Here is a 55,092-nt window from a genome sequence, read left to right on the forward strand (position 1 = left end):
GCCATTCGAAGGGGCGGTGCCGGCCTACCGGGCGATCATCTTTGCGGCCGCCGCTCTGTGTCTCTCGGCCGCGCTCGATACCTTCGTCTTCCTCGACCTCACCTCGGCCCATAGTGCGCGGGCGCTGATGCTGATCAGTATCGGAAATCTCGCCGTCCTCGTCATCCTCGGCATCGCGGCGGCCGCCGCCAGCGGAAGCCGGGCGCCGGCCGAGATGGTGGAGACGGCGCCGCGGCCGGAGACGAGCGAGGACAAGGAAACGATCGCTGCGGTCGATGCGCTGATGGAGGCCCGCAAACTCTATCGCGACGCCAATCTCAATCTCGACCGGCTGGCCCGCAAGACCGGCATTCCCGCCCGCCAGATTTCGGCGGCGATCAACCGGGCGATGGACAAGAACGTCTCGCAATATGTCAATGACTACAGGATCGGCGAGGCCTGCCGGCTGCTTGCCGGCACTGCGAAATCGGTGACCGAGGTGATGTTCGAGGTGGGGTTCCAGACCAAGTCCAACTTCAACCGCGAATTCCGCCGGGTGACGGATATGACGCCGGTTGCGTGGCGGCAGAGGAAGGGGTGAGGGCGGTGTTTCCTCGGCAATGGATGGGCTGTGGTGGCCACCCGCCCTCGTGGTTCGAGACGGCCCACGGGCCTCCTCACCATGAGGGCTAATTGTTGTGCCCTGCGGCTAACTCTCGGCGGCAGGGCGCCGCGTTCTCCAGCGACACAAGCTGTGTCCTCTCTCCGCCCTCATCCTGAGGTGCCCCGCAGGGGCCTCGAAGGACGGGGGCGCTCAAACGTATCGGCATGCCACCCGCCCTCGTGGTTCGAGACGGCCCTGCGGGCCTCCTCACCATGAGGGCTAGTTGTTGCGCCCTGCGGCTAGACGATCGGCGGCAGGGCACCGCGTTTTCCAGCGATACAAGCCGTGTCCTCTCTCCGACCTCATCCTGAGGTGCCCCGCAGGGACCTCGAAGGACGGGGGCGGCCACGTACACAATCGCGATCGAGGACTGCCTGGATCGTGTTCGAGGTCGCGATTTCTGCCGGGTCGGCGATGTTTGCCGGCATGAACACGACAACAGAACATGACCGAGACCTTGCCGCCAAACTCAGATCGCTTTCGATCGAGCCCGGGGCCTTGAAGACCGAGCCGCCGAAGCCTCATGCACGGCGGCGTGTGATCCCCGGCGCTATGCTTGTCCTTGCTGCGATGGCATCGCTGACGGCGGCTCTTTTCTATAGACCTGAGACGCTGCAGCGTGTCGAGACCGCGCTTGCGGGGTATTCGGGCGGCGACCTTGCGATATCTGCTGATCGGGTGAAGGCGCAGGCCAGTGAAAGTGCCGCTGTTGAGGCGGTGCGGACGCCGACCGAGGATGGAGCGAAGAGCACGGCTGCGTCGACCCGGGAAATCACTGGCTCCGGTCATGTCGTGGCACCCGATATCGCCACCGTCTTTTCCAAATATGAGGGCCGGATCGTCGCGGTCGAGGTCGACGCGGGCGACAGCGTCGTCGCCGGGCAGGTGCTGGTGCGGCTTGACGATGCCGGCGCGCGTTTTGCGCTTCGGGGCGCCGGGATAGCAGGGCGGGCGGCGGCGCTGGCGCTCGAGGCGAGGACGATCGAGCTTGCGCAGGCGCGCTCGTCGTTTGCGCGCAGCGAGCGGCTTGCCGGGCGCGATGCCATGTCGGCACAGGCGCTGGAGGAGGCGAGGACGGCTGTCGACAAGGCCGAGAATGCCGCCCTGCAGGCACGCCAGGATGTCGCAAAGGCGGAGCTCGAGATCGACAAGGCGCGCGAGCAGGTGGAGGCGTTGACCGTGCGTGCGCCGATCTCCGGCACCGTCACGCGGCTCGACGCGCATGTCGGCGACACGGTGCTTTCGCGCGAGGACAGTGTGCGGGAGGATGAGAGCCTGCTCACTATTACCGATACGGCGAGCCTGGTCATCGATGCCGATGTGGCCGAGGCCAATATCGCGCTGATGCGGCCGGGCCTGTCGGGCGAGGCGGTGCTCGACGGCTTTCCCGGCCAGCCCTTTGCGATCGCGGTGTCGAAGATCGCGCCGGTCGTTTCGCGGGAAAAGGGGACGGTGACGCTGCGCCTGTCGCTGACGTCGCCGCCGTCCGGCATGCGGCCTGCCATGGCGGCGCGCATCCGGCTGCTGGTGGGGGAGGCGGGGGTGCTCATCACCCGCCCTCGTCCTTCGAGGCTCCGGCCTTTGGCCTGCGCACCTCAGGATGAGGGCTGATCGGTGTGCCCGTGTGGCTGGAAAGCTGATCGGGTGCCGCGCGGCGGCGGGCTGATCGAGTGCCGTGCGTTTTGGCTTCCTGTGCCGCAGAGCGCAGCTTCTCTCCGACCTCATCCTGAGGTGCCCCGCAGGGGCCTCGAAGGACGAGGGCGGCCACCGGTTCCCGGCCTCAAAACAACGAACCACCAAGGAGCAGAGAATGACGGACACTCAAGATCCCTATATCGCGCTTGCCGGCGTCAGGAAGGCGTTCCGGATCGGGGCGGAGACGATACCGATCTTCTCTGGGCTCGACCTTGCCATTCCGCGCGGCGATTTCGTCGCGGTCATGGGGCCGTCGGGTTCGGGGAAATCGACGCTGCTGAATATGCTCGGCGGCATCGACAGCGCTGACGCCGGCGAGATCCGGATTGGGCGCAGCCATCTCGAGCAGATGGGCGAAGGGGCAAGGGCCGCCTGGCGGGCGCACAGCATGGGCATCGTTTTCCAATTCTATAATCTGCTGCCGATGCTGAATGCGGCGGAGAATATCGAGCTGCCACTGCTCTTGAAGCCGCTCGGGCGCAAGGAGCGGCGGGCGCGTGTCGATACGGTGATGGATCTGGTCGGGCTTGCCGGGCGGCAGCGGCAGTTTCCGTCGAGCATGTCGGGCGGGCAGCAGCAGCGCGTCGGCATTGCCCGTGCCATCGTCGCCGATCCCGATCTCATTCTCTGCGATGAGCCGACCGGCGATCTCGACCGGAAATCGGCCAATGATATCCTGGAGATGTTGGGCTTCCTCAATCGCGAGCTTCAGAAGACCATTATCATGGTCACGCACGATCCCGAGGCCGCCGCCTTTGCCCGACGCACGCTGCATCTCAACAAGGGCGAATTCGTCGAGGGGGAAGGCCGATGACCTTTTTCCAGCTGATGCAGCGCAATGCCTGGCGCAAGCGGCTGCGGGCGATCTTGCTGATGTTTTCGGTCGGCATCGCCTTCCTGATCTACGGACTGACGGCGAGTTTCGTCAGCGGCAGCCAGGGTGCGGCCGACGCCAGCGACAATCTGCTCGGCGTGTTCAACAAATCGGGCCGGGGATTGCCGCTGCCGATTGCCTATCTCAACCGGATCGCGGCGGTGGGCGATGTCGCGGCCGTCGCCTATACCGCACGCATGCGCGGCTTCGTCGAGGTCGAGAAGAATGTCGTGGCCGTCAGCGCGGTTGATCCACAGGCGATTGCCGCGGCCAATGGCGCCGAACTCGGGCTGACGCCTGAGCTGATCGCGGCGCTGGAAGAAGGCGGCGACCGGGTGCTCGTCGGCAAGGCGCTGGCTGAGGCGCAGGGCTGGCCGGTCGGCCAGCGTATCGGCCTTACCAGCCAGCTCTTGAAGGCCGACGGCAGCCGGAACTGGAACTTCACCATCGCCGGCATCTTCGAGGGGGCCGATGCCGGCACCGACACCTATTTCATGCTCGCCCGCTACGACATGGTCAATTCAGCCCGCGCACGGGATAGGGATACGGTCGACGCCTTCATGGTGCGCCCGCGCGAGGGTATCGCTTCGGGCGTGCTCGCAGCGCGCATCGACGCGCTCTTTGCCAATTCGGCGGCGCAGACCCGGACGCAATCGGAAAAACAGTTCCTCGAAGGGTTTCTCCGGCAGTTCGCCGATGTCGGGCTGATCGTCAGCCTCGTCGTCGGCGCCGCCTTCGTGACGATCCTGATGATATCGGTCAATACCATGCTCTTTGCCATCCGCGAGCGCCGCTTCGAAATCGGCGTGATGAAGGTGCTCGGCTTTTCCCGGGGCCACATCGTCGTGCTCATTCTCGGCGAGACGCTGTTCATCTTCGCCATCGGCGGGGCGGGCGGGCTCGTTCTGGCCAAGCTCGCGACGCTCTCGATCGGGCCGGAATTCGGCCTCGTCTTCAGCGGTGAGGTGCTGCTGAAATCCGTCGCGATCATTGCCGGGCTCGGCCTTCTCACCGGGTTGCTGCCGGCCGTGAACGCCATGCGTCTGCCGATCGTCAACGCCTTCAAAACGAGATAGTCCAATGTCATCAGCGCTCAAGCAGACCTTTCTCATGATCAGAATCAATCTCGGCAGCCTCCAGCGGCGGCTCACGATTTCGCTGTCGATGGTGCTGTCGGTCGCCCTCGTGGTGGCGGTGCTGTCGGGCTTTCTGGCGATGGCGCGCGGTTTCGAGGCGGCTCTTGCCGGGGCCGGCTCGCCAGACATTGCCGTCATCCTCGGCGGCGGCACCAGCCAGGAAACCGGCTCCGACGTGCCGGCAGATGCGATCCGCAGCCTGACCGCCATCAGCGGCGACACCGGGATCGCGCGCGACGGGGCCGGCAGGCTGTCGCTGTCGCGCGAGACCATCGTGCCGATCGATGTAAAGGGCAGCGACGGTGCCGAGCAGACGCTGTCGCTGCGGGGCATGGACCGCACGGGGCTCGATCTGCGCGGCCGCGCCCGGCTTTCGCAGGGGCGGCTGTTTGCGCCGGGCGCACGCGAGATCGTCGTCGGCGCTCGCATCGCAGACGCTTTCTCCGGCTTTGCCGTTGGCCAGAGGGTGCGGTTCGGCGCGGTCGACTGGACCGTCGCCGGCCATTTCACCTCCGGCGGCAGCGCCTTCGAATCCGAGATCTGGGCGGACCTTGACGCGGTGCAATCGGCCTTCGACCGCCAGGGACAGGTGCAGAGCCTGCGCGTGCGGCTTGCCGGTGGCGACCCTGCAACAGCACTGGCGGTGCTGCTCGAGCGTCTGTCCGATATATCAGGCACGCCGCTCACATCAATCCCTGAGGCCGATCTCTATGCCGCGCAGGCCGAGCGCACCGAGAGCCTGATCCGCCTGTTCGGCTGGCCAGTCGCGCTGCTGATGGCGGTCGGCGCGACGGCGGGCGCTTTGAATACGATGATGAGCTCGGTTTCCGACCGCGCGACCGAGATCGCCACCTTGCGCCTGCTCGGCTTTTCCCGCCTGCCGGCCTTCGCCGCCACCTGGGTCGAGGCAGTGCTGCTATCGGCGCTGGGAGCGGCAGCCGGTGCAATCGCCTCCCGTCTTGCCTTTAACGGCTGGCAGGCGAGCACGATGGGCGCCAACAACACCAAGATGGCTTTCCAGTTGGTCGTGACACCAGATGTGATTTTGACCGCCGGGCTGCTGGGGCTGGCGATCGGCATCCTCGGCGGCGCCTTGCCGGCGCTGGCGGCGGCAAGGCTGCCGCTGAGGGCGGCGTTGCGGGCGAGGGGGTGAAGTCGTGCCTCGGAAGACCTTGGCGGCCGTGCCGTGTGGCCCCCTCATCTGCCTGCCGGCATCGACCGGGGTCGAGCCACGGGTCTCGACCCGTCCTTCGGACCCCCGCTGGGGAGAAGAGGAATCGAGGCGACGTCTTGCCCTTCTCGGACGCATCCGCTGTGGACGCGAAGCTCGCGTCTTGCCCGCTTCTCCCCTGGGGGAGAAGATGCCGGCAGGCAGATGAGGGGGCCACATGGCAGGCCTTTTATTGCCTGGCTCCATCCCCACACGCCGCCGATTCATGCAATTACGCCGCCGGAAATTTTTCGGATAAGTTGCATCTTTCCAGTGGCTTAGCAAATCCGGGCATTGCCTGTGGAGTAAGGTCCGCAAACCGACCCCGTGCCGCATTGACAACATCTTCTCGCCCTTTTGCCGTGGCGGGTTGCCCCCGCCGCGTTCGGACGGCCGGTTCCGGTCGATTCGCGTGGCAATGTAGCGATCCGACGAACAGGGCAACATTGGCGATATGACAATCTACTATGTGAACTCAGCGACTGGCTCCGACCGCAATGGCGGGACGGACCAGAAATCGGCTTTTGCGACTTTGTCCAAAGTGGAATCCTTGGGACTGAAACCGGGAGACAGCGTGCTTCTTGCCAAGGGAAGCGTGTTCAACGAACAGTTCGATATCAAATATTCCGGCAGCGAGACTGCGCCGATCAAGATCGGCAGTTACGGAACGGGGGCCGCACCCGTTATCCACAGCGGCGGCGACGGTATTCACAGCCTTTATGCCTCGAACATCGTCATTGAGAACCTGAAGATATCGAACACCGGCGGTGCGGCCATCTATGGCGGCGATGTCACCAACTGGACGGTCCGCAATGTCGAGATCGCCAAGTCGGGGCAGTCGGAAAGTGCCGGTGCTGTCACCTTCAGGAACAGCAAGAACGTCACGGTCGAAGACAGCAAGATATCGGATGTCAAAGGCGACGGCTTCTGGATCGAAAAGGTCAGCGGCGTCAAACTTCTCAACAATACGGTCACCAGCGCCAATGGCTCGACGGCCGATGCCGTGCAGATCAACGACAGCAGCAACATTCTGATCAAGGGCAATCATCTCGACCAGACGCATGCCGTCAGTCCGAAGGGGGGGATCGCGCTGGTGCGGGCCACCGATGCCGTGGTCGCGGACAATGTCCTGACCGGCGGGGGCTTCGGCATCAGCGCGCCTGCGGGCAAGAACGTCGCCATCCACGGCAACGACATATCGGGATATCACGGTTACAGCTGGTCCTTCGCCGTCGGCCTCGGCGATCAGGGCAGTGCGCGGGATTACGACATCTCGGGCAACCATATTCACGATGGCGCCTGGGGCGTGGCCGTCAGCGGCGCCACCGGCACTAGCTATAGCCTCACGAATATCAAGGTCCACGACAATGTCTTCGACGACCTCACCCAGGCGGCGCTGAAGGTCGACAGGCCGGCATCCGGCTCCTTCTACAACAACACCATCGAGACCGGCGTCAAGGCCACCAGCATATCGCCCGCCATCGTCGACGCGCACACCTTTTCCGTCAGCAACAACCACACGGTCGCAAATGTCGAGACGGCGCTTGCAAGCACCGAGACCAAGGTTGCCGCAACGACGGAGGCGGTTGCCGACCCGGCAGTCGTCGCCGTCCACGACAATCTGAAGATCTTCACCGATACGGGCGAGGCCCATCGCGGCAATCTTCTGGAAAACGACAGCTCCGACAACGAGACGCTGGTGCTTCGCCGCTTCGGCGACGAAGCCGTCGGCAAACACGGCCTGACGCTGACCGGAGACTACGGTTCCATCCACGTGGACCGGGAGGGCAACTATGCCTATACGCTCGATGAAACGAAGCTGCCCGACGACCATAGCGGGCATGTGAGCGAGTCTTTCAAGTACGGCATCGACGATGGAACCTCGCATCACAGCGACGCGGATACGCTGACCGTCTTCATCCATATGGATGGCTTGCTGAGCTAGGATAGGGGGACGGCCTCTCTCCGCCCTCGTCCTGAAGCGTCCCGTGAGGGGCGTTGAAGGTCGGGGGCGGCCATTCCCTTACGTTCATTGCAAACGGTCCGTTACCGTTTCATTCACCTTTCGGTCGTTATTTTATAGATTATTTTCTCTTAAGTTGTATTGTCGAGGATGCAGCCACCGCCAGGCTTCTCGGGAGCATTGCAGGCCACAGCCTGTCTACCGCCGTCGTGACAATCGAAGATTGTCCTATGGCCTTTCGCCCCGACCGCATCCGATCCACTCATCGCAGCTGATCCCCAAACAGCTGCGCGACAATGCGAGCATATGGCGATATGACAGTCTATTATGTGAACTCGGCGACAGGCGCCAACAACAACAGCGGCACGAGCGAGGATGCGCCTTTTGCATCCTTCTGGGCGGTGGAAAATTTGAAGCTGCAGCCCGGCGACACCGTGCTGCTCGCCGCCGGAAGCGTTTATAACGATCAGCTCGACCTGAAATATTCCGGCACCGCCAGCGCCCCGATCACCATCGGCAGCTACGGGATCGGCGATGCGCCGGTCATCCATAGTCCAGGCGACGGCATTCACAGCCTTTATGCGTCGAACATCGTCATCGAGAACATCAAGATCTCGGATACCGGCGGAGCAGCCATCTATGGCGGTTATGTTTCGAACTGGACGGTGCGCAATGTCGAGGTCGATCACACCGGTTTGGCGGGCAAGTCCGGTTCCGTCACCTTCCGGACGGGCTCGAACATCACCATCGAAAACAGCACGATCAACGACGTGAATGGCGACGGCGTCTGGATCGAGAAGATCAACGGCGTCACCCTTCTCAACAATACCGTCACCAATGCTCACGGCACCACGGCAGATGCCGTGCAGATGAACGACAGCAGCAACATCCTGATCAGCGGCAATTATCTCGACCAGACGGGCGCCGTTAGCCCTAAGGGCGTGCTGGCGCTCGTCCGGCCTGTGAATGCCGTGATCGAGGACAATACGCTGGTTGGCGGCGGCTTCGGGGTGGCCGCCCAGGCGGGCACGAATATCGCCATCCACGACAACGACATATCGGGATACGGCGGCTACAGCTGGTCCTACGCCGTCGGCCTCGGCGACCAGGGCGACACGAGGGACTATGATATCTCAGGCAATTACATCCATGACGGCGTATGGGGCGTGGTGGTCAGCTCTGCCGGCACCACCAGTTACGTCCGCGAAGATATCGACGTCCACAACAACGTTTTCGACGACCTGTCGCAGGCGGCACTGAAGGTCGACAGGCCTGCATCCGGGGCTTTCCACGACAATGTCATCGCCAGCGATGTGACGCCGTACAGCATATCGCCGGCCATCATCGCCGCGAACACCTTTCCCGTCAGCAACAACACGACGCTCGAGGAGGCTGATGCCCTGTTCGTGAGCCTTGATAGTCACGTTGCCGGCGATACAACGCATGTGGGCGCGGCCCCGATAATTGTCGCGGCCCATGACAGCTTGAAAATCTCAGCCGACACGGATGACGCCCATCACGGCAATCTGCTGGAGAACGACAGTTCGGCCAATGGGATCCTGCTGCTTCGCCGCTTCGAGGGCGAAGTCGTCGGCAAGAACGGTCTGACGCTGACCGGCCAATACGGCACCATCCATGTCGACGATCACGGCGACTACAGCTACACGCTCGATGCGGCGAAGCTCGCCGGCGTTAGCGCAGACGTGAGCGAGACGTTCCACTATAAGATCTCCGATGGGGCTGCGCATCATTTCGATACGGATACGCTGAGCATTTCCATCGATGTGGATGGTGTGCTGATCTGACAGAAGGATACCGCCAGCAGCTCATCGGCCGCCGAGCAGGATCCTGGTGACGTCGATTTCGATTTCGGCGCAGATGATCTCGTATTCGCTGACGATCGCCGGGTCGGCCGACTGATCCTTGCGCATGCGATCAAGAACGGCGCAGGCCTCGCCATAGGCTCCGCACAGTTCGTAAAGATGGGGCTGGCTCGCCGCGGCTGCTCTGATCGTTGCCCTCGTCGCGGGCAGCCTCATCATCAGCCTGGCCAGCCCCTGTTCGGCGACTTGCCGGACGATGTGTGCGACGCCTTCTTTCCTGACCATACCATCAACCCTCGCTGCCTGTATTCCGCTGTCGAGAGTTAGTACGCAGGAATGCTGCATCTGGTTTCATACCAGATGCAAGATCGTCCTTTAAAACCTCTGTTCTGGAGGAAGTCCGGCACGGCCGGCAGTTGGCGATCGGCGGCTTTCTCTGCTCTCCGCCTACGAAGAGAGGCCGATCGTGATGGTGGCGGAAAGCACGCCGCCATCGAGCTTCTCGAAGTCGAATATGTGATCGGCGGCATCCTCCGGGATGATGCCGTCCGCTTCATTGCGGGTATCGCGGGGAGGTCGTCCAAGATAGTCCGGATGCTCGCCATAGATGATGTCGCTCAGCGTGTCGTCGAAATAGATCTGGCTGACGAGAAGCTCCTTGCCTTCGACGAGGATACGGCAGTGAACATGCGGCGTGCGGCCCTTGTACCATCCGGGATAGGCCGTCAGGAAGCTTGCCTGCCCCTCCGCATCCGTCGGCTGGCGTCCGCGAAAGGCGAGGCCGCTGATTGCCTCGGCATCACCGAGCGTACACATGTCGGCGGCCTCGCGGCCGGAATAGATGCCACGATGATCAGTATGCCAGATTTCGATGTCGGCATTTTCGATCGGCCGGCAATCGGCGGCATGGACGATACGAACGGCCAGCCGCAACGGCAATCCGGCCTTTCCTTCCGACAGGTCCTGACGGGTCGGAATATTGCTGACGTGGCAGGGGCCAAGGGTTTGTGCTGATGTCACGATGCAATTCGGACGGCTGCGAAAGAGCGGCGCAGGCAGCTTTTCCCATGCGACCGACTTTGTGCCGCCGCTCAGGAAATCCGTTCCCTTCCAGTCGAATGCCCTGGCGGCGACAGTGACATGCCGCCGCGGCCAGATCGCCGCTGCAGCCACGGTCGAGGCCGCAATGGCCGCACCTCCCAGCACCAGAGTTCGCCTTTGCATCGGTCTTCCTTTCCTGAAGACGCAGCGTGTAAGGAGGATGCGCAGCAAACTCCAATTAAATCCAGGCAATGATTGATGGCAGAAAGAGCCAAAGTCTCCAAACTTGCCATTCCCGGTTCCGCAGCCTTTACAGCGCGTCGTGTCTTTTCAGATGCGCAAGGCCGCTGTAACTCTTTGCGGCGGGCATCCGACATTCGTTGCTGAGCCAGGGCAGGGCACATGGAACCAACCCAGTTATTCGAGCTTGTTATCGCGATGTTTCTGGCAATCATCGCGCTGCACTATGCCGCCCACAGGCTCGGCCTGCCGCCGTCCGTCGCGCTGCTGACCGGTGGCGCTTTGCTGGCGTTTGTGCCGGGACTGCCGGCGATTTCAGTCGATCCCGGGCTGGTGCTGGTCATCTTCCTGCCGCCGCTGTTGATGGATGGCGCTTGGTCGATTGCCCTGTCGCGGCTGCGGCGCCACATGATCGGGATCGCCTCGCTTGCCGTCGGTGCGGTCTTCTTCACCTGCGCCGTCGTGGCCGTTGTCGTCCATCTTATCTTTCCGTCACTTCCCTGGGCCGCCTGCGCGGCACTGGGCGCGATCGTTGCGCCGCCGGACGCGGTTTCGGCGCGCGCCGTGCTGGAGCGCGTCAGGCTGCCACGGCGGCTGCAGATTTTGCTGGAAGGTGAGAGCCTGCTCAACGATGCGAGCGGCCTGGTTCTTTTCCGTTTTGCCGTTGCCGCCGCCGCAACGGGCGCCTTCAGCGCGGGGGAGGCGGTTGGCAACTTCTTCGTGCTGGCGCTCGGCGGCGCCATCGTCGGCATCGTCATCGCAGCCGCATGGGTCAAACTTATCCGGCATCTCGGCGACGATTACCTGATCATTGCGGCCACCGTGCTGCTCGGCTGGATTTCCTATCTGCTTGGCGAACTGCTGCATGTTTCCGGGGTCATTGCCACCGTGACCACGGGACTGGTCGCCTCCTGGCACCAGCATACGGTATTTTCAGCGGCGACGCGCATGCGCGGCACGTCGTTCTGGACGGTGATGATCTTCCTGATGGAAGCGGCGGTCTTCACATTGATCGGGCTGTCGCTCCGGGATGTCGTCGAACGCGGCGGCGGCTTCAGCACCGTGATCGCGACAATGGGACTGCCGATGCTGGCAGTCCTCGTGACACTCGTGGCCGCGCGGTTTGCCTGGGTCTTTGCCTCCGATCTCGTCATCAAGTCATGTGCAGCGCTGGGGTTCACCCGAACTCGGCCGCTCGGCGCCGGCGGGGCAACCGTTCTGAGCTGGGCAGGCGTGCGCGGCGTGGTCACGCTCGCCCTGGCGCTGAGCTTGCCGGAGGGTTTCCCCGGCCGTGACTTTATTCTCGCCACGTCCTTTACGGTCATTCTCGGAACCGTACTCGTGCAGGGCACAACATTGGGGCGGGTGATTGCCTGGGCGCGGCTGGCGCCCGAGACGGAAAGAGCGCGCCTGACAATGAGCCAGGCGGAAGCCGCCATGGCACAGGTGCAGCTCGGGATCGTGCAAAACCTGGCCTATGACGCAGAGGGAAAGCTCATCCATCCGCAATTGCTGGAGCGCTATCAGCGCAGGGCGACAGCTATTGTCGACTATGCAGAGAGAACCGAGCACTACGTGCCGCTGCTCCATGCTCATTTCGACGTTGTTCTCGAAGCGGTTGCGACGGGGCGCCGGGAACTCATTCGCCTCCACCGCGCCGGCGACATCGATGACGAGACGTTGGACGAGCTAGAACGCGATCTCGATCTCGAGGAACTGAGCGCGATCTCGGCCAAGGCCTGACGTTCGGTATCTCGCACCGCGGCGCGTGCCTATCCGGCCACTGTAAACTTGGCTTCCCGCGCTAAATGGCAATCTGTTCGCCGAGCTCGACGACACGGTTCGACGGCAGGTTGAAGTAATCGGAAGGATCGATCGCCAAGCCTTCCAATGCCATGAATATGCGCTCCTGCCAGCCGGGCAGGCCGGTGTTCGGCGTCCTCACGAGGTTCCGTCGACCGAGATAGAAAGAGGTCTTCATGATCTCGAACTTGAAACCTCCCTCCCGGCAGAGCGCCAGCGCCCTGGTGACATCAGGGTCGTCCATGAAGCCGAAGGTGAGATCGAGGCGCACGAAGCGCGGCGAGAGTTGGCTGATCTTGATGCGCCTGTTGTCGGGGACATAAGGTTCGTCTTCGGTCCAGACGGTTAGGATGACGTTCTGCTGGTGGAGCACGTGGTTGTGCTTGAGATTGTGGAGCAGAACGTTCGGCGTCCGGTCCGGGACGCTGGTCAGGAAGACTGCCGTTCCCGGAACGGTGACCGGCGAATGGTCCGACTTTCGCTCGATCGATCTGATGAAGGAATCAAGCGGGATTTCATTGTTGGCGCGCAGTCTCTTCAAATAGGCCTGCCCGCGGGTCCATGTCCACATCAGGATCATGATCGCCAGCGCAAGGGCGACCGGAACCCAGCCGCCATCGTAGATCTTCAAGAGGTTGGCCGCCAGGAACAGGACTTCGATGATGAAGAGCGGCAGCAGCAGGGCAGCGGCGAGCACGAGGGAGTAACCCCAGACGGCGCGAAGGAACTGGAAGACCAGCATGGTCGTGATGACCATGGTTCCGGTCACCGAGATGCCGTAGGCCGTCGCCAGCGACTCGGAGTCGCCGAAGGAAAAGATCAGCATCAGGACGCCGACCAAGAGGAGAAGATTGACGCTCGGCACGTAGATCTGGCCGGTGTTGGTCTCCGACGTGAACTTGATCCGCAGCCGCGGCAGAAAGCCGAGGTGAACGGCCGAGCGGGCCAGCGAAAACGCACCTGTTATGACAGCCTGGCTGGCAATGATCGTCGCCATCGTCGCCAGCAGCACCACCGGCAGCAAGGCCCAATCGGGATACATCAGAAAGAATGGATTGGCAGCCGTTTCGGGATGGGCGAGAACGAGCGCGCCTTGTCCGAGATAGTTGAGAAGCAATGCCGGAAAGACGAGCACGAACCATGCCGTCTGGATCGGGCGGCGCCCGAAATGCCCGAGATCGGCATAGAGCGCTTCGCAGCCGGTGACGGTCAGAAAGACGGCGCCGAGCACGATGAGGCCGACAGTGCCGGCATGCGTGAGGAACAGGAATGCATTGACCGGATTGAGCGCCTCCAAAATAGCCCAGTCGTCACCGATATGGATCAGGCCGCCCGCCGCCATCGCCAGAAACCACAACACCGTAATCGGCCCGAAAAACATCGAAACGGCAGCGGTTCCCCGCGACTGGACGCCGAACAGAACGATCATGATCGCAGCCGACGCCAGCGGCACATAGTCGGCAAAGGCCGGGGTGACCAGCTTCAGGCCTTCGAGCGCCGACATGACCGACAGAGCAGGCGTGATCATCGCATCGCCGATGAAGAGAGCCGCTCCGATCAGGCCGGCGAAGAAGAGCACGGGGACGTTCCGTCCCATCTTCTTCATCAGGAGGGCGAGAAGTGAAAGCGTGCCGCCTTCGCCGTCATTATCCGCCCTGAGAAGGAAGAGCACATATTTGAAGGTCACAATGATCGTCAGCGTCCAGACCATCAGCGAAATGAGCCCGATGACCTCGGCCTCATGCACGCCATCGGCGGCAAAGGGCCTCAGCGCCTCACGAAGGGCATAGAGCGGGCTGGTGCCGATATCGCCATAGACGACGCCGATCGCGCCGACGACCAGTCCGACAAAGCCCTTGCGGCCGGCACCTTCACCCGTATTGTCTGCACGCGTTGACGTCATGGTTCCCCGCTCATGCCACTTGGCCATGCACACAAACATATGCCGCATTGCAGAACGGCAAGTAAATTGATGCGGGTGCGAATTTTTTGTGAGGGCAGAAGGCGGGCCGGGGAGGCCAGCATCCGCTTTTGGCGTCACAAACAGTTGGCTTGACGGTTGTTTCGGCGAGCCGCCAACTTCTCTTGAAACGAGCGGCGGCACCAGCATGCTGACAGGAAGTGTCAGCAACGGTGGGAGATAAGCGAGAACCGCGGATTTTTGGGCCAGTCGCCATTTCGTCGGAACGTCCGGCTATCTCGGATGCCTGGACTTCAATCCCCGCCCCAATCGGAGCAAGTCCCCGAGATGAAGCCGCATCATCGCATTTTCTTCATTCAATTTGCCGTGGCCCTTTCCGTCGGTGCGTTTCTTTCGCGGCTGCCCGATCTGCAGCGCAAGTTCGGTCTTGCCGAAGGCGAACTCGGCCTTTTGCTCGCTGTCTTGTCCTCAGGGGTTCTGTGCGGGCTGACGTTCTCGGTGAGGTTCATCGAGAGGCTCGGTGCACGCAAAACCGCCTTCGTCACCGTCTTCGGCGCCTCACTGTTTTTGGCGCTGATCGCCTGGATGCCTTCGGCTCCGTCGGCGGTGCCTTTGTTCTTCATTGCCGGCATTTTCACCGGGGCATTCGAGATCAACGCCAATATCGAAACCGATCGCCATGAGGCGCTGCTCGGATACCGCATCATGAGCCGGGCTCACGGCATGTGGAGCCTCGGCTTCTGCCTCACCGCCCTTGTTGCCGCCGGCATGCGGCAGGCTGCCGTCTCGATCGAACTGCATACTTTCCTCATCCTCGTCATTGTCTTGATTGCGGGTTCCATCGTTTTCTCCGGGATCGAGAATGCGCCCAAGCGGCGCGATGCTCACCCCGGACATGCGCCGCTTATCGCTTTTCCCACCGTCGGGCTGCTGCCCCTTTGCCTCGTCGGCGCAGCTCCGCTTCTTGCCGAAGGCGCAAGCGTCGATTGGTCGGCAATCTATATGCGGGACGTATTTGCCGTCGAACCATTCGTCGGCGGGCTCGGCGTGACCATCTTCTCCTTGCTGATCGCCATCGGACGGCTCGGCATGGACCCTGTCATCGACCGCTTCAATCCCCGCCCGGTCGCCATAACCCTCCTTGGAATTACGGCCATCGGTGTCGTGATGGTTGCGACGGCGACGCATCCTGTTGTCGCGCTTGCGGGCTTCGGCCTGACGGGGATCGGCTGCTCATCGGTCTATCCGCTTGCCATCTCGGCTGCGGCCCGGCGCAGGGATCGCCCTGCACCGGTCAGCGTTGCAGCACTCGGGCAGACGACGTTTCTCGTGTTTTTCGCCGGGCCGCCGCTGCTCGGTTTCGTTGCCGAACACCTCGGCATCCGCTTCTCGTACTGGGCAGTCGTCCCTGTTCTCGCCGCGGCACTTCTGGTCACCAGAGCGCTTGCCGCGGATACTGATCCGGTCACAGGCCGGCCCGAACCGGTGCAACCTCACGGTTGACTCGCCGCGCCGGCTATCCGCTGTCCGGCAGCGTCCATCTCCACAACCGACAGGGTGGCGCACGACCAGCTTTGGCTGCTGAATGGGCGCGGGCGCAATGTATTTCCCATCGCGACTAAGTATTATTGGGGTCGTCTTAAATATAGCTCGTATAGGTGATGGCCGCGACCGCTCACTGCTGTCAACTTTTTGGTGAATCAACTTGTTGCTCAATCACTTGCGGGTGCGGGTCATCCTACCCAGAAGGAACTGGGTTTGGATGGCGAAACTCTAGTCTTTCGGCCCGACAAAACATGCGGTTTGCTGAGTTTTCGATGGTCGGGGCCAGCCCCTGCCTGCAGCGGTTTCGTGCCTTTCTCCAGCCTAATTTCCGCCGTCAAAATGCCAGTATTAGTTGTTTCTAAATCACGCCATAATTGGCTTCTACGTTGCCGCGCCTGTTTTATTCTTCGCCACATTTCGGAATTTCAGCGTTATACAAACAATGGTGGGTAACTATGAAGGTTATTCTCGTCATCGTCCTCACGGTGCTTGCCGTGCCCTGTGAGGCGGACATGCTGGGCACGGCGGTCAAGTACAAGAGCATGCACGAACGCTCCATCTCCTTCCTCAGCATCAATCCCCGCAGGGTATCGTGGTGCGGGGCGTTCCTGGCCTTTGTCGCCAAGCGATCTTCGCGACAACCACCGCCCAACCCCAATATGGCGGTGTCCTGGAGGAAGTTCGGCAAGCCGGTGTTCTTCGGCGCCGCCAGGCGAGGGGATGTTGTGGTCATCCGCACCGGAAGGCGCTTTCATGTCAGCCTTTTCGATCACATCGACCAGCGCCGGCAGTACGTCTACCTGTTCGGCGGCAATCAATCCAATCGCGTGCAATTGTCCAGGTACCGCGCCAGCTCAGTCGTCGCAGTGCGACGATGAGGGCGGAGAGAAGGGTGCACTTGTGTCACCCGACGGTGTCGCTGCGTGCCAGCGGCCAGACTTTGCAGGGCTATGGATTGGCAAAGGACGCAACGGCTTTTGTTTTGATGCCTGTCGTTATCCCGGAACCGCTGTACACTTCCGGGCGACATGCATTAGCGCTGATGAGAATTGCCGCTGACGCTCCTGAACGCAGCGATGATGCTCTCCGCCGCCAGTTCCGCCTGATCCGATGTCGTCTGAAAATTGGTGACGGAGAGGCGTAACACGTCGCGGCCGTGCCATTTGGCGCCGCCGGCAAAGATCAGGCCATCCGCCTGGATCTTTTCGATCGTCTTTCGGGTCATGGCATCGCCTTCTTCGTCCGGGCGGTCGGCTGCGAAGCGGATGACGAGCTGGTTCAGCGCGACCTCGTTCAGAATGGCGATGCCGGGCTCGCGCCCGAGCAGGTCGGCCGCAAGGCGTGCCGAGGCACAGCACTGGTCGATGAGAGCGGCCACGCCTTCGCGGCCGAGATGTTTCAGCATTGCCCAGGTGGCAAAGCCGCGCGCCCGTCTTGATAGCTCCGGCACGTAGTGGGAAGGATCGCGTTCGCCTTCGCCGGCGAGCGGCAGATAGCTTGCGGCGATCGTCATGGCGCGGCGATGGGCGAGCTCGTTGCGGACGATCGCATAGCCGCAATCATAGGGGGTCTGCAGCCATTTGTGGCCGTCGGTCGCCCAGCTGTCGGCGGCTTCGATGCCGCGGCTGAGATGGCTGGTCTTCACCGACGCCTGCGCCCAGAGGCCGAAGGCGCCATCGATATGTACCCAGGCGCTTTTCGCTTTCAGCAGCGGGATGATCGCGGCGAAGTCGTCGAAAGCGCCGGTATTGATCTGTCCCGCCTGGAGAATGGCGATGATGGGACCGGAGACCGTATCGAGCGCGCCGTCCAGCGCGGCCGGGTCTATCCGTCCCACCGGATCGGTGCGCACGCGCAGCACGCGATCATGGCCGAGGCCCAGGAATTGCAGCGCGGAGAATACCGTCGTGTGAGCATCGTCACCGATCAGCACGGTGATTTCGGGCGCGCCGAACAGGCCGCGGACATCGCCATCCCAGCCGACCTGGCGCAGCACCTCGCCGCGGGCGGCGGCAAGGCAGGTGAAGTTCGCCACCGTCGCGCCCGTGACGAAGCCGACCGAGCTTTCAGCCGGCAGCTTCAGGAGATCGAGAAGCCATCTCGCAGCGACCGTCTCGACGGCGGCAGCGGCCGGGGCGGCGGTATGGTTTCCGGCATTCTGGCCCCAGGCGCTGGTGAGGAAATCGGCTGCGACGCCGACGGGATGGGAACCGCCGATGACCCAGCCGAAGAAGCGTGGGCCTGTCGTCGCATGCAGCCCGGGTTCGGCGCCATCCGCGAGCTGCGTGATGACCTCAAGCATCTGCGAACCGACCGTTGGCAGCGGCTCGTCAAAACAGGCAAGCGAGGTGGCGTAGTCGTGAGTGGGCATATGGCGGGCGGGTGCCGCCTGCCGAAACCCGGCCGCAAGTCGGGCAGCTTCCTGAAACAGAGATGCAATTGCCGACATGCGGATCCCCCTGCCGCCGACCGTCCCCCTCGACGCAAGCTGTCGGCGCAGGCAGTCTAACCGATCTTGCCGACGCTGTCTCGGCGGCGAAATATAAGATCGATCTTGGGGGGCGCGGAATTTGCAGCCTTACGCCGCCGCCGGTTGCGTTTGCTCAAGAACACCCAGCAGCCAGGCGACGCCGGCATCCATCAAGGCGACCTTGGGCAGAGCGGCATTGATGTGAAATCGCGTGAGCTCCAGCGGCGCGTTGACGCTTTCCAATCCGAAGCGCGCCGCATGAATGGCGGCAAACCGTCTCGGCAATGCGCAGAGCAGATCGGTCTCGGCGAGGATGGCGAGGGCGAATGTGAAATTCGGCACGGTCAGCGCGACACGCCGCGCGCAGCCGTGCTTAGCCAGGGCCTCGTCGACGAAACCATGGGGATCGCCGCTGAGCGAGACGACCAGATGCTGCATCTCACAATATCTGGTCAGGCTCGGTTCGCCGGCGAAGGCATGGCCGGTGCGCATCGCCACGACGAAATCCTCCTCATAGAGCCGGCTGAGATGGAAGCGCTGCGGAATGTGCTCGGTGGGGATGACCGCGATATCGGTCAGCCGGTCGTCGAGATCGGCGAATGCGTCGCGCCATGCACGCTCCGGCGAGGTTTCCTTCGGCGCCGGCAGCAGTTGGCGGATGCCGATATCGATGCCGGGTGCGGTGCGGTGAAGCTTGTCGAGAAGCGGCGCCAGCAGCACGGCGGAAACGCCGTCCGGTGCGGCGATCGTGAAGCGGCGGGTGGAGTTTGCGGGATCAAAGGGTTCGGCGTCCGAAAGCATGCTGCGCACGCGGGCGAGCACATCGGCGATCGGTGCTGCCAGTTCCATGGCGCGCGCCGTCGGCACGACGCCCTTGGGCGCTCTGAGGAACAGTGGATCGTTCAGCAGTCGCCGCAGCCGGCCCAGCCCATGGCTGACGGCTGAAGAGGTAAGGTTCAGCTGCGCGGCGGCGCGGCCGACATGACGCTCCTCCAGCACGGCCTCGAAAAGCACGAGCAGATTGAGATCGCTGCGGGAGAGGTCAATTGGATTCAGCATATCGCTGAAATCATATCATTGGATTCAGTGTCGCTGAAGTGGGATTTGTCCTGTGGCGGGCGCAAACGGCGTTCGCAGCGCTGAAGGAGCAAGGTCATGTCATTCCCATCCAGTTCAATGCCGGCCGAGAGTTCCATCGCCGAAAAGGCGTGTGCGGAGCTCATCTGCCGCACGGCCGAGGCGAATGCGGCGCTGATGCGCGGCGACATCGATGCATACCGCGTCTTGAACCCGCACGCGGCCGATTACACGCTGATGTCGCCATTCGGCGGGCGACCGACGCATGAGGCAGAGTTGACGCGGGAGCGCTGGCAGGCGATCGGCCGTTTCTTCGCCAACGGTACCTTCGAACAGGAGGTCGTGCAGGCTTATGCATCAGCCGACATGGTTGTCCTTGCCGTCATCGAACGATGCCGGGTGGAGGTCGGCGGTCTGCCGATGCAGGACTGGCCGTTGCGCGTTACCCTGGTTTATCGCCGCGAGGGCGCAGAATGGCGGTTGGCGCACCGCCATGCCGATCCTCTCGCCAAGGGTATCAGCCTGGAACAGGCAAGTGTTTTGGCGCGGGGTGAGGCATTGTGACGCCAGCCGACGCGCATCTTTGACGAACTGCACCCCGCGAATTCCGGGGGGGAGATGGCAGGATTGAGCGGCAGCCGACGTTGACATGCGCGTCTCGCCTTTGCCGGGATGGCCAAGATAAATCGAGCAGTGCGGGAGATGTTTCCTGTGACTCGCCAATAACTATCTTATTATGCGTGGTTCATTTCTGAATTTTACTGGTTTCATCTAAAATCTATTGCCTTTTATTCAAGTATCATTCAATGATGCGGAAATATCATTCGCGCCGCTGTCAAGGCCGCTCTGCCAATCAGCGAGGGATATGCACTGAAGTATTTCGTTCTCTATACGCTGATTTGCATGGTGGTCGGGATAGTTCTTCTCGTCATTGTCCGTCAGACTGCCCCCTTCAAGCTGGACAAACCGAGCGATCAAACGACCGAGTGGTCAGCCGATGGATCGGCGACGGGGTCCACCGATCAGCCGGATAATCTGGTTGTACGGTCGACGCGCGAGCCGGCGACCGAGCGACCGGCCGTCCGGCCGTCCAATCAATGGGACCTGCGGCCAACGAACCAGCCGACGGACGGGGAACCCTCGGGCGTCCGGAAGGGCGGCCGGGTGGGAACCCCGGCGCAGTAATTGCAGCCGGAGCCTGCCTCGTCCTTCGAGGCCTCTCAGAATGAGGCTTTCTGGGGTGCGGCATCTTCCGCCATCCTGAAGCGGAGCCTCGAAGGACACGCTCCAGCATTTCCCCTGCATTCTTCCGCCGCCCGCGCATCCTGTCTTCGGGACCCCTTGCGGGCTATCTCGGGATGGGCTCTTCCAGGCGTTGGCGCGAGGCGGGTGCAATAGGGGCCGGATTTCAGTCATCGTCTCCGCTTGCATCGGCCGGAACACACTGTCATGACGACAGCTGAGATATCCGGGAGGTCTCCGAATGGATGCAAGCGGCGTAACGATCAGGCACATCCAGGCAGGCGAGGTGGAGGCCTTCCGGCGCATCCGTCTGGAAGCGCTTCGCACCGAACCCGCCTCCTTTGCCAGCCGCTACGAAGACTGGGCGGCTCTTTCCCTGGATGAGTGGCGCAACCGCCTGAGCGAGCCGGTTTTCATTGCGTTTCAGGGCGGTGAGCCCGTCGGTATCATGGGCCTGCTCCGCCAGCGGTCGAGCAAGATGGCCCATCGGGCGACGATCATCATGGTCTACATCGGAAGGAGCCTGCGCGGCACCGGTCTTGCCGAGAGGCTTCTTGATGTCGTTGTCGATCATGCGCGCGATATCGGCATCCGGCAGCTCGAACTCTTCGTCAGCGCGGAGAACGCGGCGGCGATCCGGTTCTATACGCGGCAGGGTTTCTCCGAGGTCGGCCGGATCCCTGCCGGGGTTCTGGAAGAGGGCAGGGAGATCGACGACGTCATCATGGCCCGCCGTCTGGTCGATTAGGCCTCGCGCGAAATTGTAGCGCATTTGCTCTACCTGATCTATTGACCTCAAGCACGGTTGGGGTGGGAGGATGCCGACACAAGCTGGTAGAGGTTCGCCCGTGACGAAAATATTGAGAGACGAGGATCTGGCCGACAATGCGTTGATGGGTGTTGCTATCGATGCGCTCGAGACCGCTTTTCTTGCGAGAGCCGGCAATCGGCTGGTCTCTCCGCCCCGGCATCATGTGTCCTTTCCCGATCGAGGCGATCTCGTCTTCACCGTCGGCGGCATGCTTGGCGACAAACCGCTTGCGGGTTTTCGCGTGTACGAAACATTCGACGGGGTAGAGCATTCGCAGATCGTCGCGGTGTGGTCGGCCGACGATGCCAGGCTCAAGGGCATCGTTCTCGGTGAGCGCCTCGGCAACCTCAGGACCGGGGCCATCGGAGGTCTCGCCGTCCGCCATCTCAGCGCGCCCGGCGCCAGGATCGTCGGGATCATCGGCAGCGGAGCGCAAGCGCGAACCCAGCTTGCCGCAGCCGCCGCCGTTCGAAAACTGGACCGCGCCCGCGTTTACAGCCGCGACGAGAACAATCGCGCCGCCTTCGCAAGCGAGATGCAGCACACCCTGGGGCTGGAGGTGGAGCCCGTCGAAAGCGTGTCAGAAGCTGTTTATGAGGCAGATATCGTCATTTGCGCGACGGCGAGCCAAGCGCCTGTCCTCCATGCGCGCGATCTGAAGCCCGGCGTCCACGTCAACACCGTCGGCCCGAAAATGCTTGAGGGATACGAACTCGGTCTTGATATCGCGGACGCCGCTGCCGTGATCGCGACGGATTCTCCCGAACAGACCCGGGCTTACGCTTCGCCCTTTTTCCTCGCCGGTTGCGGCAACGAGGATCGCATGGCCGACCTTGCCAACATCATTGCCGGGAAAGCCGCCGGGCGGGGATCGCCTGAGGATATAACGCTATTTTGCTCCGTAGGTCTTGCCGGGACCGAAGTCGTTGTCGCCTCTGCGATCCTCGATAGGGTGGGCGTGCCGGTGTAGGTTTTGATTCAGGGGTGGGCGTCAAGCCTTTGTTTTAACGCAGGTATGGTTGAGGCGGGAGGCAGAGACAGGGAGACGCCAAATGAAAGGGCGCAGCATCCTCCCACGTCCCTTATGCTGACACGCGCAGCCCGTAGGCGGAGCCTCGAAGGACACAACAGCGCTGCTCCTTGCTCCTATCTTGTGTCGGCGCGCCCGCCTCGTCCTTCGAGGCCCCCACGGGGCACCTCAGGATGAGGCTCTCTTTGGGGCTGGCGCGAGCGGAGGGGTAACCGTTGCCGGGGCAAACCCACGGCAATTCACCGCCTGTTCTTGGGCCGCGGCATCCTCCGTCGTCCCTCATCCTGAGGTGCGCAGCCCGATAATAGGGCGGAGCCTCGAAGGACACGCCGCAGCGCTGCTTCTCGCATCATCCACGCTGGCGCAGCCGCCTCGTCCTTCGAGGCCCCTGCGGGGCACCTCAGGATGAGGCTCTCTAGAGGGCTGGGCGCAACCAGGGACGCGCTTAGACTTTGATTCAAGAACGCACTTCAAGCCTCCGTTTACCCTGTCTCTTCGCCCTTTCTCAGGCCAGATCCAGGACATCCTGCATGCTGTATTCGCCTGCTGTGCGTCCCGCGACCCAGCGAGCGGCGGCAAGTGCGCCGCGGGCGAACATGCCGCGGTCGAGCGCCGAATGCGAAAGTGTCACGACTTCCTCGGCGGCGGCAAACAGCACACTGTGTTCTCCGACGAGCCCGCCGGCGCGCAGGACGGCGAAGCCGATTTCGCCGGGCCGCCGTTCGCCGGTGATGCCGTCGCGGCCGCGCCGCTCGACGGCGGCGAGGGAGACGCCTCGGCCTGCGGCGGCTGCCTCACCGAGCATCAGCGCCGTGCCGGACGGCGCGTCGATCTTCCTGTTGTGATGGGCTTCGAGAATTTCGATATCCCAGCCCTGCGCGGGAAGGGCGCGCGCGGCCTGGGCGACGAGGCCGAGCAGCATATTCAGGCCGATGGAGAAATTGCCGGAGCGCAGGATCGGAATCGTCCGGGCGGCCTCCGTGATCCGTTCGAGTTCGTCCGGTTCGAAACCCGTCGCCCCAATTACCAGGGCCGGTCCGCCGGCCGAGGCGCACAAGCCGGCAAGTTCAGCGGCGGCACGTCCTGTGGTGAAATCCAGGATCACGTCGGCGGCGGCGATCGCAGCCGAACGGTCGATCAGCCCTCCACCGATGGAGCCGGGACGAGCGATGCCGCCGACGACTGCAAAAGCCGGATCGGCCGCCAACAGCGGCAGGGTGGCGCGACCCATGCGGCCGTTCGCGCCGGCGACCGCTATTTTGATTGGTGGCGTCACAGTTTTTCCTTGCTGCGGTATTCCGATGGAGGGGCTGTCTTCATCCGGCGTTCGCGCCGGAGAAGGGATTTGCACCTACCGCACTTCCGCTCCCGGCGCAAAGTGGGGATCTCCTCAGGCCGTCCCCGTGAACGGCTGGCCCTTACCAGTTGCCGGGATCGGCGGTGTGATCGATGCTGGCGAATTCATCCGCCTTTTCCCGATCCAGCTTCACCTCCATGGTCACGCTTGTTTCGTCGGTGACCGCGTAGCGGTCAGGGACCGATCCTTTTGATAGTTCCTGGTACATGAGCAAGGCAGCCTCTTCGGCGGTATCGGCCTCGATCTCCCGGGTGAGGGTAACGGTGAATCTATGCATGGTTCGGCCTTTCGATCGGCGCGCTTGCGATGCGCAGCTTACGCAGTCTGACACGAGTTTTGTGGCAAGGACACAAAAAGCGTATCGCTTAGAATTTGATTCATGCGATGGTTTCAGGTTCTTGTTTTTATGGATGTCGCGGTCACGGCGTCTTCTGCTATCGCGCTTTTGGTCAGTTGGCAGGGCGCGGCGATCGCCGCCGGGAAATTGTTTCGGTGGGCTGGAGAAACCCGGATTGCTTCTTATTTCACCGAGGGAATTCGAAACGAAAAGCGAAAAGGACCCGCGCAATGGCAAAGAACACGATCTGCGTATGGTACGACAAAGACGCCGAGGCGGCGGCCCGCTTTTATGCGGCGACGTTTCCCGACAGTGCCGTCGGCGCCGTCATTCGGGCACCGGGAGATTATCCGGATGGCAAGCAGGGCGACGTATTGGTCGTTGAGTTCACCGTGGCGGGTATTGCCTGCATCGGCCTGAACGGGGGGCCTACGTTTAAACACAGCGAGGCTTTCTCGTTCCAGATCGCAACCGACGATCAGGAGGAAACCGATCGCTACTGGAACGCCATCGTCGGCAATGGCGGCCAGGAAAGCGAGTGCGGCTGGTGCAAGGATAAATGGGGTGTGTCCTGGCAGATCACGCCGCGCGTCCTCTCCGAAGCGCTGGCGGCAGGTGGGGGGCAGGCAAAGCGGGCTTTCGATGTGATGATGACGATGAGGAAGATCGATGTCGCAGCGATCGAGGCGGCCCGGCGCGGCTGAGGGGTCTGCCCGAAGCCAAGAGATATCAGGCTGTCAGAACCAGAGGTCGCGCACGCAGCGCCCTTTGGTGGGAAGATCTTCGAAGGTGTCCAAGCCGTCGAAATGATCGATGGGCAGATCGGCGACGAGATCCGGCGGCGCAAGCCGCATGTTGACCGCCATGCGCCGGCGACCATCCTTTTGAAGCCGCAGGCCGCGCCAGCTCAAGACGCAGGCGCAGGATGGGCAGAACAAGATTTCGAGGGACGATGTCTCCCGGCCGGAACGGGTATAGGAGGCGGTTTCTCCGCTGAGCGCGATACGCTCTCCTTCGTAATCATAGGCCCAGAGAGTGCCGTAGCGGCGGCAGAGGGTGCAGTTGCAGGCGGTGACCGAGCCGGGATCGCCTTCGAGCGTCCAGCTTGCCTTGCCGCAATGACATGAGCCCGTCAGCATGAGTGTTCGTTCAATCTGCTGTTTCTTCAGGTGCATCCTGCCCCAATCGCGAGGCGATCGCAATTGGGCTTTTAAGCGCCTCGCTTCCCTCCGCTCGCTAGCCCGTTTGGTCAACTTATGAAATTTCTGGTTGAGATGGCGGCCGAAAGATGATCCCCTGCGACTTGGCGCAGCCGAGTCCACGCTTCATCCCAATTTTTGATCCGAGCGGCCCATGTCGATTTCCGATGCGATCTACCGTCCCTTCGAAACCTGGATCCGGCCGCTCGACATTCCGTACCGGCCGCTGCCTTCCAAGGGGCCTGCGGCCGTCCTTCTGCACTTCATTTCGATGTTTCGAGGCGTTCTCATCGCTTTGGCGCTTTCTTCGATGGCGATCGAAGCAATCAACCTCACGATCGTCTGGGGGCTTTCGGTCATTGTCGACGGTGTGACTCAAAAGGGCGCGCCTGCTTTCCTGAACAGTGAATGGCCGCTGCTTGCCTTCCTCGGCCTCCTGATCTTTCCAGCCATGCCAATCGCCTCGTTTCTTCTCAACACTTTCAATTCGCATACGCTCGGCGTCGGTATGCCTGCCGCCATCCAGTGGCAGGGTCACAAGGCGGTGGAGCGGCAGGATCTGGCTTTCTTTCACGATGTTTTTGCCGGACAGGTCTCCTCGCGCCTGTCGCAAGTGGCGTCCTCCGTCCAGCAGCAGATCGTTGTCGCCTTCCAGGCCATTCCGCGCTTCCTGTTGCAGATGGTCGGTTCCGTGCTCTTGCTGGTGAGTTTGTCCTGGCAGCTTGCCCTGCCGGTCGTCATCTGGATCGCGCTCAATGTAGCGCTCGCCATCAGGATGGCGCCGGTCTTCACTGAGCGTTCGCGGCGCACCGCCAAGCAGCGCAGCCTCGTCGCCGGTGCTATTACCGATCTCTACACCAACATGCAGATGATCAAGCAGTTTGCGGCTGAAGACAGCGAAGCGGGTGCCATCCGCCGCATCATCCAGAAATCCGTGCAGACGCAGCACAAGGAGCAACGCATCTACCGCACGTCGGAATTGATCGTCGTGGCGCTCAACATGATGCTGTGGCTCGCCATGCTTTCGATCGGCTTTTCCGGGCTCATCAACGGCTTTCTCACGGTCGGCGAGTTCGTCGGCGCGGTCTATATCCTGCACCGGCTGTCCGGGCACACCTTCACTTTCTTGCAGATGGGACAGCAGATCTTCCAAGCGATCGGCACGATCAAGGACGCCATGCCGGTCATGACGACGCCGCCGACCATCACCGACCGGCCGGATGCGTCAAGTCTCACGGTCAGCCGCGGGGAGATCCGCTTCGAAAAAGTCCACTTCGCCTACAAGTCGGGCAAGCCGGTCATCGATGCGTTGTCGCTGACGGTGCGGCCCGGCGAAAAGGTGGGCCTGGTCGGCCTCTCCGGCGCCGGCAAGACCACGCTCGCAAATCTGCTCCTGCGCTTCTACGACATCGGCGACGGCGCGATCCTGATCGACGGGCAGGACATTCGGGCGGTCACGCAGTCGAGCCTTCGCCGCGCCATCGGGGTCATCGCGCAGGATGTCGCGCTGCTGCACCGGTCGGTCGGCGATAATATCCGCTATGGCCGGCCGGAGGCGACGCGGGACGAGATCGAAGAGGTGGCGAAGATGGCAAGCGCCGATGCCTTCATTGCCGATCTTACCGATGGCGAAGGCCGCAAAGGTTATGACGCTTTCGTCGGCGATCGCGGCATCAAGCTTTCCGGCGGCCAGCGGCAGCGTGTCGCTATCGCTCGCGTTCTCCTGAAAGACGCACCGATCCTGGTACTGGACGAGGCGACCTCGGCGCTCGACAGCGAATCCGAAGCCGCCATCCAGGAGAGGCTGAACCTCGTCATGGAGGGAAAGACGGTGATCGCCATCGCGCACCGCCTCTCGACCATCGCCAGGATGGACCGGATCGTCGTGCTCGATCACGGGCGGATCGTGGAAGAGGGCAGGCCGGACGAGCTGGTCGAACGCGATGGCCTGTTTGCCCGTCTTTGGAAACGCCAGACCGGCGGCTTCATTCCCGAAGACATCGATGAACCGGCTTCGCCTGCGACCTGACGAGCGATGTCGTTGCCGCAAAGCCGCTGCACGGTTTTGCGCGACGTGCTTTCGGATGCCGTCAGCGAACCAAGAGTAGGCGGCCGCCGATCAAGATCAGCGCGGCGCCCATCACGCGCTCGATGCTGGCCTTGAAGCGCAGGAAGCCGGCGGAAACGCGCGGGTTCGAAAAGAAAAAGGCCAGGCCGCAATACCAGAGGGCCGAAAGAAGGAAGCACGTCAGGGCGATGACGCAATAGAGCCAGACGGGCGCTTGTGTGGGGATGACAAGCGCAAAGATACTGCCGAAGAAAGCCACCGATTTCGGATTGGTCATGCTGACGACGTAAGCGCGGCGCATGGCGGAGCGCCAAGAGACTTCGCTCGGTCCCGTCGGGTTCAAGGGCTTGGACGCGTTGCGGATCATCTTCAGGCCCAGCCAGATCAGATACAATGCGCCGACAACCTGCAACATCATATGCAGCCATTCGAAATGGGTCAGCAGAAAACCGAGCCCCGCCATCGCCATGATGGCCCAGGTCAGGGATGCGATCGCAAGTCCGAGACCTGCGAAGAGCCCGGCAGCGCGCGATACCGTCATGCTTGTGTTGGTGACGATGATGAAATTCGGCCCGGGGCTGACGAGGGAGGCGATGTAGACGCTGACGAGCAATGCGAGCGAATTGATATAGTCCATCCGGCTTTCCTACGTTGCTGGCCCGAGCCTATGCGAGGCCGGTGGCTTTTGAAAGGGCTTCTCACTCACGGGCTGCCGGGCCCGTCCGTTGCGGCACCCCTTGACGATCACGGCGGCAATCCTGCCTACTGCCGGCAAGGGAACCGGGGGCAGAGTGGTTATGATCAATCCGCCGAGCAACGCGGGAATGCGCGACCCCGATGTCACCGTCCGTCGCATTCTCAAGGTCAACCATGCGGGCGAGTTCGGCGCCATCAGGATCTATGGCGCCCAGATCCTGATGGCCCGGCGGCTGTTTCCCGGCATCGTGCCGGCGCTGGAAGAAATGCGTGAGGACGAAATCGAGCATTGCCGGCTGTTTCGCGAGGCAATGCCTGCAAGGCGCGCCAGGCCCTGTCGCGTCATGGCCTTCTGGAGCCTCGGCGGTTCCGTGCTCGGCATGCTGACGGCGCTTGGCGGGCGCAACATGATCTGGATCTGCACAGAGGCGGTGGAAAGCACGGTCCATCGCCATCTCGAAGACCAACTGGCTTTCCTTGCCCAGCGTGATCCCGAGCTTCACGCCCTCATCGCGTCGATCCAGGAACAGGAGCTGGCGCATCTGAGGAAAGCCGAAGACAGCCAGAAGAGACGGGGCCTGCGCCACGCCTTGCTGCTGCCCGTCATCGGTGCCCTGACCGACGTGATGATCTGGCTCTCCACCTGGGGAGACTCGAGCTGGATGCGGGCCGAAATGACGCGTGCGGGGAGGGGATAGGCTTTGATGGGTCAGTTCAGAGGAAGTGATGGCCGAAGAAGAAACGGTAAGCTTTGAGGTCGGTGGGTGTCGTGTTGTCGGAACATTGTGTCTGGCAGCCTCGGAAAACGCACCGATTGTCGTGCTTCTCCATGGGTTCGGAGGAACGCGGCACGAACTTATGATTTCTCACACCGGCACCGGTATCCTGGCTCATACGGCGGAGAAACTCGCATCTCTGGGTTTTTCGAGCCTCAGGATTGACTTTCGAGGTGTCGGCGAAAGCGGCGGACATTTTCAAGACACCACGTATAATCGCCAGGTCGAGGATTGCATCGCTGCGATGGACTTCGTCAGCGATCTGCTGTCGGCTGGTCCAAATGCGATATTTCTGCTGGGATGGAGCCAGGGTGGGCTGGTTGCTGCTGTGGCGGCGGGCCGTACAAATCGACCAGCGGCGGTCGCGCTCTGGGCTCCCGTCGGCGAACCGAAAGTTTCCTTTCCAGCCTTGATCGGGCGCGATGTGTATGAACGGGCGCTCGCAAGCCGATCGCCTACCAATGTCCAGATGCCGTGGGGCGTATCGCTAACCCTCGGGCATGAATTCTTTGCCGACGTCGAAAATCTGGATCCGTTGGACGAGATTGCCAACTATCGTGGACGGGTTTTTATTGCGGAAGGTAGTCTGGATACTGCTATTCCTCTGGGAACGGCGGCAAAATTCGCTCAAGCGCACAAGGGTGCATACCAAGTTTGGGAGGCTCCGATGGATCACATTTTCAACACTTCTGAGAACGTCGAGGTGCTGGACAAGCTGATCACCGCCACGGCACGGTTTTTCGGTGCGCGACCGATTTGAGGTGAATCAAGATGCGGTACGCGGCTCGATGCCCCTTCGATCCAGGCGGATTTCCTCGGCCACTATTCGACAAGCCCGAGCATCGGGCCGTAGCCGCCGTGCCAGGAGCGGTCGTTGCGGCCCATCGCCGGATGGTACAGCCCGACGCCGTTTCCACCGTCGAGGAACAAGGCGTCGGGGCATTGCAGCTGATCGCGGAAGAGCCGTGCGAAATCGTGGAAATTCACTCCATCTTCGCTGATCGCCAAGCGAACCGTGCCCGCCGCGCAGACGCCGATACCGCTTCGGCGGGTTCGATCCGTCGAGCCGGGGATGAAAATCGGGTTCAGCTTGTCGGCGATGACAAGCATCGGACCGGACTGCGTGGCGAACCGCACCTTCTGCGCACGCTTCAGAAATTCATCGGTTGGCAGTATGCCGGCGCCGGTTTCACCAAGAAAGAATACGCCGTTCGGCTTCTTGTAGAAATTCGGCACCTGGCCGGCGGAGCTTTCGGCCTTTGCGGTATTGGCGGGTTTCAATTCCCTGGCGTTCTCGACATACAGCCCCATCGGCGAAAAATCCGCCCGGTACATGCCGGCATTGACGGCCAGCGCCAGCGTCTTGCCTTCTGCGCCAACGGCTTCGGCAAGGCTTGAAAAAGTCCGGTAAGGCTCGCCATCGGCGCCCTTCCAGAACAGGCGCAGGTCGGATTTCCCCGTTTGCAGGGTGCAGACGACGTATTTCGCCTCTTCGAAAGTCTCCTGGTCGCATTGCTCGGCATGGGCCTGATGCAGGGGTGTCATCGTTGCTACCAGCATCATGGTGGCAGCGAACGCGGCTTGTTTGAAATAGGTCATCGGCGTCACGTCCTCGAGCTGTCTACCATGTGCCCGACAGAGCCGCGCCGGCGAGCAGCACGCCTGTCAGGATATTGGCGAGGAACAGGCGATAATTCAGGTCAGGGCGGGCAAGGTCGATCCGCCGGGTCTGCCAGGCAAGGTGGGCTGCGATCACCAGCATTCCGATTGCATAAGGTGGCGACATCTCCAACAGCCAGCCCCCCAGCGACCACGCCGCAACGGCCAGAGCATAGAACAAGCCGATCCACAACTTGCCGCGCCGGCCGAACAGGCTTGCCGTCGATTTCAAGCCGAGGCGGGTGTCATCCCTGACATCGACATAGGCATAGACCGTATCATAGCCGATCTGCCAGGCGACGGCCCCGGCCCACATCAGCACAGCGCCGGCCGGGATATGGCCGGCAATTTCGGCCCATGCCATCAGCATGCCCCAATTGAACGCCGCGCCCAGCACGGCCTGGGGCCAGTGGGTGAAGCGCTTGCAGAGCGGATAGACAAAGACGAGCGGCAGAACCGATATTGCGATCAAACGCGTGTAAGGCGTCAGGAAAAACAGAAGCGAGGCCGCGAGCATGAGTTCGGCGACCAGAAAGACGAAGGCCTGCAGCGTGCCGATATCTCCGCTTGCAAGCGGCCGAAAACGGGTCCGCTCAACGTGAGCGTCAAAGTTCCGATCCGCGATGTCGTTGACCGTGGAGCCGGCGCTTCTCATCAGCAGGGCGCCGAGAGAGAAGATCACGAGTTCACCGAGGTCCGGCAGGCCGCGCGATGCCTGGATGAGGGCAGCCCAGCACGGGAAAAGCGTCAGCCATATTCCGACCGGCCGATCCAGCCGCGCCAGTCGCGTATATGGCCGCCATGCGGCCGGCAATCGGCGATCCACCCAGTCGCCATAGTGGATGTCGCTGAGATCGGGATGGCTCGAAGTCATCATGAGAGAATCCAAACTTCCTGTCGCAGCGGCCGGGATGGCGACGGCCAGAATAGGAATTTTTGCAAGCGGATCAACGGCTGTCTGCAGCGAACGACAGCCTTGGGTCCGTTCCTATTTGTCGGCGAATACGACATGGGGACCAGCGCCGCGATCGGGCGCATCTGCGGGCAGGCCGAAACGTTTGGCCATTTCGGTCGGGCCGATATCCTCCAGAGATCGGAAGCCTAGGCTCAGCAATCGGTCCGCAAGCTGTTTGGGATCGAAATGCGTCAGCCATGGTTCGCCGGCTGCGGCCGTGCGCGCTCCCATTTCCTCGGCGCGGGCTCGGCGTTCCGCCGGATAGTTCTCCAAGGGTTCGCTGTAGTCAAAGACGATGGACGAACTCGGCAGGCCGGCGACGAAGCGCAGCAGGGCAAAGACCGATGGTTCCGTGAGATAGGGCACGACGCCAAGCCAGATGAAGAAGGAGGCCGTTTCGAGTTCGAAACCGCAATCGGCGAGGCGCATTCCGAGATCTTCCTGCTCGAAATCGACGGGAACGAATGTCGGCAGATTTTGCGTCAGGCCTATCTCGCTGAGCCGCATCTGCTTCCAGCTCTGCGTGGCTGGGTGGTCGACTTCGAAGACCTTCAGGCCGGCATGAGGATTGCGCAGTGCGAAGGTGTCGAGCCCGGCGCCGAGGATGACGGCCTGCCTCACGCCCTTGGCGACGGACAGGGCAAGGCAATCTTCGGCATATCGGCTTCGCGCCGCCATGAAGAGGCGAAAGGACCGCGTGGAGGGAACCTCGGCCTTCAGATCGGCTTCGGCGCTTGCTTCCTCGCCGAGAATCCGGCGGGCATAGGGATCTCGGAAGATGGCGCCGCCATCCACGTTCTGATGTGCGGCTCTATAGGCTGCCGCGCCAATCGCGGTGCGGCTTGGTTCCGTTGCTCGCATGAAAGCCTCTTTATCTGTAAACCTGGACCTTGTTGCCACCACCCGGACTGTGGCCTGGACATTGGAGGATGCTGTCCTGATCGCGATCTTCATTCGTCGGAGCTTGTCATTGCGAGCAAAGTAGAACATGATTTTAACGATGTAAAGATTGGAGATATGACCACGGACAAAGGACCGACCCGCTATCATCACGGCAATCTGCGCCCGACGCTGCTGTCGGTGGCGCGGGCGCTTCTGGAGGAGGGAGGCCCGGCTGCGCTGAGCCTGCGGGAGATCGGCCGCCGCGCCGGCGTCTCAGCTCCGGCGGCGTATCACTATTTCAACAGTCTGGATGCCATTGCGGCGGCGCTCGCCGAACAAGGGTTTGCCGAACTCGGCGAAAGCATCGATGCTGCCTTGGCCGGTTCCCGGCGCCACCTGCTTGCCGGTGGCATCGCCTATGTCGCCTTTGCCCGTTCGAACCCCGGTCTCTACCGGCTGATGTTCGGGGAGGGGTTTCAAGCCTATTCCAAAGGCAATGAGGAAATACGCACCCTGCGGATGCGGGTCTACCGGCAGATGAAGGACGACCTGGAAAAGCGCCTGACGCCGGGCGACGTGCCGAACGCCGCGCTCTTCCTCTGGTCGCTGACGCACGGCCTGGCCCTGCTGACGATAGACGGCCAGGTCGAAGCGGGAGCCGATCCCGATGCGAAGGTCGAGGAAATCCTGAAGCTCGTCGGCATGGGATTGCCTGCAGTTAGATAGGCTCTTATCGACGCGCTCGGCTCATCCATCTCCACATGGGTTAATCCGGCCGGATTGCTTCAATATGTGCGTGAGCGAAAGGCACGGACATCGGGCAAGGAGCCCGAACATTCGATCCCTACCAGGCCGTACGGGCAGTGCCGAGTGCTGTTGTATGCCAGGAGGATACCTGCGCGATATGCGCTTTGAGCGACACGACGCAGTTTCCCGGAAAACTGAGTTTGTGCATCGTCAAGTGCTTCAGCAATGCCTCCGCATCGCGCTTCTCGGTAAGCGGAAATGTCACAGTCATGCGAGTTCCTCCAACGAACACAGTGAGCATCTGATATAGCTAATGTCTAAATTCTTTTGCGCCGCAACAAGAAAATTTTAATGATAAAATTAAAATCGATTAGTTTTTTCAGTGCGTATTTTTAAGATCGTTTAAAATCGGATTCGGGTCGTGGCTGCCAACGCGCGGACGCAAAGCTGGGCTCATCTGCCGTTGCGGGCTGCCCAGCTCTTGAGCCGCAATCCGTTGAGTTTGATGAAACCTTCGGCGTCGTGATGGTCATAGGCGACGGCGCTTTCCTCGAAGGTGACGAGGTCGGCGGAATAGAGCGAGTAGGGCGAGGTGCGGGAGATGACCGTAGCGCTTCCCTTATAGAGCCGTACCGTCACTTCGCCGCTGACGAAGTCCTGGCTCCGGTCGATCAGAGCCTGCAGCATGTCCCGCTCGGGAGAGAACCAGAAGCCGTTGTAGATCAGCTCGGCGTAGCGGGGCATGATCTCATCCTTCAGGTGTGCGGCGGCACGATCGAGCGTGATCGATTCAATGCCTCGATGCGCCGCAAGCAGGATCGTGCCTCCCGGCGTCTCGTAGACGCCTCGCGACTTCATGCCGATGAAGCGGTTTTCGACGAGATCGAGCCGCCCGACGCCGTGCCGGCCGCCGAAGCTGTTGAGCTCGGTGAGCAAGGCAGCGGGTGTCATGGCCTGCCCGTTCACGGATACGGGGTCGCCGTTTTCGAAGCCGATGGTCACGGTCTCGGGGGTATCGGGCGCATCGACGGGGTCGACCGTGCGCTGATAGATGTATTCGGGCGCAACCTCGGCCGGATCTTCGAGGATTTTGCCTTCGGTGGACGTGTGCAGCAGGTTGGCGTCCATCGAGAAGGGCGCTTCACCGCGCTTGTCCTTCGGCACCGGGATGCGATGCATCGCGGCATATTCCAGAAGCTGCATGCGGGAGCGGATGTTCCATTGGCGCCAGGGAGCAATGACCTTAATCGACGGATCGAGCGCATTGACGGCAAGTTCGAACCGGACCTGGTCATTGCCCTTGCCCGTCGAGCCGTGGGCAACGGCATCAGCACCGACTTGCCGGGCTATGGCGACCAGATGCCTGGCAATCAGCGGCCGAGCGATCGAGCTGCCGAGCAGATACTGCCCCTCATAAAGCGTGTTGGCGCGCAGCATCGGAAAGACGAAGTCGCGAACGAATTCCTCCCTGAGATCGACGATACGGATGTCCTTGACCCCCAACATTGCCGCCTTCGCCCGCGCCGGCTCAAGCTCCTCGCCCTGCCCGAGATCGGCGGTGAAGGTCACGACCTCGCATCCGTAGGTCTCCTGCAGCCATTTGAGGATGATCGAGGTATCCAAGCCGCCGGAATAAGCGAGCACGATTTTATCTATCTGTCTTGCCATCAGCCGTCTCCACATCAATGCTTGCAACGATAGGCTACGTATTGCGCAATGAGCTTGCGAAGAATCCTCGAAATTGCGATCGTTTGGCATATGATGCCACTATAGAAGAGGCTTGAGCTATAAAATGCCGGTAATCCTCGACGCGATCGATCGCCATATCCTGCGCGTGCTTCAGCGCGACGGGCGCATTTCGAATGTCGAACTGGCAAAGGAAGTGGGGCTGTCGCCTTCGCCGTGCCTGCGCCGCGTGCGGCTGCTCGAGGAGGCGGGGATCATCGATCGCTATGTTGCGGTGCTGGACCCGGCAAAGGTCGGGGCGGGGCTGACGGTTTTTGCCCGCGTATGGTTCAAGACCCAGGATGCCGAGGTGACGCTGCGCTTCGGCGAAGCTGTCAAGCGGTTTCCCGAGGTGATGGAATGCTACCTGACGACAGGAGAATGTGATGCCGTGCTGCGGATCGTCACCGCCGATCTTCACAGCTATTGGCGTTTCCAGGCCGACCACCTGACCCGCATTCAGAGCGTGCTCAGCGTCAAGACCGATGTGCCGATGGAAACGCTGAAGCGAAGCTACGAGCTGCCATTGCGATAGGCGCGCGTGGCGCATCACACGCTCATCTACGACTTCCCATCGACTGGGAGGCCTGGCTGCGCAGCGCCGATGTCCGGGATGTCGATCCGACGAGCGGGCTGACCTTCGATTCAGCAAAATTCGCTGTCGAATCCGCGATGCGGGTGAGGGCGCGATGCTCGGGCGCATGATGCTTGTAGCAGCCGACCTTGCGGCGGGACGGCTGGTCAGGCCTTTCAAACAGGCGCTCAAATCCTTTCGCGGTAATTCCTGGTCTATCCGCCGCGGGGTGATCAAGCAGCGCAAAATCAGGGCATTTCGGGATTAACTGCTTACCGAGATTGGTCATTCCGGGAAGGTAGAATGATCTGTTTATGGGGAAACCGCGAATCTACTTAAATTGACCCAAGTCATTAACAGGTTGTGGAGCGCTCTCCGTTATTCACTGTGCGTTGTGTTTTTGCGCGAGTTGTCGATGAGCAAGATTGCCGAAAGAAGGCTGCGAGTTAAGCCGTCGCAACGGCGTCCCCAGCATTCCATTACATTGATACTAGCTATAATGGGGTTTGTGGCCTCTTGTTCAAATGCGGATGAAAGCGCAATCGCAGATAAGTTTGTGGCCAGCGAGCTTCATTTCCTTGGTACTTTCTGCGAGGGTCCTTATTTTGCGGTGCGCGATGGCAATTACATTTCTTTTGACGGCACAGAGTACAAAACGCTTCTTAGAAACATTACGATAACGGCTGCAGGACCGGACCGCCTCTCCATTTCCTCCGAGGTCGGCTCGGGCAACTTTATAGTAACTTACCTGCTCAAGCACGATAGCACCGTCGCGATCATTGAAAGCGTAAGAATGGAGCCGGAACCAACTCCAGAGCAATGGGCCACTGGGAGCGGCATTGAGTTCAGAGACGCTATTGAACGAATGAAGAAAATTGACCCGTTGGTCCTATGCACGGCAACGACATGAGTATCGCAAACGGTTCGTTCGCAACGTTGTGAACGCTAGGGTGCGGGCGCTGATTTGGCGCGAAGCCTTTGGGGAAACCCTGGCAATTATCACAACGCGTGAAGCTAATACGCGAGGCTGACATTGGAATTCCTGACGGCGAAGGAGGCTTTTCCGTCCGCAGCCGCGGCTTCTTCCAGCGTGCATCCGCGGCGGCTCCTGGGGATTTGAAGCAGCGCACGTTCAGGCAAGACAGATTCCTTACCGGCTGGGCGGCTTGGCTGCAAAGACCGACGTTAGAAATTGCCTACGACGTTCAACACATGATTTCGAATGGCGGCAGCACTTTCCTGCGGTGAAGCGAAAGTGACATCCAGGATAAGGGTATTTTGATGCTGAGGATCGAGAACGCAGGCTCGTCGGCTGCGTTCTCTCGAGGTTTCTACATCTATCGATTTTAGATGGACGCGGCGTTCGGGAGTGGAAATCCGGCGTGCCAACTCGTCCTCATCGCAGAGCAACCGGATGGGCACAAGTAAGGCCTGGCGCTGTTGAGCTGCGGCAGCGATTTGCTGAAAGGTGCGCATGCTTCGCGGATCGCCTTCAATCCCGGCATGCGTGAAGATGAAATTGGCCGAGGGCGCGCTATAGGCCACGATCGCATCCAGGACGGCTTGCCGAACTCTGCCGGTATATTCCCATATTCCTTCCGGGAGGGCAGACGTCCCGTCGTCATCCAGCAGGCGCAGTATCGGATTATTGAACCAGTGATTGTCGATAATCTTTGCGGGGAAAAGCGGACTTAATTCTTTGGCGATCGCCAGCTTCCCGACGCCTGGAAAACCGATCAGCAGAATGAAAATATTCATATGAAGCAACCTCCTCGCTCTCGTCGGACCTTTGCTGCTCGATAGGGCTTTTCGCAATCCTTGCAGCTAATGCTTACTCGACCTGGAGGATATGGTCGTCGTGGCGCGCCGCGCGGCATCCTTGGAAGCGGACGTGGCTGCCGGTGATGCCAAGCGCGTTCTTCAGATGCGGCTCGATGAAGATCTTCTGCAGGCCGAAGCGTGCCACGCCTTCGCTGGTCAGCCAGGCGAGGGCAGCCGATGTGCGCTGCTCCTCGATACCATAGGCCGGAAACAACGGCTGCAGCGCGTCGAAATTCCAGCGTGTGGTCAGCCAGTCGTGGCGGCCTTCGCATGGCAGTTCGTCGCCCGGTGCCGGCTCTTCGAAGGCGAAATAGCCGATCGGGGAGCGGGTGGCGCCATTCAGGAAGGCGCCGTCGGCATTCTTGTAATAATAGGCGAAGTCGAGCTTTTTCCCGTCAGTATGCGACAGATGCGGAAGCAGCGGAAAGCCGTTCACAAAGGGGAAATTCGCATCCAGTGCGACGGTGACGGTGCCTGGAAATTCCGCGTCCATATGGGCGGCAAGCGCCTTTGCGAGATCGCGCAGCTCAGGCGTGACGTAATTGCGGTTCAGCAGGCAGTAGATCGGGGAGCGAACCACGAGCCTGTCTGTGGCACCTGATATGCAGGAGAGGGGAACGCGCCTGAACATCGGGGCTGCGAGGTTTGCTGCAAACGACGCACCGGCATAAAAAAGCAGGAAGATGGCGAGCTTCACCAGTAGGCGGCGGATGCCCCAGGCGCGGGACGCGGCGAGGGCAATGAGATAGGCGATGCCGCCGATCTGCGTGAGCAGCGTCAGAATGACAACGATCAGCACGTGAAGAGCAAAACGGAACACGGGGAGAGGCCTTGCGGGACGTTGCCATCCCATAGGCGAGGGGATGGTGATCCGCAAGACGGCTGCAAGCCGCCAGATGGCTGATGGGTTTCGAATTGACGGCGGCAATTATCTGACTTAAGTCAGATATATGGTTTGCGATCCTATCTCTCGCGTCCGTCGCTTCAACCGTGCCGTCACCTCCGAAGTCGGCGCTCTCGACAGCTCGTTCCTCGGACGCGGACGGCCGCTGGGGGCTGCGCGGGTGCTCAATTCGATCGGCCGGGGACAATCGGATGTTGCGGTGATCCGCGATTGTCTGGGCCTCGACTCGGGCTTGATGAGCCGTCTGCTGCGCAGCTTGGAAGAGGAGGGGCTCGTCGAAACGGTGCCGAACCCCGAGGACGCACGTCGCCGCATCGTCAGATTGACCGAAAACGGCCGGTCCGAGTTTCAGGCCTATGAAGCGCTTTCCAATGCGCAGGCGGAAGGATTTCTGGCCCGCCATCGCCGCCCGGAAGAACTTCTGCGCGCCATGGATATGGTTGCTTCCTCGCTGAGGCGCGACCAGATCGCGATCGAGGAGACGGACCCTCGGCACGAGGATGCCCGCTATTGCCTGAGCGAATATTACGGCGAACTTGCACGCCGCTTCGAGAAGGGTTTCGATGTGTCGCTGTCCCGCGATCCCGACGCCGGGGATATGATCCGTCCACGCGGTGCGTTTCTGGTGGCCCTGTCCGATGGCCTGCCGATCGGCTGCGTCGGATTGAAGGGCGATGGCGGCGAGGTCGCGGAGATCAAGAGACTGTGGGTCGCCCCATCCGCGCGTGGCCTGGGGCTCGCAACACGCCTGATGACGACCGTCGAAACCATCGCCGGCGAACTGTCCGTCAAGCTCCTGCGTCTCGATACGAACAGCGCGCTTTCCGAGGCGCAACAGCTCTATCGGGGAAGCGGTTGGGTCGAGATCGACCGTTTCAATGACGACCCATATCCCGACACGTTCTTTGAAAAACGACTTTAAGCGTTCGAAGCAGCGGCGTGGCTGATTTGTGGCGTCGAGGAATGTCGGGGTCTACTGGTAGTCCAGCTGCTTCGACAGCTCGGCTAAAAGCCTGTCGCGGTCAGTGTTCATCTGGACGAGATCAACGGCAATGGTGATGGCGCGGCGCCCTTCGCTGCTGTCGATATCGAGCTTTCTCTCGCAGCACCATCGCCGAACAGCGTCGGTGACGATTGTTATTTCATCGTCGTTGAGTGAGATGAGCGATAGGAGCATCGTCGTGCCATCCGAAAAGCTCAAAAGCGCCTATGGTCTCAAGCGGTCGTGCCGACGCCGCTGTGCCAATGGCGCTTAGTTTACGCGTATTCCCCAACAACTCCACAGCTATTTTGGCACTGTTTGGCGCCGATCCTGTTGCGCGTGCTTCCCATCCTCGCCAGTGCATGCCGCGGGAAGCCTGCGGCATGCACTGGCGGAAAGGATGCCGATCGGTTGCCCGCTATTTTGCCAATACGATATGTGTGGCGTGTTCAGTGGCGACATGCTCGGCGACACGGAAGCCGAGGGCGGGCAGGTCGATGCCGGTGAACATCGCTTCTCCCTTGCCGAGCACGACGGGCGAGATGGCGAAATGCACTTCGTCGATCAGGCCGGCCTGCAGATATTGGCGGACGGTGCTGACCCCGCCGCCGATTTTCACGTCCTTGCCGCCGGCCGCAGCCTTCGCCTTTTCAAGTGCATCTTCGATGCCGCCGCTGATGAAGTGAAAGGTCGTGCCGCCCTCCATGACGAGGGGTTCGCGCGGATAGTGCGTCAGGATAAAGGTTGGCGCGTGATAGGGCGGGTTCGGCCCCCACCAGCCCTTCCAGCTCTCATCCGGCCAATCGCCGCGAATGGGGCCAAACATGTTGCGCCCGAGAATGAAGGCGCCAAAATTCGCCATGCCGCGGGCGGCATAGTCCTCGTCAATCCCCTGCGAACCGTCGTCCTTTCCCTGCATCGCGCGGAAAGTGCGGGTATGGAAAAACCATTGAAACATCTCGGCTCCGCGTTTGCCGAGCGGATCTTGCATGCTTTGTTCCGGACCCGCGCCGAAACCATCTACGGACAGGGAAAACCCTGCGACACGCACCTTCGACATGTTCTCCTCCATCTGATTGCTAATTGAAACCGGTTGCGTTGTCGCATAAGTGCTCCTATATTGCAACCAGTTTTTTCAAGGAGTGCATGTCGTGGATATGGAACTGCGGTCGGGCTGCCCGATCAACCTGACGATGGAGGTGCTGGGCGACAGGTGGAGCCTCATCATCATCCGGGATATCATGTTTGGCAACCGTCGCCATTTCCGCGATCTCCTGACCCATTCCGAGGAGGGAATCGCCTCCAATATTCTGGCAGCCAGGTTGAAGCGCCTGCTCTCGCTCGGGTTCATCAGCAGGCGGGACGATCCGAGCCACAGCCAGAAGGCAATCTATAGCCTCGAGGAGCCGGCCATCCAGCTTGTTCCCGTCTTCGCCATGATCGGCGCCTGGGGACGGCGCCATCTGCCTGTCAGCGAGGAGTTGAGCATCCGCGCGCAGCTTCTCGAAGAAGGCGGGCCGGCGCTCTGGGACGACTTCATGGAGGATCTCCGGGAAATCCATATCGTCGATCCGATCGGCGGAGCCAACGGCACACGCACCTCGGCCGTGCTGGCCAAGCTGACGGCAGCGTTTCTCGAGGTCCGCGCAAAATCGTCGGCGCCGGCATCCTGATATAGAGGGAAGTCACCCGGCCCGATCAGCCGCCGGCACCCTGGTATTTCCCGGTGGCGTAGCGCCAATACGCGCTTGCGATCAGCACCCAGATCGGGCCGGCCGCCAGAGCTGCAGGCGCGGCCCAGTCCCCAAGGATGGGGACGGGTTTGCCGAGCAGGGCGGCGACGGGAACCGAACTGGTGAGGGCTAATGGGACCGCGGTGATGAGGGTGATCTGGATGCTGCCGGGAAATATGTTGAGGGGATAACGCGTCAATTCCCAAAAGCCGAAGAAGATCGAGAACAAGTGATTGGAGCGCACCCAGATCAGTGCCGTGGCGCCGATCATCGTGATCAACGAGGCGGTCAGCAACGCCGCGCTGATGAGCGTGGCAATGAGGAATGACACCGACCAGACCGACCAGCCGAAGTCGACGGATATGACGGCCCAGCCCATCAGCGCCACCGCGAGGATGACGTGACCGGTATAGCTGATATTGAGGCCGGAAAAGATCAGATAGGCCCAGGGACTGAATGGCTTGACCAACAGCGTATCAAAGGTGCCAAGCCTCACCAGTTCTTCCAGGTCGCGCAGTTGCACGAAGCTCATTGCTGCACCGAGAGAATAGGCGAGCAGCTGGAAGCTGAACAACAGCGCCAACTCCGGCCAGGTCCAGCCGCCGAGCGTGTCGAATCGCGCAAGCAGGATGCCGATGGTGGCGAAGACGCTGCCGTAAGAGAGGATCTGTGCAAGACGATCGAGCCAGAAGGCGCCGCGATATTCCATCTGCGAGCGGACATACATGCGCACCAGCAGCGGAATGACGCGGAGGTGATGAAGGAGCACGGTCAGCCTCCCTGCACGGTGATACGGGTGGAGGCTGAGCGCCATAGCCAAAGGACGCCCAAGAGGAACAATCCTGCCCAGCCGAGACCGAGGCCGAGATGAAGCCAGGTGTCGGCAGCCGAAAGCCGGCCGAGATAGACGGCATTGGGATAATAGACCACCCAGGCGAAGGGCAGATGGCGGGCGATCGTCGCCAGCGGTTCGGGAAAGAACCAGAAGGGCACCAGCAGGCCGGAGAACAATTGCAGCAGGGCGCCGAGGATCCAGTCGAGCGAGAAGCTCGTCATCAGCCAGAAGGCGATAAGGCCGAAGAGCGCCGACATCAGGAATAGGAGCGTAAAGGAAAGTGCCCAGAAGGCGTTGAACATCAGGGCATGGAACAGGCTCGCCGGCGGCAGCATGCCATAAAATAACGCGGTGAAGGTGATGGTTGGGATGACCTGCGTCATCAGCCGATAGAAAAAGCTGCCGCATTCGTTGGCGAAGAGATAGAGCGGATAGGATAGCGGCTTCAGCAACCAGACAGCGATATCGCCTGTCTTGAGCGACCGGCCGATCTCGCCGATGATCCTTTCAGGCCGGGTGGCGCCCATCACCGCGCCGCCGAGCAGCGCGTAAGTCACCATCTGCTGCAGCGAGACCCCTTCGACCGCGATTGCACCGACGCCGGCATAGGCGGCTTGCCAGATCGCAACCCGTGCGACGACTTGCACCAGTTTGCCAAAGATGTTGGCCCAGACCTCGTTGCGATAGGCAAGCTGGGAATGGAAGGAACTCCGGGTAAAAGCGAGATAAGCGCTCATGACGCCCGCGCCCTGGCGTTGCGGCCCTGGTAGAAGGTGCGGATGACCTCTTCGATGTCGGGCTCGTGCAAAGCCACATCCTTGAGACCGCGATCGCTTCCCACCTCCGACAGGATCCTGACCAGCGAAACGTCTTCGCGTTCGATCAGATAATTCTTGCGCAGGCCCTCGTCGCTGACGAGCGAAGCCGTGCTGAGCGGCAGCGGTCCTGGATCGCTGGCAAATTCAAGTGTCAGCCGCCGGGCCGAGCCCAAAGCCGCGCGTAGGCTCCTCAATTCGCCGTCGAAGATCAGCCTCGAGTGATCGACCATGATCAGCCGCGGGCAGATGGTCTCGATATCCTGCAGGTCGTGGGTGGTGAGGATGATGGTGACGCCGCGCTCGCGGTTGATCTCGGCAAGAAAGCGCCGCACGGCATCCTTGGCGACCACGTCGAGGCCGATGGTCGGTTCGTCCAGAAAGAGGATTTTCGGATCGTGCAGCAGCGACATGACGATCTCGGCACGCATGCGCTGGCCGAGGCTGAGCTGGCGCACCGCGCGGTCGAGAAAGGGCGTGAGGTCGAGTAGTTCGCTGAAGCGGCGGAGATTATCCGCATAGCGGGCGAGGGGGATGTCGTAGATGCGCTGGTGCAAGGTAAAACTGTCGACCAGCGGCAGGTCCCACCACAGCTGGCTGCGCTGGCCGAAGACGACGCCGATCTCGCGCGCATTGTCCATGCGGCTCAGATGCGGCGTGCGGCCGAGCACCGAGAGCGTGCCGGCGCTCGGCACCAGGATGCCGGTCATCATCTTGATCATCGTGGATTTGCCGGCGCCGTTGGGGCCGAGATACCCCACCGCTTCGCCGGCCGCGACGTCGAAATCGATGTCGGAAACGGCCAGAACTTCGGTATATTCGCTCGTCACCAGCGTCTTCAGGGCGCCCAGAAAACCGGGAAATCTCTTGTGCTGCCGGAAGCGTTTGCTGACGCCCCGTGCCTCGATCAAAGCCGTCATCTCTATTTCCCGCCGATTCGGCAGCTGTGAGGATTGGAACTCAAGCTAACGTCGGGCTCGGCCAGTGCAAGCAAAAGTCGCTTTTGCCTGTCCCTCAATCGCGCAATTCGAGGTGCCGCAGCGCCGCCTGCCGATCCGAAAAGACGCGCGGCGCCACAGCCTTTTGCGTTGACAGCCGCGGTCAATCGATCGCTGTTAGGCTCATGAAGATTCTCGCAATATCCGGCAGCGCTCGGCGCGATTCCACCAATACGGCCATGCTGCGGGCTGTCCGCGCCGTTGCACCAAGTGATATCGAAATTGCGATCTTCGATGGCGTGGGAGCTTTGCCGGTATTCTCGCCCGATCTCGAGGGGGAAGCTCTGCCCGCGGCCGTGCGGGATTTCGTCGCAGCGATCGCCCGGAGCGACGGGGTGATCATCGCCAGCCCGGAATATGTGCGATCCATCCCCGGCGGTCTGAAGAATGCGATCGACTGGCTGGTGTCAGGAGAGCAGATCGTCCACAAGCCCGTCGCGCTGCTGCACGCATCGCATCGGGGCGACGACATGCTGGCGGGCCTGCGCACGATCCTTGCGACCATTACCGATCGGTTCGCAGCGGATATCTTCCTCCGGCTTCGTCTGATGACGCTGGAACCGGCCGAGGTGTTTCGGGCCATCGAGACAGTGGAGAACCGTTTGAGGGTGCAGGCCTATCTTCAGGCATTCTCGGCCTATTGCGAGGCCGCCGGCCAGACGGTCATCGGACCTCCATCATGAGGCCGCTCTCGAACGCCGCTTTTCCGAGTGGGCCCGTAGCCGCGGCACGCCGACGAGGAGCACGAAACCGGTGCCAACGGTGAGGACGGTGGAAACACGCAGCGCGCTGCGATCGTCTGGTCGCGCGGGGCCTGTTCTGCAGCGAGTTTACGCCTATAGCCCGCTTCGAAATTTAGCAGCGAGTTTTCCCGTAGGCTGATTAAAGGCCGGCAACCGAAAAAGCCTCGCACCTTCATGCGAGGCTTTCTGCGTGCGGGTAGACGGGTTTAACGGCACTGGCGGCGCGGGCCGTAGTTTGGCTGGTAGGTGTTGTCGTAGGCGCGGTACGACCGATAGCGAGCGTAACAATATTCGGCGTGCGAGCTGTAGCCGGTGGAACGGTAGGCGCGCGGCTGCGAGGCGATGATGCCGCCGATCAGGGCGCCGGCCGCCAGGCCGCCGATGATGGCGCCGGTACTGTCACGATGGTAGCGGTGACCATAGCGCCGGCCGTAGCGGTCGCCGCGATAGTAGTCTCGGTCCCGATAGTAGCTGCGGTCGCGGTAGTGGTGGCGTTTGCGGTACCAGTCGTCATTGTTATCAAACTGGCCAGGGCAGTTCGTGAAGTTATTGCAGCCGACGGTAATGATCCCGGCCTCGCCACCACCGGGAATTGGCTGCGCGGCCGCCTGCTGCGCCGGGCTCAGCACAAAGACGGGGCCTGCCGATGCCGGCATTCCGGAGAAGGCCGTCGCTATCGACAGGGCAATGATGGCGAATTTGTTCATTTCACTCACCTTGGGTAAACGGATGTATCGAGCGGATAACGCAAGGGAAGGGATTTAGTTTCATTCTGGGAATGGTGGAGGCATTTCTCGCCGAAATATTCGGCAGGAAGTTCAAATTGAAAGCAGATGCTCAATTAGATCTTTATGAGACTGCTGGTTCAATCCCGCTGCAACAGCACTCTAGTGCGGAAGGATTATCATGCGGCTCTCCAGGCTTCTCGGCGTTCTCTGTCTCTCCACGACAGTGGCGCTTTCACCTCTCACCATTCTATCTACCGATCTCTCGCCTGCATTCGCCAAGGGCGGCAACGGAGGCGGCGGCGGTAACGGCGGCGGCGGAGGAGGAGGCAACGGCGGCGGCGGAGGAGGAGGCAACGGCGGCGGCGGGAGCGGCAGCGGCAACAGCGGCGGAAGCCATGGCGGTGGCGGCAGCAACAGCGGCGGCAGCGGAAAGAGCAGCACGCACTCCAGCGGCAAGACCGAGAACGGCCGCAGCGCCAAGGGCGCCGGCAAAGCGGTCCAGACTGGCCAGGCCGGCAGAGCGAAGTCGGCTAAGCAGACCGTCAGCACGAAGGGCCCGGCCAAGAAGACGACCATCGCCTCGGTGCCTGCGGCAAAGCCGGCGAAGAAGCCAGCGGCCGAGCTCGCCGGTCTCAATTCGCTCAAACGCAACTTCCATGCGCTGATGAACACGGCGGATCCGCGCATGTCGGCGATCTCGGCATTCGCTACCGCCTATGCGCAGTACGAACTGGCCAACGGCGTTGCCCCACCGGCCGACGATCCTGCTATTGGCGATGCGGCGCTGGCGGCGGCGCTCAGCTCTGCCACCAAGACCGGCACGGTCAGCCCTGAGGCCCTCAGCTGGGCAAAGGATACGCTGGGCGTCGGTACGGCGGTTGGCACCATTGACCAGATGCGGGAGACCATGGCGGCGCAGGCCCCGGCGGCGGAAACCCCTTCAGGCGGAACCGAGACCGAGACCGAGACTGGCGATGCGGTCGAGGGTGGCGCGACGACAGATCTTGCCGTGACTGGGGAAACGACGGAAGCCGACACGGGCAGCACGGAAGAGGTCTCGGGAACGACCGAAACCACGCCCGCCATCGATCCGACGGAAACCTCGGCGCCGACGAGCACAGAAACCACGGGCCTCTGATCGCGCCGATCATTGGAAAACGTCCGTCCCTATCCCTACGTGACGAGGAAGGTCAGGGGCGCGGAGAAGAAGGGGAGGCCGGGCATCGCCTGACGCGCCCGGTCAGCCTCATCTTCCGCCAGCCAGCAATCGAAGCTGGTTCTCGTCATGCACGCCTTGCCGGTAAAGCTCGATGATAAGGGCGCCGAGACGGGCGGCTTCCTCGCCCGATCTGTCCATATCTAGCTCGCTACACAGTGCTTCATGGACACGCCTGCACACATCGAGATCTTCGGAGGCGAGCGGTTCGTCACGCGTGCTGAACAGCTTGTCTGACATCGCAATCTGCCCTTTTCGATGCCGTGAATCGCTTTCGATGGAAAAAAGATAATTTCGCGATCTTTGCTCTGCAAGATGGGCGAACGTCCGATGTTCAAAAACAATTCGTGGCGCGCGCGTACACGCCAGGAAAGATGGGGCGAGGGCGGTGCGGCTGGGAATGAGACCGATGGGGCGTCGGCCTGACAGGTGGCGCGAGTGAGGAGGTCTACCCGGTTGGCGTATCCTTGTCGTTTTGCTTCGACAGGCGCAGTTCTTTCAGCCGCTTGGTTTTTTCCCGGCGGGCCCGCTGTTCAGCCTCGATGGTTTCCTTGGCGGCTCGCTCGGTGTTTTCGAAACGATCCTGCCGGTAAGCCTTTGATGAGGGTTCACGTTCTTTGGTCATGGCCGCTAAACGCAAATCGGCGAAAACGGTTTCATGAGAAAATGCGTCACCGGCTATCAGTCGATCAGCCTATCCCGACAGCGGCCGTTTGTTACAGCCGGCAGATGATAATTTCGCCGCGCGGGTATGCCGGCTGCCGGGCGCCTGATCGGCGCCCGGCAGATTGATCAATCAGCCCTTGATGAAGGCGAGGATGTCGGGATTGATGATGTCGGCATGGGTGGTGCACATGCCGTGCGGAAATTTCTCGTAGACCTTCAGCGTGGCGTTTTGCAGCAGCTTCGACGAGAGCAAAGCGGAGTCGGCGATCGGCACGATCTGATCATCGTCGCCGTGCATGACGAAGGTCGGCACGGTGATGATCTTCAAGTCTTCGGTGAAATCGGTTTCCGAAAAGGCCTTGATGCCGTCGTAGTGCGCCTTGGCGCCGCCGATCATGCCCTGGCGCCACCAATTGTTGATGACCGGTTCCGACACCTTCGCGCCCGGCCGGTTGAAGCTGTAGAACGGGCCGGCCGGCAGGTCACGGTAGAACTGCGCGCGATTGGCGGCGAGCTGCCGGCGCAGGTCATCGAACACCTCGATCGGCAGGCCGCCGGGATTGGCATCGGTTTTCACCATGATCGGCGGCACGGCGCCGATAATGACGAGCTTGGCGACGCGGCCCTGGGGCTGGCCATGACGGGCGACGTAGTGGGTCGCTTCGCCGCCACCGGTGGAGTGGCCGACATGGACGGTGTTCCTGAGATCGAGATGCTCGACGACGGCTGCGGCATCGGCGGCGTAATGATCCATGTCGTGACCTTCGCCGACCTGGGTCGAGCGGCCGTGGCCGCGCCGGTCATGGGCGACGACCCGGTAGCCCTTCTCGAGAAAGTAAAGCATCTGGGCGTCCCAGTCGTCGGAGCAGAGCGGCCAGCCGTGATGGAACATGATCGGCTGAGCGGCCTTCGGCCCCCAATCCTTGTAGAAGATCTCGACGCCGTCCTTGGTGGTGACTTTGCTCATCTCATGGCTTCCTTGGTTGGTGGGGTTGATGCGGTCGGAAATTTGCGCCGTTGCCGGCAGAATTGGCAAGACGACGAGCGCTGCCGCGCCGAGGCTTAGGCAAGAAGGTTGAGCCGAAGGCAACGCCGGCTCGATGTTGTTATTGAAGGCCTGTTTCTATTCTATTGATATGACCGCAGTTTGTATGGTCCGATGCATTGTCGCCGTAACAGGCTGGTCATAGCGTATCGAGGGCAGCGGATTGCACGGGCGAACATCTGCAGTGAGCCAGTTTTTTGCCGTTCGTTCAAGATATCTGTCCGGGTAGTTCGATATAGCTGTCCGCCTAGTTATGCTCGCGTGCAGCCGCAATTGCGGGAGCTACCCTCGCTCACTTGAACCGCGTTCGAGGCCCAACCATCTAATCCTCAACAACAGTATGATGGCGATCCGTTGCAACCAAGGCCGCTTGGGCCGCGGACGACGGCTACTCCCGCCTGAGGATCAAATCATGGGTTACATGGACAAGGCGATAGCGCCTCAAAATGATGGGGTGCTGATCGATGCCTATTCACAATCGATCGCAGCAGCTGTCGATATGGTCGGGCCGGCCGTCAGCCGGATTGAGAGGGTCGGTGGCCGGCAAGGGCATGGTTCGGGCTTCGCCGTCTCGCCAGACGGCCTGATCATTACCAACAGCCATGTCGTCGACGACGCCAAAGCCGTTCGCATTACCACGCCTGACGGCTTCGTTACGGAGGGCCGGGTGTTGGGGCGCGATGTCGATACCGATATCGCCCTCATCCGCGCCAATACAAGCACCGGCGCCTGGGCGAGGCTCGGAGATTCCCAGCGCTTGCGCCGAGGCCATATCGCCATCGCAATCGGAAACCCGCTCGGTTTCGAATGGACGGTTACTGCCGGCATCGTCTCGGCGCTCGGCCGGTCGATGCGGGCAGCCAGCGGCCGCCTGATGGAGGATGTCATCCAGACAGATGCGGCACTCAATCCCGGCAACTCAGGTGGACCGCTGGTGTCTTCCAGCGGCGAGGTCATCGGCGTCAATACCGCCGTCATCCAGGGCGCGCAGAGCATCGCTTTTGCCGTAGCGTCGAATACCGCCAATTTCGTCGTTTCGGAAATACTCCGCTACGGCGAGGTCAGGCGCGCCTTCATCGGTATCGCGGGCGATACGATCGTGCTGCCGCGCCGGGTGGCGCTTGCGGCGGGGACGGTGCAGACGACCTCCGTTCGCATCCGACGCGTCGAGCCCGACGGGCCGGCGGCAAAGGGAGGGCTGCAGGAGGGCGATTACATCCTCGCCATCGACGGCAGTCCGGTCGGCGGTGTCGACGATATCGTCAGGCTGATGGACGGCAGCAGGATCGACAGGGATACGGAGATACTGGTGTTCTCGGTGGCGGGTCGGATCGAAAAGAAGACCTTGCTGCCGATGGCGCGGACGTCCTGACAAAGACGTCACGTCCCGTCAGGCGCTGACCGCCTGCTGCTCCGTCCCCGAAAAATCCACAGCCGCAAAGGCTGCCGCCAATACTTCCGGCCCGGCACCGCTTTTGGCCGCGTCGGTCGACAGGATCTGGCGGTAGCGCCTGGCGCCGGGCAGGCCGGTGAACAGGCCGACCATGTGGCGGGCCACGTGCTGCAGCCGTCCGCCACTGGCGATATGGCGTTCGGCATAGGCCATCATCCGGTCGCGCAGGCCTTCCCAGTCCGGCTCTCCCGCCGGAGCGCCGAAGAAGCGCTGGTCGACTTCGGCAAGGATCGCCGCATTCTGATAGGCGGCGCGGCCGAGCATGACGCCGTCGACATGGGCGAGATGGACGGCGGCTTCATCAAGCGTGCGGATGCCGCCGTTGATGCCGATGAAGACATCGGGCCAGCGCTGTTTCATCCGGTAGACGATCTCATAGTCGAGCGGCGGGATCTCGCGGTTCTCCTTGGGGCTCAGGCCTTTCAGCCAGGCTTTGCGGGCATGGATCCAGATCGCGTCGGCGCCGGCATCGAGAATTCGGGTAATCAGTTCCGGCAGGGCCTGTTCCGGTTCCTGCTCATCGACACCGATGCGGCATTTCACCGTCACCGGCACGATTGCGACCCTCTTCATCGCCGCGATGCATTCGGCCACCGTTTCCGGCGTCAGCATCAGGCAGGCGCCGAAGGTGCCCGATTGCACCCGGTCGGAGGGGCAGCCGACATTCAGGTTGATTTCGTCATAACCGTAGGGTTCCGATATCTTCACCGCCTCGGCAAGCTTGGACGGGTCCGACCCGCCGAGCTGCAGCGCCAGCGGATGTTCCGCGGCGTCATGGCCGAGCAGCCGCTCGCGCGGGCCGTGAATGATCGCATCGGCCACCACCATCTCGGTATAGAGCAGCGCCTGCCGGCTGATCTGGCGATGGAAATAACGGCAATGCCGATCCGTCCAGTCGATCATCGGGGCGACCGCGAAAATCGGGTTCTTCTGCGTCATCGACGTTCCATAATTCGTTGTTCTCTGGGTGCCGCATGGGCGCCGCACCGCCATGGGGCGGGATCATCTCTTCAGCGCGCATATAACATCTGGCGGTGCGATCGACAAATGACGTTCTCGCCGCAAAACAGAAACGGCGCCCCTTGCGGAGCGCCGTTCATGCCGCCAAAGCGGAAAGTCTGACTTACGAAGCCGAGATGTTGACGGCCTTCGGGCCCTTGCCCATGCGGTCCGGCTCGGTGTCGAAGGTAACCTGCTGGCCTTCGCGCAGCGACTGGATGCCAGAAGCCTGCAGCGCAGAGATATGGACGAAAACGTCCTTTGCGCCGCCGTCCGGCGTGATGAAACCAAAACCCTTGTCCTGGTTGAAGAATTTTACGGTGCCCTTGGTGGCCATTGGGATCGTCCTTTTCCCTTAGTCTGTGTAGTATCCGCGCCCCCGAGAGGAAGCGGACGGCTTTAGCTTTCGCCCCGATCGATTGGGACGAAGGGTCAGTCGGAGAAGTCACGTACGGGGAAAGAACGTCTACGTAGGCGGGTAGTCCCGCGCCGCCTTCCAAACGGAAGGGATTACCACATCAGTCCAGTCACCGGCATGCAAATGCCCGAGTAGGTGAATTGGTGCCAGCTTTTCGGGCAAAAAGCAAGCGGGATTATTTTGGCATGCCCGCATCGAAGTCGGGAAATGTCTAAGATTCAGATACTTGACGGAGAGTTAGCGGTTCCTTGCACGGCTGTGCCATAGCGGGATTCCGTGCCGAAACGGAACGAGCGGGTAGATTCGATAGCCGGGCATGGATTTTGTCGTCGGGCGGCGCTTGCTGCTTCGGTACACCAATCAGCCCTCATGGTGAGGAGGTCCGCAGGTTCGTCTCGAACCACGAGGGTGGATGGCCGGGGGGCTGGCGTCGGTGGTGGGGGCAGCCCTGGGAGGTCCAGTGCCCCTGGCGCCGCCCTCGCTCCGCCCTCATCTTGAGGTGCGGAAGCCAAAGGCTGAAGCCTCGAAAGACGGGGGCGGCCACCGGTGCCATCACCTCGATTCTGGATGCGGTGCATCAGAGGTTTCCACGCCCGCCCTCGTGGTTCGAGACGGCCCTTCGAGCCTCCTCACCATGAGGGCTGATCTTGGGGCCATTGACAATCGCCTACTGCGCATCACCCAGCAACGCGCTCAGGCTCCACGGATTATCCCCTTTCTGATTGGCGATATCGTCGACCTTCCAGCCGCCGTGTTGCCGCACCAGCGTGTAGAAGAGCGTCACCTCTTCGCCGTTTTCGAACTGCACCTCCACCTCGGCCTTGTCATCCAGCAGGATGGGCTGGCCGATCCGGACGTCGCTCGCCGTGCCATCCTGGCCCGCGATGACGGGATCGAAGTCGATCGCGCCGACATCGCCCTCGGGCGTGTTGTCGAGGTCGGCCTGCAGGAGTTCGTTCAGATGGTCGGAGAAGAAGATCGAGTAAGGCGAGGGCGCCTCGGCGTCGCTGTTGTCGGTGTTGTAACTGTAGAGAGCCTTGAGCAGCGCCTTCGGTGTCTTGTAAGTCTCGGCCGATGCGGGCAGGGCTGCGAGCGCTGAGACGGCAAGGGCCAGGATGAATGTGGGCAGGCGCATGCGGGCTCTCCTCGGATGAGCGGAAATCATAACCGAAACGGGCGTTGAGGTGGAGCTGCATTTTGGAAAGGGATTGTCCGGCATGGCCGCTGGCCTTGCCGGTCTCCGGCTGGTGTCTGCGGGCGATCACCAGGAAAGTTCGGCCGCTTGGGCAGCCAGGCGGGGAGTCCGGCCTTTTTGTCGAGATCGCCGGTGACGCATCTTGCGTCCACCGGCGATCATATCGCGATTAAATCAACGCTTCATGCGACAGGCTCGTAAACGACGGTTCGAAGACGTCCTTTACGGTGATCGTGAAATCGTGGCTGGTGGCATTTCCAGCCGCATCATAGGCTTCGGCGGTGAAGGTCAGGCTGTGGTTGCTTTCGAAGTCGATCGCGGCCTTCGTCTGAATCTTGTTGCCGACGAGCTTGAAGATGCCGCCCGCGTCGTCGGTCAACCGCCACTTCACCGCGCCGCCTTCCGGATCGACGGCCGAGAGAAGGCCGACCGAGGTGCCGATCGCGACATTCTCGGAGATCGAGCTGCGCGAGAAAGACAGCTTGATCGGCGCCTGGTTGACCGGCGCTTCGTTGACGTCGAGGACGTTGATCGTGATGTCCTTTTCGACCGTGACCTTGCCGTCGGAGACAGCAACCTTGATTGTGTGCGACTTGGCCGTCTCGTAGTCGAAGGTCTTGGAGGTGACGATGCGGTTGCCGTTGATCCGGAAGTGATCGCCGGCGCCGTCGAGCAGCTTGTAGGTGAGGACGTCGCCGTCAGCGTCCTTGGCGCTGAGCAGGCCTACCGTGGTCCAGATCGGCGTGTCCTCGGAGAGAGAGGTTTTCGAGAGCTGGACGTTGGTCGGCGCGGCGTTGCTGCCGTCGAGTGTGAATTTTTCCGTGGTGAAATTGTAGATACCATCAGCAAAGCGCGCGAATTCTATGTCATGCAGCGTGTCCGTCCCTTCCACGGCGCTCGTCAGGATGTGATCGCCATTGCTCAATGCCATGGAATAGTTGGTAAAATTGCCTGCGAAGACAGCCGTGTCGATGCCGGCGCCGCCATTGATGGCATCATTGCCACCCCCGCCGGTCAATTTGTCATCGCCGGCCTTGCCGTTGATGGCATCGTTGCCGCCACTGCCGTCGAAAATGTCGTTGCCGTCGGTGCCCGTAAACTCGTCCCTGCCGCCGCCGGTCTTGACGTCAACGCCGGAGACATAGCCGGTAATGAAAGCCCCGCGATCTCCCAGTTCGTCGGAAAGATCGACGTGGGCGCTGTCTGTTAATGCCAATGAGGCGCTATAATTGTTGGCGGGATTGTTCGCGTAGGCGATCTTATCGAAGCTTTCGAACTGCGCGCTCGAACCGGAAACCAAATATCCCGCCGTTTCAAGGATTTCGATGTTCTTGATCGTCAGGCCTCTTAGCTCAGGGGCTTGCAGACTATCGATCCCCGCGCCGCCATCGATTGTTCCGGAAAACTGCGACGTGAATACACGCACGGCGATGGCATCGTCGCCGTCGCCTGCGTCGATGTCGAAAAGTTCCGGGCCAAAGCCGCCAATATCACCATCGGAGATCGTGTCGTTGCCCATGCCGCCTCTGATGACGTCATTTCCGGCGTCACCTGAGAGCAGGTCATTACCATCGCCGCCGTTCAGCGTGTCATTGTCAGCCCCGCCATATAAGCTGATCGTTTCCGGCGCCGCCGTTCAGCGTGTCTGCGCCGTCGCCGGCTATGATGGTGTCGTTGCCTGCGCCCGTCGTGATCGCATTGTCTGCGCTTGAACCTCTCACGTTTGCGGAGACCGAGCCCAACTCGTCGGCCAGATCCGCCACGCCGGAATCCGAGACGACCAGAGCGACAGGCGAGGAAGGGTTGGCGGCGGATTGGCGAATAACATCGTAGGCTTCGAATTCAGTGCCTGTCTTGGTAATTGTGGCGCCGTTTGTATCCAGAATATTCAAGGCCATATTTTAATCTTCCCGAAAGATGCGTTTTACTCTGAAAAATGAGAAATCCCCGAAATAGTTGTTTATCGGCTCGGCCGAGGACAACCCCACGGGGATCTATGCCGACTATTAATGATATTTTCAATGAAAAATTGTGATTTTTTCTTGGCCTTTTAACGAAAAGATAAGGCTGAAATACTGGAGAACTACTTTGAATTTGCAAACTAAAAGGCGTATTTTAGTCTTTTAATTTATACCCTTCCTATTCGGACATAAGCTCGCGGTATAAGCGTGAAAAACTGTATTCGTTTGGCGCGCTTTGGCGTTGCGCGTCGGCGCCTGACCGTCGGCGTCGCTATTCCGCCTGATGACGGGCTTGGCGCCTGCCGTTTGAGGGCGGCCTGTTGAGACCTCTCATGCGAGCTTGATGAGGCCCGCTTCGGTGGGGGTAAATCCGCAGGCGCGGTAGAAGCCGGTCAGGTGCGGTTCGAAATCGACATGCAGCCACTCAGCGCCGCGCTCGCGCGCAACCCTCGTCGCTTCCCTGACCAACCGCGTCGCAATTCCCTGCCGGCGCATGTCGGGATGAACTGAGGTGTCGAGAATGAAGGCATGAATGCCGCCATCCCAGGCGACGTTGACGAAGCCGACGAGTGTGTCGTCGTGATAGGAGCCGATATGGGCGAGGCTGCGGGGCAGGATGCGGGAGAAATCCGGTGCTTTGGGCGTGCTCCAGGTTGCCGACCAGAGGGCGTTGAGTTCGGCGGGCGAGGGGAAGGGGTCGATGCGGAGTTCGGGCATGGATGGTTTCCGATTCGTTTGTCGCGCCGCTTGCCAGACGTGTTTTTTCCGCCAATTCCGCTTGCTTCGCAATAGACCGATTGCTGGGGCAGGCCTCCTCTCAGCCTCTAGGTCGGGGCGCCCACTTCTCATCCTTCATTTCTGTGTCCTCATGGCCGCGAAGGGGCATTCCTGAACGGCCACAACTGACGCTTCGTTGACGACGTCCCCGCCGAGAACATAATCGGAACATCTAATATTCCATCGACAGGAAGCACAATGTGCGGACGCATCTTCGTAAAAACTTCGCTTGAGGAATTGATCGGCAATTTCGCCTTTGCAGTGAAGGGCGGGGATATCGACGGGCTGGGAAATCGCTTTCCCC

55 protein-coding genes and 2 pseudogenes (2 of these 57 running past the window's edge) are annotated in these 55,092 nt (G+C 61.3%); 26 read left to right on the forward strand and 31 right to left on the reverse strand.

Annotated elements, in window-relative coordinates:
* The 7 genes and pseudogenes from FHX14_RS24610 to FHX14_RS24640 form a co-directional block, all read left to right on the forward strand.
* Positions 1-580: the 3' portion of an AraC family transcriptional regulator gene (locus tag FHX14_RS24610; RefSeq protein WP_184379274.1), read on the forward strand. It extends 464 nt beyond the left edge of the window; the window shows 580 of its 1,044 coding nt (coding positions 465-1,044); the start codon falls outside the window, past its left edge; its stop codon occupies positions 578-580.
* A 444-nt stretch (positions 581-1,024) separates the two neighbouring features.
* Positions 1,025-2,247 (forward strand): annotated as a pseudogene (locus FHX14_RS24615) (efflux RND transporter periplasmic adaptor subunit).
* A 206-nt stretch (positions 2,248-2,453) separates the two neighbouring features.
* Entirely contained in the window at positions 2,454-3,152 is a 699-nt protein-coding gene (locus FHX14_RS24620; RefSeq protein ID WP_183691040.1) for an ABC transporter ATP-binding protein, read from the forward strand.
* On the forward strand, positions 3,149-4,288 hold the full coding sequence (locus FHX14_RS24625; protein WP_184379278.1) for an FtsX-like permease family protein: 1,140 nt from the start codon (positions 3,149-3,151) through the stop codon (positions 4,286-4,288). The genes FHX14_RS24620 and FHX14_RS24625 overlap by 4 nt, the downstream gene beginning before the upstream one ends.
* Before the next feature lie 4 nt (positions 4,289-4,292).
* On the forward strand, positions 4,293-5,501 hold the full coding sequence (locus tag FHX14_RS24630; protein WP_184379280.1) for an ABC transporter permease: 1,209 nt from the start codon (positions 4,293-4,295) through the stop codon (positions 5,499-5,501).
* A gap of 511 nt (positions 5,502-6,012) precedes the next feature.
* Positions 6,013-7,503, forward strand: coding sequence for a right-handed parallel beta-helix repeat-containing protein (locus FHX14_RS24635; protein WP_184379282.1), 1,491 nt, complete (start codon positions 6,013-6,015; stop codon positions 7,501-7,503).
* A gap of 332 nt (positions 7,504-7,835) precedes the next feature.
* A complete protein-coding gene (locus tag FHX14_RS24640; protein ID WP_183691033.1) occupies positions 7,836-9,326 on the forward strand; it encodes a right-handed parallel beta-helix repeat-containing protein in 1,491 nt (496 codons plus the stop codon).
* 21 nt (positions 9,327-9,347) lie between these two features.
* Here the strand turns inward: FHX14_RS24640 and FHX14_RS24645 are convergent, their stop codons facing one another.
* A complete protein-coding gene (locus FHX14_RS24645) occupies positions 9,348-9,629 on the reverse strand; it encodes a nodulation protein (RefSeq protein WP_184379284.1) in 282 nt (93 codons plus the stop codon).
* 162 nt (positions 9,630-9,791) lie between these two features.
* Positions 9,792-10,568, reverse strand: coding sequence for a protocatechuate 3,4-dioxygenase (locus tag FHX14_RS24650; RefSeq protein ID WP_184379286.1), 777 nt, complete (start codon positions 10,566-10,568; stop codon positions 9,792-9,794).
* 219 nt (positions 10,569-10,787) lie between these two features.
* Between FHX14_RS24650 and FHX14_RS24655 the strand changes: the two genes are divergently transcribed.
* Complete coding sequence (locus tag FHX14_RS24655; protein ID WP_184379288.1) at positions 10,788-12,368, forward strand: Na+/H+ antiporter; 1,581 nt, start codon at positions 10,788-10,790, stop codon at positions 12,366-12,368.
* Positions 12,369-12,429: 61 nt separating this feature from the next.
* Here the strand turns inward: FHX14_RS24655 and FHX14_RS24660 are convergent, their stop codons facing one another.
* Positions 12,430-14,331: a potassium transporter Kup gene (locus FHX14_RS24660; protein ID WP_179613581.1), complete on the reverse strand. Its 1,902-nt coding sequence runs from the start codon at positions 14,329-14,331 to the stop codon at positions 12,430-12,432.
* 345 nt (positions 14,332-14,676) lie between these two features.
* On the opposite strand from FHX14_RS24660, the gene FHX14_RS24665 reads away from it, so the two are divergent.
* Both FHX14_RS24665 and FHX14_RS24670 read left to right on the forward strand, forming a co-directional pair.
* Complete coding sequence (locus tag FHX14_RS24665; protein ID WP_184379290.1) at positions 14,677-15,852, forward strand: MFS transporter; 1,176 nt, start codon at positions 14,677-14,679, stop codon at positions 15,850-15,852.
* A 497-nt stretch (positions 15,853-16,349) separates the two neighbouring features.
* Positions 16,350-16,772, forward strand: a complete 423-nt coding sequence (locus FHX14_RS24670; protein WP_003593775.1) for a TIGR02594 family protein — start codon at positions 16,350-16,352, stop codon at positions 16,770-16,772.
* Positions 16,773-16,927: 155 nt separating this feature from the next.
* On the opposite strand, the gene FHX14_RS24675 is transcribed toward FHX14_RS24670, so the two are convergent.
* Both FHX14_RS24675 and FHX14_RS24680 read right to left on the reverse strand, forming a co-directional pair.
* Positions 16,928-18,343: an aspartate aminotransferase family protein gene (locus FHX14_RS24675; RefSeq protein ID WP_184379292.1), complete on the reverse strand. Its 1,416-nt coding sequence runs from the start codon at positions 18,341-18,343 to the stop codon at positions 16,928-16,930.
* 129 nt (positions 18,344-18,472) lie between these two features.
* Positions 18,473-19,423, reverse strand: a complete 951-nt coding sequence (locus FHX14_RS24680; protein WP_184379294.1) for a LysR family transcriptional regulator — start codon at positions 19,421-19,423, stop codon at positions 18,473-18,475.
* Positions 19,424-19,519: 96 nt separating this feature from the next.
* Between FHX14_RS24680 and FHX14_RS24685 the strand changes: the two genes are divergently transcribed.
* The 3 genes from FHX14_RS24685 to FHX14_RS24695 all read left to right on the forward strand — a co-directional run bounded on the left by FHX14_RS24685 (position 19,520) and on the right by FHX14_RS24695 (position 22,464).
* The gene (locus FHX14_RS24685; RefSeq protein ID WP_184379296.1) at positions 19,520-20,005 is read left to right on the forward strand and encodes a nuclear transport factor 2 family protein; all 486 of its coding nucleotides are present in this window, start codon (positions 19,520-19,522) and stop codon (positions 20,003-20,005) included.
* Between the two features lie 919 nt (positions 20,006-20,924).
* Entirely contained in the window at positions 20,925-21,431 is a 507-nt protein-coding gene (locus FHX14_RS24690) for a GNAT family N-acetyltransferase (RefSeq protein ID WP_184379298.1), read from the forward strand.
* Between the two features lie 100 nt (positions 21,432-21,531).
* A complete protein-coding gene (locus FHX14_RS24695; RefSeq protein WP_184379300.1) occupies positions 21,532-22,464 on the forward strand; it encodes an ornithine cyclodeaminase family protein in 933 nt (310 codons plus the stop codon).
* A gap of 565 nt (positions 22,465-23,029) precedes the next feature.
* On the opposite strand, the gene dapB is transcribed toward FHX14_RS24695, so the two are convergent.
* Positions 23,030-23,800 carry a 4-hydroxy-tetrahydrodipicolinate reductase gene (gene dapB, locus FHX14_RS24700; protein ID WP_184379302.1) on the reverse strand — a complete coding sequence of 257 codons (771 nt, stop codon included), beginning with the start codon at positions 23,798-23,800 and terminating at the stop codon, positions 23,030-23,032.
* 142 nt (positions 23,801-23,942) lie between these two features.
* Positions 23,943-24,158 carry a hypothetical protein gene (locus FHX14_RS24705; protein ID WP_003593788.1) on the reverse strand — a complete coding sequence of 72 codons (216 nt, stop codon included), beginning with the start codon at positions 24,156-24,158 and terminating at the stop codon, positions 23,943-23,945.
* A gap of 290 nt (positions 24,159-24,448) precedes the next feature.
* Between FHX14_RS24705 and FHX14_RS24710 the strand changes: the two genes are divergently transcribed.
* Positions 24,449-24,922, forward strand: a complete 474-nt coding sequence (locus FHX14_RS24710) for a VOC family protein (RefSeq protein ID WP_184379304.1) — start codon at positions 24,449-24,451, stop codon at positions 24,920-24,922.
* A 33-nt stretch (positions 24,923-24,955) separates the two neighbouring features.
* Here FHX14_RS24710 and FHX14_RS24715 read toward each other — a convergent pair whose 3' ends face one another.
* Positions 24,956-25,357 carry a GFA family protein gene (locus tag FHX14_RS24715; protein ID WP_179613592.1) on the reverse strand — a complete coding sequence of 134 codons (402 nt, stop codon included), beginning with the start codon at positions 25,355-25,357 and terminating at the stop codon, positions 24,956-24,958.
* Positions 25,358-25,571: 214 nt separating this feature from the next.
* Between FHX14_RS24715 and FHX14_RS24720 the strand changes: the two genes are divergently transcribed.
* Positions 25,572-27,446 (forward strand): ABC transporter ATP-binding protein, encoded by a 1,875-nt coding sequence (locus FHX14_RS24720; protein ID WP_184379306.1) that lies wholly within the window; start codon positions 25,572-25,574, stop codon positions 27,444-27,446.
* A gap of 61 nt (positions 27,447-27,507) precedes the next feature.
* Here FHX14_RS24720 and FHX14_RS24725 read toward each other — a convergent pair whose 3' ends face one another.
* Positions 27,508-28,122 carry a LysE family transporter gene (locus tag FHX14_RS24725; RefSeq protein ID WP_184379308.1) on the reverse strand — a complete coding sequence of 205 codons (615 nt, stop codon included), beginning with the start codon at positions 28,120-28,122 and terminating at the stop codon, positions 27,508-27,510.
* A gap of 160 nt (positions 28,123-28,282) precedes the next feature.
* Here FHX14_RS24725 and FHX14_RS24730 point away from each other — a divergent pair, with 160 nt between their 5' ends.
* Together FHX14_RS24730 and FHX14_RS24735 are read left to right on the forward strand one after the other, a co-directional pair.
* Positions 28,283-28,879, forward strand: coding sequence for a demethoxyubiquinone hydroxylase family protein (locus FHX14_RS24730; protein ID WP_184379378.1), 597 nt, complete (start codon positions 28,283-28,285; stop codon positions 28,877-28,879).
* Positions 28,880-28,907: 28 nt separating this feature from the next.
* Positions 28,908-29,717 carry an alpha/beta fold hydrolase gene (locus FHX14_RS24735; protein ID WP_179613595.1) on the forward strand — a complete coding sequence of 270 codons (810 nt, stop codon included), beginning with the start codon at positions 28,908-28,910 and terminating at the stop codon, positions 29,715-29,717.
* A 62-nt stretch (positions 29,718-29,779) separates the two neighbouring features.
* Here FHX14_RS24735 and FHX14_RS24740 read toward each other — a convergent pair whose 3' ends face one another.
* The 3 genes from FHX14_RS24740 to FHX14_RS24750 form a co-directional block, all read right to left on the reverse strand.
* Positions 29,780-30,556: a phosphodiester glycosidase family protein gene (locus FHX14_RS24740; RefSeq protein ID WP_184379310.1), complete on the reverse strand. Its 777-nt coding sequence runs from the start codon at positions 30,554-30,556 to the stop codon at positions 29,780-29,782.
* Positions 30,557-30,578: 22 nt separating this feature from the next.
* Positions 30,579-31,493: a 4-hydroxybenzoate octaprenyltransferase gene (gene ubiA, locus FHX14_RS24745; protein WP_184379312.1), complete on the reverse strand. Its 915-nt coding sequence runs from the start codon at positions 31,491-31,493 to the stop codon at positions 30,579-30,581.
* Between the two features lie 111 nt (positions 31,494-31,604).
* Positions 31,605-32,432: an SAM-dependent methyltransferase gene (locus FHX14_RS24750; RefSeq protein ID WP_184379314.1), complete on the reverse strand. Its 828-nt coding sequence runs from the start codon at positions 32,430-32,432 to the stop codon at positions 31,605-31,607.
* Positions 32,433-32,588: 156 nt separating this feature from the next.
* Between FHX14_RS24750 and FHX14_RS24755 the strand changes: the two genes are divergently transcribed.
* Positions 32,589-33,179 (forward strand): TetR/AcrR family transcriptional regulator, encoded by a 591-nt coding sequence (locus tag FHX14_RS24755; RefSeq protein ID WP_184379316.1) that lies wholly within the window; start codon positions 32,589-32,591, stop codon positions 33,177-33,179.
* A 118-nt stretch (positions 33,180-33,297) separates the two neighbouring features.
* On the opposite strand, the gene FHX14_RS24760 is transcribed toward FHX14_RS24755, so the two are convergent.
* On the reverse strand, positions 33,298-33,471 hold the full coding sequence (locus FHX14_RS24760; protein ID WP_184379318.1) for a hypothetical protein: 174 nt from the start codon (positions 33,469-33,471) through the stop codon (positions 33,298-33,300).
* Between the two features lie 182 nt (positions 33,472-33,653).
* Positions 33,654-34,868 carry an argininosuccinate synthase gene (locus tag FHX14_RS24765; protein ID WP_184379320.1) on the reverse strand — a complete coding sequence of 405 codons (1,215 nt, stop codon included), beginning with the start codon at positions 34,866-34,868 and terminating at the stop codon, positions 33,654-33,656.
* 124 nt (positions 34,869-34,992) lie between these two features.
* On the opposite strand from FHX14_RS24765, the gene FHX14_RS24770 reads away from it, so the two are divergent.
* The gene (locus FHX14_RS24770; protein WP_003593806.1) at positions 34,993-35,460 is read left to right on the forward strand and encodes an Lrp/AsnC family transcriptional regulator; all 468 of its coding nucleotides are present in this window, start codon (positions 34,993-34,995) and stop codon (positions 35,458-35,460) included.
* A gap of 22 nt (positions 35,461-35,482) precedes the next feature.
* Here FHX14_RS24770 and FHX14_RS24775 read toward each other — a convergent pair whose 3' ends face one another.
* Positions 35,483-35,788 (reverse strand): hypothetical protein, encoded by a 306-nt coding sequence (locus FHX14_RS24775; RefSeq protein ID WP_167315879.1) that lies wholly within the window; start codon positions 35,786-35,788, stop codon positions 35,483-35,485.
* A gap of 126 nt (positions 35,789-35,914) precedes the next feature.
* Here FHX14_RS24775 and FHX14_RS24780 point away from each other — a divergent pair, with 126 nt between their 5' ends.
* Entirely contained in the window at positions 35,915-36,409 is a 495-nt protein-coding gene (locus tag FHX14_RS24780; protein ID WP_003593807.1) for a hypothetical protein, read from the forward strand.
* 275 nt (positions 36,410-36,684) lie between these two features.
* Here FHX14_RS24780 and FHX14_RS24785 read toward each other — a convergent pair whose 3' ends face one another.
* Together FHX14_RS24785 and FHX14_RS24790 are read right to left on the reverse strand one after the other, a co-directional pair.
* Positions 36,685-37,257, reverse strand: coding sequence for a chloramphenicol phosphotransferase (locus FHX14_RS24785; RefSeq protein WP_184379322.1), 573 nt, complete (start codon positions 37,255-37,257; stop codon positions 36,685-36,687).
* Between the two features lie 73 nt (positions 37,258-37,330).
* The gene (locus FHX14_RS24790; RefSeq protein ID WP_348649268.1) at positions 37,331-38,140 is read right to left on the reverse strand and encodes a hypothetical protein; all 810 of its coding nucleotides are present in this window, start codon (positions 38,138-38,140) and stop codon (positions 37,331-37,333) included.
* Positions 38,141-38,270: 130 nt separating this feature from the next.
* On the opposite strand from FHX14_RS24790, the gene FHX14_RS24795 reads away from it, so the two are divergent.
* Positions 38,271-39,146: a helix-turn-helix domain-containing GNAT family N-acetyltransferase gene (locus FHX14_RS24795; RefSeq protein ID WP_184379324.1), complete on the forward strand. Its 876-nt coding sequence runs from the start codon at positions 38,271-38,273 to the stop codon at positions 39,144-39,146.
* 51 nt (positions 39,147-39,197) lie between these two features.
* Here the strand turns inward: FHX14_RS24795 and FHX14_RS24800 are convergent, their stop codons facing one another.
* Both FHX14_RS24800 and FHX14_RS24805 read right to left on the reverse strand, forming a co-directional pair.
* Complete coding sequence (locus tag FHX14_RS24800; protein ID WP_184379326.1) at positions 39,198-39,401, reverse strand: hypothetical protein; 204 nt, start codon at positions 39,399-39,401, stop codon at positions 39,198-39,200.
* Positions 39,402-39,624: 223 nt separating this feature from the next.
* Positions 39,625-40,266, reverse strand: coding sequence for a dihydrofolate reductase family protein (locus FHX14_RS24805; protein WP_184379328.1), 642 nt, complete (start codon positions 40,264-40,266; stop codon positions 39,625-39,627).
* A 97-nt stretch (positions 40,267-40,363) separates the two neighbouring features.
* Between FHX14_RS24805 and FHX14_RS24810 the strand changes: the two genes are divergently transcribed.
* Positions 40,364-40,879 carry a helix-turn-helix domain-containing protein gene (locus FHX14_RS24810; protein WP_184379382.1) on the forward strand — a complete coding sequence of 172 codons (516 nt, stop codon included), beginning with the start codon at positions 40,364-40,366 and terminating at the stop codon, positions 40,877-40,879.
* A gap of 25 nt (positions 40,880-40,904) precedes the next feature.
* On the opposite strand, the gene FHX14_RS24815 is transcribed toward FHX14_RS24810, so the two are convergent.
* Genes FHX14_RS24815 through FHX14_RS24825 form a run of 3 tightly spaced genes read right to left on the reverse strand, consistent with a single transcriptional unit; the run spans position 40,905 to position 43,509 of the window.
* Positions 40,905-41,753 carry an ABC-2 family transporter protein gene (locus FHX14_RS24815; protein ID WP_184379330.1) on the reverse strand — a complete coding sequence of 283 codons (849 nt, stop codon included), beginning with the start codon at positions 41,751-41,753 and terminating at the stop codon, positions 40,905-40,907.
* A complete protein-coding gene (locus tag FHX14_RS24820) occupies positions 41,711-42,511 on the reverse strand; it encodes an ABC-2 family transporter protein (RefSeq protein WP_184379332.1) in 801 nt (266 codons plus the stop codon). Before FHX14_RS24820 ends, FHX14_RS24815 begins: the two co-directional genes overlap by 43 nt.
* Complete coding sequence (locus FHX14_RS24825; protein ID WP_184379334.1) at positions 42,508-43,509, reverse strand: ATP-binding cassette domain-containing protein; 1,002 nt, start codon at positions 43,507-43,509, stop codon at positions 42,508-42,510. Before FHX14_RS24825 ends, FHX14_RS24820 begins: the two co-directional genes overlap by 4 nt.
* Before the next feature lie 203 nt (positions 43,510-43,712).
* Here FHX14_RS24825 and FHX14_RS24830 point away from each other — a divergent pair, with 203 nt between their 5' ends.
* Positions 43,713-44,270 carry an NADPH-dependent FMN reductase gene (locus FHX14_RS24830; protein ID WP_184379336.1) on the forward strand — a complete coding sequence of 186 codons (558 nt, stop codon included), beginning with the start codon at positions 43,713-43,715 and terminating at the stop codon, positions 44,268-44,270.
* Positions 44,271-44,536: 266 nt separating this feature from the next.
* Here the strand turns inward: FHX14_RS24830 and FHX14_RS24835 are convergent, their stop codons facing one another.
* Positions 44,537-45,037: a BA14K family protein gene (locus FHX14_RS24835; protein ID WP_184379338.1), complete on the reverse strand. Its 501-nt coding sequence runs from the start codon at positions 45,035-45,037 to the stop codon at positions 44,537-44,539.
* A gap of 199 nt (positions 45,038-45,236) precedes the next feature.
* On the opposite strand from FHX14_RS24835, the gene FHX14_RS24840 reads away from it, so the two are divergent.
* Entirely contained in the window at positions 45,237-46,196 is a 960-nt protein-coding gene (locus FHX14_RS24840; protein ID WP_184379340.1) for a hypothetical protein, read from the forward strand.
* Positions 46,197-46,304: 108 nt separating this feature from the next.
* Here FHX14_RS24840 and FHX14_RS24845 read toward each other — a convergent pair whose 3' ends face one another.
* The 3 genes from FHX14_RS24845 to FHX14_RS24855 form a co-directional block, all read right to left on the reverse strand.
* Positions 46,305-46,514: a hypothetical protein gene (locus FHX14_RS24845; RefSeq protein ID WP_184379341.1), complete on the reverse strand. Its 210-nt coding sequence runs from the start codon at positions 46,512-46,514 to the stop codon at positions 46,305-46,307.
* Positions 46,515-46,722: 208 nt separating this feature from the next.
* Positions 46,723-46,914, reverse strand: a complete 192-nt coding sequence (locus FHX14_RS24850) for a hypothetical protein (protein WP_246713449.1) — start codon at positions 46,912-46,914, stop codon at positions 46,723-46,725.
* A gap of 156 nt (positions 46,915-47,070) precedes the next feature.
* Positions 47,071-47,907, reverse strand: a complete 837-nt coding sequence (locus FHX14_RS24855) for an alpha/beta hydrolase (RefSeq protein ID WP_184379343.1) — start codon at positions 47,905-47,907, stop codon at positions 47,071-47,073.
* 490 nt (positions 47,908-48,397) lie between these two features.
* Between FHX14_RS24855 and FHX14_RS24860 the strand changes: the two genes are divergently transcribed.
* A complete protein-coding gene (locus FHX14_RS24860; protein WP_184379345.1) occupies positions 48,398-49,357 on the forward strand; it encodes a trypsin-like peptidase domain-containing protein in 960 nt (319 codons plus the stop codon).
* An 18-nt stretch (positions 49,358-49,375) separates the two neighbouring features.
* Here FHX14_RS24860 and dusA read toward each other — a convergent pair whose 3' ends face one another.
* The 5 genes and pseudogenes from dusA to FHX14_RS24885 form a co-directional block, all read right to left on the reverse strand.
* The gene (gene dusA, locus FHX14_RS24865; RefSeq protein ID WP_184379347.1) at positions 49,376-50,377 is read right to left on the reverse strand and encodes a tRNA dihydrouridine(20/20a) synthase DusA; all 1,002 of its coding nucleotides are present in this window, start codon (positions 50,375-50,377) and stop codon (positions 49,376-49,378) included.
* A gap of 184 nt (positions 50,378-50,561) precedes the next feature.
* Positions 50,562-50,774: a cold-shock protein gene (locus tag FHX14_RS24870; protein ID WP_003540801.1), complete on the reverse strand. Its 213-nt coding sequence runs from the start codon at positions 50,772-50,774 to the stop codon at positions 50,562-50,564.
* A gap of 748 nt (positions 50,775-51,522) precedes the next feature.
* A complete protein-coding gene (locus FHX14_RS24875) occupies positions 51,523-51,990 on the reverse strand; it encodes a DUF3828 domain-containing protein (protein ID WP_088937801.1) in 468 nt (155 codons plus the stop codon).
* A 229-nt stretch (positions 51,991-52,219) separates the two neighbouring features.
* Positions 52,220-53,948: pseudogene (locus tag FHX14_RS24880) on the reverse strand (cadherin domain-containing protein).
* A gap of 393 nt (positions 53,949-54,341) precedes the next feature.
* Positions 54,342-54,728 carry a GNAT family N-acetyltransferase gene (locus FHX14_RS24885; RefSeq protein WP_184379349.1) on the reverse strand — a complete coding sequence of 129 codons (387 nt, stop codon included), beginning with the start codon at positions 54,726-54,728 and terminating at the stop codon, positions 54,342-54,344.
* Positions 54,729-54,986: 258 nt separating this feature from the next.
* Between FHX14_RS24885 and FHX14_RS24890 the strand changes: the two genes are divergently transcribed.
* Positions 54,987-55,092: the 5' end (the start) of an SOS response-associated peptidase gene (locus FHX14_RS24890; protein ID WP_184379351.1), read on the forward strand. 617 nt of this gene lie beyond the right edge of the window; only the first 106 of its 723 coding nucleotides appear in the window; it begins with the start codon at positions 54,987-54,989; its stop codon lies beyond the right edge, outside the window.

Origin of the sequence: Rhizobium sp. BK619, from assembly GCF_014195245.1 — a bacterium.
Classification (GTDB): Bacteria; Pseudomonadota; Alphaproteobacteria; order Rhizobiales; family Rhizobiaceae; genus Rhizobium; species Rhizobium acidisoli.

Bases quoted from the DNA above. Each gene is read 5' to 3' on its own strand.
- FHX14_RS24620 (WP_183691040.1), top strand. From the start codon at position 2,454: ATGACGGACACTCAAGATCCCTATATCGCGCTTGCCGGCGTCAGGAAG.
- FHX14_RS24625 (WP_184379278.1), top strand. From the start codon at position 3,149: ATGACCTTTTTCCAGCTGATGCAGCGCAATGCCTGGCGCAAGCGGCTG.
- FHX14_RS24630 (WP_184379280.1), top strand. From the start codon at position 4,293: ATGTCATCAGCGCTCAAGCAGACCTTTCTCATGATCAGAATCAATCTC.
- FHX14_RS24635 (WP_184379282.1), top strand. From the start codon at position 6,013: ATGACAATCTACTATGTGAACTCAGCGACTGGCTCCGACCGCAATGGC.
- FHX14_RS24640 (WP_183691033.1), top strand. From the start codon at position 7,836: ATGACAGTCTATTATGTGAACTCGGCGACAGGCGCCAACAACAACAGC.
- FHX14_RS24645 (WP_184379284.1), bottom strand. From the start codon at position 9,629: ATGGTCAGGAAAGAAGGCGTCGCACACATCGTCCGGCAAGTCGCCGAA.
- FHX14_RS24650 (WP_184379286.1), bottom strand. From the start codon at position 10,568: ATGCAAAGGCGAACTCTGGTGCTGGGAGGTGCGGCCATTGCGGCCTCG.
- FHX14_RS24655 (WP_184379288.1), top strand. From the start codon at position 10,788: ATGGAACCAACCCAGTTATTCGAGCTTGTTATCGCGATGTTTCTGGCA.
- FHX14_RS24660 (WP_179613581.1), bottom strand. From the start codon at position 14,331: ATGACGTCAACGCGTGCAGACAATACGGGTGAAGGTGCCGGCCGCAAG.
- FHX14_RS24665 (WP_184379290.1), top strand. From the start codon at position 14,677: ATGAAGCCGCATCATCGCATTTTCTTCATTCAATTTGCCGTGGCCCTT.
- FHX14_RS24670 (WP_003593775.1), top strand. From the start codon at position 16,350: ATGAAGGTTATTCTCGTCATCGTCCTCACGGTGCTTGCCGTGCCCTGT.
- FHX14_RS24675 (WP_184379292.1), bottom strand. From the start codon at position 18,343: ATGTCGGCAATTGCATCTCTGTTTCAGGAAGCTGCCCGACTTGCGGCC.
- FHX14_RS24680 (WP_184379294.1), bottom strand. From the start codon at position 19,423: ATGCTGAATCCAATTGACCTCTCCCGCAGCGATCTCAATCTGCTCGTG.
- FHX14_RS24685 (WP_184379296.1), top strand. From the start codon at position 19,520: ATGTCATTCCCATCCAGTTCAATGCCGGCCGAGAGTTCCATCGCCGAA.
- FHX14_RS24690 (WP_184379298.1), top strand. From the start codon at position 20,925: ATGGATGCAAGCGGCGTAACGATCAGGCACATCCAGGCAGGCGAGGTG.
- FHX14_RS24705 (WP_003593788.1), bottom strand. From the start codon at position 24,158: ATGCATAGATTCACCGTTACCCTCACCCGGGAGATCGAGGCCGATACC.
- FHX14_RS24710 (WP_184379304.1), top strand. From the start codon at position 24,449: ATGGCAAAGAACACGATCTGCGTATGGTACGACAAAGACGCCGAGGCG.
- FHX14_RS24715 (WP_179613592.1), bottom strand. From the start codon at position 25,357: ATGCTGACGGGCTCATGTCATTGCGGCAAGGCAAGCTGGACGCTCGAA.
- FHX14_RS24720 (WP_184379306.1), top strand. From the start codon at position 25,572: ATGTCGATTTCCGATGCGATCTACCGTCCCTTCGAAACCTGGATCCGG.
- FHX14_RS24725 (WP_184379308.1), bottom strand. From the start codon at position 28,122: ATGGACTATATCAATTCGCTCGCATTGCTCGTCAGCGTCTACATCGCC.
- FHX14_RS24730 (WP_184379378.1), top strand. From the start codon at position 28,283: ATGATCAATCCGCCGAGCAACGCGGGAATGCGCGACCCCGATGTCACC.
- FHX14_RS24735 (WP_179613595.1), top strand. From the start codon at position 28,908: ATGGCCGAAGAAGAAACGGTAAGCTTTGAGGTCGGTGGGTGTCGTGTT.
- FHX14_RS24740 (WP_184379310.1), bottom strand. From the start codon at position 30,556: ATGACCTATTTCAAACAAGCCGCGTTCGCTGCCACCATGATGCTGGTA.
- ubiA (WP_184379312.1), bottom strand. From the start codon at position 31,493: ATGATGACTTCGAGCCATCCCGATCTCAGCGACATCCACTATGGCGAC.
- FHX14_RS24750 (WP_184379314.1), bottom strand. From the start codon at position 32,432: ATGCGAGCAACGGAACCAAGCCGCACCGCGATTGGCGCGGCAGCCTAT.
- FHX14_RS24755 (WP_184379316.1), top strand. From the start codon at position 32,589: ATGACCACGGACAAAGGACCGACCCGCTATCATCACGGCAATCTGCGC.
- FHX14_RS24760 (WP_184379318.1), bottom strand. From the start codon at position 33,471: ATGACTGTGACATTTCCGCTTACCGAGAAGCGCGATGCGGAGGCATTG.
- FHX14_RS24765 (WP_184379320.1), bottom strand. From the start codon at position 34,868: ATGGCAAGACAGATAGATAAAATCGTGCTCGCTTATTCCGGCGGCTTG.
- FHX14_RS24770 (WP_003593806.1), top strand. From the start codon at position 34,993: ATGCCGGTAATCCTCGACGCGATCGATCGCCATATCCTGCGCGTGCTT.
- FHX14_RS24775 (WP_167315879.1), bottom strand. From the start codon at position 35,788: ATGACCAATCTCGGTAAGCAGTTAATCCCGAAATGCCCTGATTTTGCG.
- FHX14_RS24780 (WP_003593807.1), top strand. From the start codon at position 35,915: ATGAGCAAGATTGCCGAAAGAAGGCTGCGAGTTAAGCCGTCGCAACGG.
- FHX14_RS24785 (WP_184379322.1), bottom strand. From the start codon at position 37,257: ATGAATATTTTCATTCTGCTGATCGGTTTTCCAGGCGTCGGGAAGCTG.
- FHX14_RS24795 (WP_184379324.1), top strand. From the start codon at position 38,271: ATGGTTTGCGATCCTATCTCTCGCGTCCGTCGCTTCAACCGTGCCGTC.
- FHX14_RS24800 (WP_184379326.1), bottom strand. From the start codon at position 39,401: ATGCTCCTATCGCTCATCTCACTCAACGACGATGAAATAACAATCGTC.
- FHX14_RS24805 (WP_184379328.1), bottom strand. From the start codon at position 40,266: ATGTCGAAGGTGCGTGTCGCAGGGTTTTCCCTGTCCGTAGATGGTTTC.
- FHX14_RS24810 (WP_184379382.1), top strand. From the start codon at position 40,364: ATGGAACTGCGGTCGGGCTGCCCGATCAACCTGACGATGGAGGTGCTG.
- FHX14_RS24815 (WP_184379330.1), bottom strand. From the start codon at position 41,753: ATGGCGCTCAGCCTCCACCCGTATCACCGTGCAGGGAGGCTGACCGTG.
- FHX14_RS24820 (WP_184379332.1), bottom strand. From the start codon at position 42,511: ATGAGCGCTTATCTCGCTTTTACCCGGAGTTCCTTCCATTCCCAGCTT.
- FHX14_RS24825 (WP_184379334.1), bottom strand. From the start codon at position 43,509: ATGACGGCTTTGATCGAGGCACGGGGCGTCAGCAAACGCTTCCGGCAG.
- FHX14_RS24830 (WP_184379336.1), top strand. From the start codon at position 43,713: ATGAAGATTCTCGCAATATCCGGCAGCGCTCGGCGCGATTCCACCAAT.
- FHX14_RS24835 (WP_184379338.1), bottom strand. From the start codon at position 45,037: ATGAACAAATTCGCCATCATTGCCCTGTCGATAGCGACGGCCTTCTCC.
- FHX14_RS24840 (WP_184379340.1), top strand. From the start codon at position 45,237: ATGCGGCTCTCCAGGCTTCTCGGCGTTCTCTGTCTCTCCACGACAGTG.
- FHX14_RS24845 (WP_184379341.1), bottom strand. From the start codon at position 46,514: ATGTCAGACAAGCTGTTCAGCACGCGTGACGAACCGCTCGCCTCCGAA.
- FHX14_RS24855 (WP_184379343.1), bottom strand. From the start codon at position 47,907: ATGAGCAAAGTCACCACCAAGGACGGCGTCGAGATCTTCTACAAGGAT.
- FHX14_RS24860 (WP_184379345.1), top strand. From the start codon at position 48,398: ATGGGTTACATGGACAAGGCGATAGCGCCTCAAAATGATGGGGTGCTG.
- dusA (WP_184379347.1), bottom strand. From the start codon at position 50,377: ATGACGCAGAAGAACCCGATTTTCGCGGTCGCCCCGATGATCGACTGG.
- FHX14_RS24870 (WP_003540801.1), bottom strand. From the start codon at position 50,774: ATGGCCACCAAGGGCACCGTAAAATTCTTCAACCAGGACAAGGGTTTT.
- FHX14_RS24875 (WP_088937801.1), bottom strand. From the start codon at position 51,990: ATGCGCCTGCCCACATTCATCCTGGCCCTTGCCGTCTCAGCGCTCGCA.
- FHX14_RS24885 (WP_184379349.1), bottom strand. From the start codon at position 54,728: ATGCCCGAACTCCGCATCGACCCCTTCCCCTCGCCCGCCGAACTCAAC.